This window comes from Clostridium sp. (assembly GCF_050717535.1).
Taxonomy (GTDB): domain Bacteria; phylum Bacillota; class Clostridia; order Clostridiales; family Clostridiaceae; genus Clostridium_AD.
This window is the reverse complement of record NZ_JBOITM010000082.1, coordinates 1-57,671: the sequence shown is the minus strand read 5'-3', so window position 1 is coordinate 57,671 and position 57,671 is coordinate 1. Positions and strand designations below refer to the sequence as shown.

The 57,671-nt window shown below is 31.1% G+C and carries 52 protein-coding genes and 1 pseudogene (1 of these 53 running past the window's edge); 35 read left to right on the top strand and 18 right to left on the bottom strand.

Going from position 1 to position 57,671, the window contains the following annotated elements; translation table 11 throughout:
• From ACREVU_RS17120 to ACREVU_RS17070, 11 genes are all read left to right on the top strand, one after another.
• A protein-coding gene (locus tag ACREVU_RS17120; RefSeq protein WP_431552817.1) for a CapA family protein crosses the window boundary here: on the top strand, window positions 1-1,030 show its 3' portion. Its footprint begins 113 nt before the window's first position; the window shows 1,030 of its 1,143 coding nt (coding positions 114-1,143); the start codon falls outside the window, past its left edge; its stop codon occupies window positions 1,028-1,030.
• A complete protein-coding gene (locus tag ACREVU_RS17115; protein ID WP_431552816.1) occupies window positions 1,011-2,480 on the top strand; it encodes a lipopolysaccharide biosynthesis protein in 1,470 nt (489 codons plus the stop codon). Before ACREVU_RS17120 ends, ACREVU_RS17115 begins: the two co-directional genes overlap by 20 nt.
• Before the next feature lie 68 nt (window positions 2,481-2,548).
• A complete protein-coding gene (locus tag ACREVU_RS17110) occupies window positions 2,549-3,904 on the top strand; it encodes a UDP-glucose dehydrogenase family protein (RefSeq protein ID WP_431552815.1) in 1,356 nt (451 codons plus the stop codon).
• Between the two features lie 27 nt (window positions 3,905-3,931).
• On the top strand, window positions 3,932-4,957 hold the full coding sequence (locus ACREVU_RS17105) for a GDP-mannose 4,6-dehydratase (RefSeq protein ID WP_431552814.1): 1,026 nt from the start codon (window positions 3,932-3,934) through the stop codon (window positions 4,955-4,957).
• Between the two features lie 75 nt (window positions 4,958-5,032).
• Window positions 5,033-6,436 carry a tyrosine-protein kinase domain-containing protein gene (locus tag ACREVU_RS17100; protein ID WP_431552813.1) on the top strand — a complete coding sequence of 468 codons (1,404 nt, stop codon included), beginning with the start codon at window positions 5,033-5,035 and terminating at the stop codon, window positions 6,434-6,436.
• Window positions 6,437-6,797: 361 nt separating this feature from the next.
• Window positions 6,798-7,862, top strand: a complete 1,065-nt coding sequence (locus tag ACREVU_RS17095) for an LCP family protein (protein WP_431552812.1) — start codon at window positions 6,798-6,800, stop codon at window positions 7,860-7,862.
• 174 nt (window positions 7,863-8,036) lie between these two features.
• Entirely contained in the window at window positions 8,037-9,113 is a 1,077-nt protein-coding gene (locus ACREVU_RS17090) for an acyltransferase family protein (RefSeq protein ID WP_431552811.1), read from the top strand.
• A gap of 648 nt (window positions 9,114-9,761) precedes the next feature.
• A complete protein-coding gene (locus ACREVU_RS17085) occupies window positions 9,762-11,006 on the top strand; it encodes a bacterial transcriptional activator domain-containing protein (RefSeq protein ID WP_431552810.1) in 1,245 nt (414 codons plus the stop codon).
• A 212-nt stretch (window positions 11,007-11,218) separates the two neighbouring features.
• On the top strand, window positions 11,219-11,497 hold the full coding sequence (locus ACREVU_RS17080) for a hypothetical protein (protein WP_431552809.1): 279 nt from the start codon (window positions 11,219-11,221) through the stop codon (window positions 11,495-11,497).
• Window positions 11,490-11,741 carry a hypothetical protein gene (locus ACREVU_RS17075; protein ID WP_431552808.1) on the top strand — a complete coding sequence of 84 codons (252 nt, stop codon included), beginning with the start codon at window positions 11,490-11,492 and terminating at the stop codon, window positions 11,739-11,741. The genes ACREVU_RS17080 and ACREVU_RS17075 overlap by 8 nt, the downstream gene beginning before the upstream one ends.
• 17 nt (window positions 11,742-11,758) lie before the next feature.
• Window positions 11,759-12,070 carry a hypothetical protein gene (locus tag ACREVU_RS17070; RefSeq protein WP_431552807.1) on the top strand — a complete coding sequence of 104 codons (312 nt, stop codon included), beginning with the start codon at window positions 11,759-11,761 and terminating at the stop codon, window positions 12,068-12,070.
• A 51-nt stretch (window positions 12,071-12,121) separates the two neighbouring features.
• On the opposite strand, the gene ACREVU_RS17065 is transcribed toward ACREVU_RS17070, so the two are convergent.
• The 8 genes from ACREVU_RS17065 to ACREVU_RS17030 all read right to left on the bottom strand — a co-directional run bounded on the left by ACREVU_RS17065 (window position 12,122) and on the right by ACREVU_RS17030 (window position 21,898).
• On the bottom strand, window positions 12,122-13,699 hold the full coding sequence (locus tag ACREVU_RS17065) for an ABC transporter permease/substrate-binding protein (RefSeq protein ID WP_431552806.1): 1,578 nt from the start codon (window positions 13,697-13,699) through the stop codon (window positions 12,122-12,124).
• On the bottom strand, window positions 13,692-14,825 hold the full coding sequence (locus ACREVU_RS17060; RefSeq protein WP_431552805.1) for an ABC transporter ATP-binding protein: 1,134 nt from the start codon (window positions 14,823-14,825) through the stop codon (window positions 13,692-13,694). The genes ACREVU_RS17065 and ACREVU_RS17060 overlap by 8 nt, the downstream gene beginning before the upstream one ends.
• Window positions 14,826-15,020: 195 nt before the next feature.
• On the bottom strand, window positions 15,021-16,598 hold the full coding sequence (locus ACREVU_RS17055; RefSeq protein WP_431552804.1) for an ABC transporter permease/substrate-binding protein: 1,578 nt from the start codon (window positions 16,596-16,598) through the stop codon (window positions 15,021-15,023).
• The gene (locus ACREVU_RS17050) at window positions 16,591-17,724 is read right to left on the bottom strand and encodes an ABC transporter ATP-binding protein (RefSeq protein ID WP_431552803.1); all 1,134 of its coding nucleotides are present in this window, start codon (window positions 17,722-17,724) and stop codon (window positions 16,591-16,593) included. Before ACREVU_RS17050 ends, ACREVU_RS17055 begins: the two co-directional genes overlap by 8 nt.
• 253 nt (window positions 17,725-17,977) lie before the next feature.
• Complete coding sequence (locus ACREVU_RS17045) at window positions 17,978-18,880, bottom strand: glycine betaine ABC transporter substrate-binding protein (protein ID WP_431552802.1); 903 nt, start codon at window positions 18,878-18,880, stop codon at window positions 17,978-17,980.
• A gap of 30 nt (window positions 18,881-18,910) precedes the next feature.
• Entirely contained in the window at window positions 18,911-19,753 is an 843-nt protein-coding gene (locus tag ACREVU_RS17040) for an ABC transporter permease (protein WP_431552801.1), read from the bottom strand.
• Window positions 19,722-20,939 carry a quaternary amine ABC transporter ATP-binding protein gene (locus ACREVU_RS17035; protein ID WP_431552800.1) on the bottom strand — a complete coding sequence of 406 codons (1,218 nt, stop codon included), beginning with the start codon at window positions 20,937-20,939 and terminating at the stop codon, window positions 19,722-19,724. Before ACREVU_RS17035 ends, ACREVU_RS17040 begins: the two co-directional genes overlap by 32 nt.
• A 332-nt stretch (window positions 20,940-21,271) precedes the next feature.
• Window positions 21,272-21,898, bottom strand: a complete 627-nt coding sequence (locus tag ACREVU_RS17030) for a GntR family transcriptional regulator (protein WP_431552799.1) — start codon at window positions 21,896-21,898, stop codon at window positions 21,272-21,274.
• A gap of 337 nt (window positions 21,899-22,235) precedes the next feature.
• Here ACREVU_RS17030 and ACREVU_RS17025 point away from each other — a divergent pair, with 337 nt between their 5' ends.
• From ACREVU_RS17025 to ACREVU_RS17015, 3 genes are all read left to right on the top strand, one after another.
• Window positions 22,236-22,481 carry a hypothetical protein gene (locus ACREVU_RS17025; protein WP_431552798.1) on the top strand — a complete coding sequence of 82 codons (246 nt, stop codon included), beginning with the start codon at window positions 22,236-22,238 and terminating at the stop codon, window positions 22,479-22,481.
• A 118-nt stretch (window positions 22,482-22,599) separates the two neighbouring features.
• The gene (locus tag ACREVU_RS17020) at window positions 22,600-23,100 is read left to right on the top strand and encodes a VanZ family protein (RefSeq protein ID WP_431552797.1); all 501 of its coding nucleotides are present in this window, start codon (window positions 22,600-22,602) and stop codon (window positions 23,098-23,100) included.
• A gap of 69 nt (window positions 23,101-23,169) precedes the next feature.
• Entirely contained in the window at window positions 23,170-23,931 is a 762-nt protein-coding gene (locus tag ACREVU_RS17015; protein ID WP_431552796.1) for a hypothetical protein, read from the top strand.
• A 126-nt stretch (window positions 23,932-24,057) separates the two neighbouring features.
• Here the strand turns inward: ACREVU_RS17015 and mgtE are convergent, their stop codons facing one another.
• Window positions 24,058-25,401 (bottom strand): magnesium transporter, encoded by a 1,344-nt coding sequence (mgtE, locus tag ACREVU_RS17010; RefSeq protein WP_431552795.1) that lies wholly within the window; start codon window positions 25,399-25,401, stop codon window positions 24,058-24,060.
• 255 nt (window positions 25,402-25,656) lie between these two features.
• Here mgtE and galE point away from each other — a divergent pair, with 255 nt between their 5' ends.
• Entirely contained in the window at window positions 25,657-26,643 is a 987-nt protein-coding gene (gene galE / locus ACREVU_RS17005) for a UDP-glucose 4-epimerase GalE (RefSeq protein ID WP_431552794.1), read from the top strand.
• 85 nt (window positions 26,644-26,728) lie between these two features.
• Here galE and ACREVU_RS17000 read toward each other — a convergent pair whose 3' ends face one another.
• The 5 genes from ACREVU_RS17000 to ACREVU_RS16980 form a co-directional block, all read right to left on the bottom strand.
• Complete coding sequence (locus tag ACREVU_RS17000; RefSeq protein ID WP_431552793.1) at window positions 26,729-27,139, bottom strand: hypothetical protein; 411 nt, start codon at window positions 27,137-27,139, stop codon at window positions 26,729-26,731.
• 70 nt (window positions 27,140-27,209) lie between these two features.
• A complete protein-coding gene (locus tag ACREVU_RS16995; protein ID WP_431552792.1) occupies window positions 27,210-28,391 on the bottom strand; it encodes an ABC transporter permease in 1,182 nt (393 codons plus the stop codon).
• 2 nt (window positions 28,392-28,393) lie between these two features.
• Window positions 28,394-29,083, bottom strand: a complete 690-nt coding sequence (locus ACREVU_RS16990) for an ABC transporter ATP-binding protein (protein WP_431552843.1) — start codon at window positions 29,081-29,083, stop codon at window positions 28,394-28,396.
• Window positions 29,073-30,218, bottom strand: coding sequence for an efflux RND transporter periplasmic adaptor subunit (locus tag ACREVU_RS16985; RefSeq protein WP_431552791.1), 1,146 nt, complete (start codon window positions 30,216-30,218; stop codon window positions 29,073-29,075). The genes ACREVU_RS16990 and ACREVU_RS16985 overlap by 11 nt, the downstream gene beginning before the upstream one ends.
• A 283-nt stretch (window positions 30,219-30,501) precedes the next feature.
• Entirely contained in the window at window positions 30,502-30,705 is a 204-nt protein-coding gene (locus tag ACREVU_RS16980; protein ID WP_431552790.1) for a hypothetical protein, read from the bottom strand.
• A 315-nt stretch (window positions 30,706-31,020) separates the two neighbouring features.
• Between ACREVU_RS16980 and ACREVU_RS16975 the strand changes: the two genes are divergently transcribed.
• The 3 genes from ACREVU_RS16975 to ACREVU_RS16965 all read left to right on the top strand — a co-directional run bounded on the left by ACREVU_RS16975 (window position 31,021) and on the right by ACREVU_RS16965 (window position 34,112).
• Window positions 31,021-31,761 carry an NADPH-dependent oxidoreductase gene (locus ACREVU_RS16975; protein ID WP_431552789.1) on the top strand — a complete coding sequence of 247 codons (741 nt, stop codon included), beginning with the start codon at window positions 31,021-31,023 and terminating at the stop codon, window positions 31,759-31,761.
• Window positions 31,762-32,274: 513 nt separating this feature from the next.
• A complete protein-coding gene (locus ACREVU_RS16970) occupies window positions 32,275-33,249 on the top strand; it encodes a ComEC/Rec2 family competence protein (protein WP_431552788.1) in 975 nt (324 codons plus the stop codon).
• A gap of 245 nt (window positions 33,250-33,494) precedes the next feature.
• The gene (locus tag ACREVU_RS16965; RefSeq protein WP_431552787.1) at window positions 33,495-34,112 is read left to right on the top strand and encodes a hypothetical protein; all 618 of its coding nucleotides are present in this window, start codon (window positions 33,495-33,497) and stop codon (window positions 34,110-34,112) included.
• Window positions 34,113-34,202: 90 nt separating this feature from the next.
• Here ACREVU_RS16965 and ACREVU_RS16960 read toward each other — a convergent pair whose 3' ends face one another.
• Window positions 34,203-36,026 (bottom strand): MutS family DNA mismatch repair protein, encoded by a 1,824-nt coding sequence (locus ACREVU_RS16960; protein WP_431552786.1) that lies wholly within the window; start codon window positions 36,024-36,026, stop codon window positions 34,203-34,205.
• A gap of 194 nt (window positions 36,027-36,220) precedes the next feature.
• Here ACREVU_RS16960 and ACREVU_RS16955 point away from each other — a divergent pair, with 194 nt between their 5' ends.
• Window positions 36,221-37,084, top strand: coding sequence for a hypothetical protein (locus tag ACREVU_RS16955; RefSeq protein ID WP_431552785.1), 864 nt, complete (start codon window positions 36,221-36,223; stop codon window positions 37,082-37,084).
• 19 nt (window positions 37,085-37,103) lie between these two features.
• On the opposite strand, the gene ACREVU_RS16950 is transcribed toward ACREVU_RS16955, so the two are convergent.
• Window positions 37,104-38,615, bottom strand: coding sequence for a leucyl aminopeptidase (locus ACREVU_RS16950; RefSeq protein WP_431552784.1), 1,512 nt, complete (start codon window positions 38,613-38,615; stop codon window positions 37,104-37,106).
• Window positions 38,616-38,994: 379 nt separating this feature from the next.
• Between ACREVU_RS16950 and ACREVU_RS16945 the strand changes: the two are divergent.
• The 3 genes and pseudogenes from ACREVU_RS16945 to ACREVU_RS16935 form a co-directional block, all read left to right on the top strand.
• Window positions 38,995-39,354, top strand: a pseudogene (locus ACREVU_RS16945) (IS110 family transposase); the annotation flags it as partial.
• 429 nt (window positions 39,355-39,783) lie between these two features.
• A complete protein-coding gene (cmk, locus tag ACREVU_RS16940; protein ID WP_431552783.1) occupies window positions 39,784-40,323 on the top strand; it encodes a (d)CMP kinase in 540 nt (179 codons plus the stop codon).
• Window positions 40,324-40,509: 186 nt separating this feature from the next.
• On the top strand, window positions 40,510-40,683 hold the full coding sequence (locus tag ACREVU_RS16935; protein WP_431552782.1) for a hypothetical protein: 174 nt from the start codon (window positions 40,510-40,512) through the stop codon (window positions 40,681-40,683).
• Between the two features lie 243 nt (window positions 40,684-40,926).
• Here the strand turns inward: ACREVU_RS16935 and ACREVU_RS16930 are convergent, their stop codons facing one another.
• Entirely contained in the window at window positions 40,927-43,215 is a 2,289-nt protein-coding gene (locus ACREVU_RS16930; RefSeq protein ID WP_431552781.1) for a diguanylate cyclase, read from the bottom strand.
• A 400-nt stretch (window positions 43,216-43,615) separates the two neighbouring features.
• Here ACREVU_RS16930 and yidA point away from each other — a divergent pair, with 400 nt between their 5' ends.
• The gene (gene yidA, locus ACREVU_RS16925) at window positions 43,616-44,440 is read left to right on the top strand and encodes a sugar-phosphatase (RefSeq protein WP_431552842.1); all 825 of its coding nucleotides are present in this window, start codon (window positions 43,616-43,618) and stop codon (window positions 44,438-44,440) included.
• 329 nt (window positions 44,441-44,769) lie between these two features.
• Here yidA and ACREVU_RS16920 read toward each other — a convergent pair whose 3' ends face one another.
• Window positions 44,770-47,319 carry an FAD-dependent oxidoreductase gene (locus ACREVU_RS16920; RefSeq protein WP_431552780.1) on the bottom strand — a complete coding sequence of 850 codons (2,550 nt, stop codon included), beginning with the start codon at window positions 47,317-47,319 and terminating at the stop codon, window positions 44,770-44,772.
• A gap of 229 nt (window positions 47,320-47,548) precedes the next feature.
• Here ACREVU_RS16920 and ACREVU_RS16915 point away from each other — a divergent pair, with 229 nt between their 5' ends.
• The 12 genes from ACREVU_RS16915 (at window position 47,549) to ACREVU_RS16860 (ending at window position 57,492) form a co-directional block, all read left to right on the top strand.
• Complete coding sequence (locus ACREVU_RS16915; RefSeq protein WP_431552779.1) at window positions 47,549-48,439, top strand: DegV family protein; 891 nt, start codon at window positions 47,549-47,551, stop codon at window positions 48,437-48,439.
• A 24-nt stretch (window positions 48,440-48,463) separates the two neighbouring features.
• Window positions 48,464-48,922, top strand: a complete 459-nt coding sequence (locus ACREVU_RS16910) for a COG2426 family protein (protein ID WP_431552778.1) — start codon at window positions 48,464-48,466, stop codon at window positions 48,920-48,922.
• Between the two features lie 158 nt (window positions 48,923-49,080).
• On the top strand, window positions 49,081-50,028 hold the full coding sequence (locus ACREVU_RS16905; RefSeq protein ID WP_431552777.1) for an AAA family ATPase: 948 nt from the start codon (window positions 49,081-49,083) through the stop codon (window positions 50,026-50,028).
• Window positions 50,029-50,106: 78 nt separating this feature from the next.
• Window positions 50,107-51,237, top strand: coding sequence for a DUF58 domain-containing protein (locus tag ACREVU_RS16900; protein ID WP_431552776.1), 1,131 nt, complete (start codon window positions 50,107-50,109; stop codon window positions 51,235-51,237).
• Complete coding sequence (locus tag ACREVU_RS16895) at window positions 51,234-52,478, top strand: hypothetical protein (protein ID WP_431552775.1); 1,245 nt, start codon at window positions 51,234-51,236, stop codon at window positions 52,476-52,478. Before ACREVU_RS16900 ends, ACREVU_RS16895 begins: the two co-directional genes overlap by 4 nt.
• Before the next feature lie 96 nt (window positions 52,479-52,574).
• Complete coding sequence (locus ACREVU_RS16890) at window positions 52,575-53,204, top strand: hypothetical protein (RefSeq protein ID WP_431552774.1); 630 nt, start codon at window positions 52,575-52,577, stop codon at window positions 53,202-53,204.
• 369 nt (window positions 53,205-53,573) lie between these two features.
• Window positions 53,574-53,927 carry a DUF6514 family protein gene (locus ACREVU_RS16885; protein WP_431552773.1) on the top strand — a complete coding sequence of 118 codons (354 nt, stop codon included), beginning with the start codon at window positions 53,574-53,576 and terminating at the stop codon, window positions 53,925-53,927.
• A 404-nt stretch (window positions 53,928-54,331) separates the two neighbouring features.
• The gene (acpS, locus tag ACREVU_RS16880) at window positions 54,332-54,730 is read left to right on the top strand and encodes a holo-ACP synthase (protein WP_431552772.1); all 399 of its coding nucleotides are present in this window, start codon (window positions 54,332-54,334) and stop codon (window positions 54,728-54,730) included.
• 141 nt (window positions 54,731-54,871) lie between these two features.
• Window positions 54,872-55,486, top strand: a complete 615-nt coding sequence (locus ACREVU_RS16875) for a germination lipoprotein GerS-related protein (RefSeq protein WP_431552771.1) — start codon at window positions 54,872-54,874, stop codon at window positions 55,484-55,486.
• A gap of 58 nt (window positions 55,487-55,544) precedes the next feature.
• The gene (gene alr / locus ACREVU_RS16870) at window positions 55,545-56,705 is read left to right on the top strand and encodes an alanine racemase (RefSeq protein ID WP_431552841.1); all 1,161 of its coding nucleotides are present in this window, start codon (window positions 55,545-55,547) and stop codon (window positions 56,703-56,705) included.
• Between the two features lie 159 nt (window positions 56,706-56,864).
• On the top strand, window positions 56,865-57,185 hold the full coding sequence (locus ACREVU_RS16865; protein ID WP_431552770.1) for a CopG family transcriptional regulator: 321 nt from the start codon (window positions 56,865-56,867) through the stop codon (window positions 57,183-57,185).
• Window positions 57,145-57,492, top strand: coding sequence for a type II toxin-antitoxin system PemK/MazF family toxin (locus tag ACREVU_RS16860; RefSeq protein ID WP_216159037.1), 348 nt, complete (start codon window positions 57,145-57,147; stop codon window positions 57,490-57,492). The genes ACREVU_RS16865 and ACREVU_RS16860 overlap by 41 nt, the downstream gene beginning before the upstream one ends.
• The last annotated feature ends 179 nt before the right edge of the window (window positions 57,493-57,671 follow it).

Sequence of the window (57,671 nt, the reverse complement as noted above, 5' to 3'; positions counted from 1 at the left end):
TACCGATATTCGGATTTTTAATTTAGAAGTGCCACTTACAGATAAAGAAACTCCAATCGCTAAGTGTGGACCTAATCTTATTGCTTCCATAAAAACTATAAAAGGAATAAAGGCTCTTAATCCTTCGTTACTTACATTGGCAAACAACCATATTTTTGATCAAGGGAAGCAAGGAATTAAATCAACTCAATGTATCTTGAATAAGAATAATATACCCTTTGTTGGAGTAGGAGATAATTTATATGAAGCGAGTAAGCCTTATATATTTCAACAAACTGGCTTTAAAATAGGTGTATACACTTGTGCAGAGCATGAATTTTCTATAGCAACTGAGAATACTTATGGCGCAAATCCCTTTGATTATTTAGAAAGCCTTGATCATATAAGAAATCTAAAAGCAGAATGCGACTATGTTATCGTTCTGTATCATGGCGGTAAAGAGCATTATCGCTACCCATCACCATATCTGCAGAAAGTATGCAGGAAGATGGTTCAAAAGGGAGCAGATTTAGTTGTATGTCAGCATAGTCATTGTATTGGTTGCTTAGAGAAATATGAAGGTGCAACTATTGTATATGGTCAGGGAAATTTCTTGTTTGATGATTCGGGCAGTGAGTATTGGAAGACAAGCTTATTAATAAATATTGATATTAAGGATGGACTTAATATAGAATATATTCCAATAGTGAAATCAGAAAATTGTGTACGCCTAGCTAAAGGTGAAGTAGCAGAAGAAATATTATTAGCATTTCATAAGCGTTCAGATGAAATATTACAAGAAGGATTCATTGAACGACAGTATGAAAAATTTTCACAAGAGAATTATTTGTTATATATAAGAAACTTTTTTGGATTAGGTAAATGGTTATCACGAATAGATAGAAGAATATTAAATGGAATGCTTGTGAAAAGAAAGTATAATAAAAAGAGATTATTAGCAATGCAAAATTATATCGAATGTGAGGCTCATCGAGAGTTGGTATTGGCTTGCTTAAAAGGAGAAAATGTGAGTGAAAGAAGAAAATCTTAAAAATAAAATTGTAAACGCAACTAAGTGGTCATCAATTACGGAAATAGCTGCAAAAATAGTCAGTCCTATTACCAATATGATTTTAGCTAGGGTAATTTCTCCTGAAGCTTTTGGAGTTGTGGCTACGGTAACAATGATTTTTAGTTTTGCAGATATGCTAACTGATGCAGGCTTTCAGAAATATTTGGTACAACATGAATTTAAAAATAATGAAGAAAAATATAAATGCGTCAACGTGGCTTTCTGGACAAACTTAGGAATATCGTTTTTTTTATGGGGAGTTATAATTTTTTTTCGCAATAAGCTTGCTTTATCAGTTGGAAATCCTGGCTTAGGAAATGTTATCATGATTGCATGTATTCAACTACCAATTACAGCATTTTCAAGTATACAAATGGCCCTATACAGGAGACATTTTGATTTTAAAACTCTTCTCATAGTGCGCTTATATTTGATTTTAATACCTTTTATTATTACAATTCCTCTTGCATTATTAGGTTTTAGTTATTGGGCTCTTATTATTGGGACAATTTGTAGTCAGCTTTTTAATGCTATTATACTTACAATTAAGTCTAAATGGAAGCCCAAGTTTTTTTATAGTAAAGAAATATTAATTGACATGCTATCTTTTAGTATATGGTCATTAATTGAAGCTATTTCAATTTGGCTTACTATGTGGGTGGATGCCTTTATAATTGGAAATTCTTTGAATCAGTATTATTTAGGAATATATAAGACATCTACTGCTATGGTAAATACTCTTATGTCATTAATAACCGCATCAATAGTACCAGTGCTTTTCTCAGCTTTGTCTCGTTTGCAGAATGATTCTGATAAATTTAATCGAATGTATTTTAATACACAGAGGATTGCTTCGGTTTTTATATTTCCCCTTGGTATAGGAGTGTATTTATATAGTGATTTAGCGACAAAAATACTTTTAGGAAGTAAATGGAATGAAGCCAGCGGGGTAGTAGGCATATGGGCTTTTACAAGTGCAATAACGATAGTATTTGGATACTTTTCTAGTGAGGTATATAGGGCTAAAGGGAGGCCCAAGTTATCATTTTTAGCTCAATTATTACATTTACTTGTTCTTGTTCCAACTTGCATAATTAGTTCTAAATATGGATTTTGGCCACTTGTTTATGCAAGATCCTGGATACGTATGGAGTTTGTGGTAGTACATTTAATAATAATGAAGGTTGCAATAGGAATTCCAATAATCAAAACAATTAAAAATGTATTTCCAGCGTTTATTTCTGCAGTGGCTATGGGAGTATTGGGCTATTTACTACAACAAATAAGTAAAGGTTTGTTATGGAGCATTGTATCAATTATAATATGCTCTTTATTTTATTGGGGAGTGTTATATCTATTTTCCAATATTCGAAAAGAAATGAATGGAATATTAATAAAATTGAAACCTAGACTGGCGAAAGGCAAATAAGGAATGGTTAATGGCAAAGATAACTAAAACTATTTATAATAATTATAACCAAAGGTAGGTAATATATTATGTATAAAATAGCAGTAGCAGGGACAGGCTATGTTGGCCTCGTGGCAGGGGTATGTTTTGCAGAAGTAGGTCATCAAGTTACCTGTGTAGATATTGATGAAAATAAAATAAATAAAATGAAACAAGGAGTCTCTCCAATCTATGAAGCAGATTTGGAAGAACTGATGCAGAAGAATTATGCAGCAGGTAGACTTTGTTACACAACGGATTATGAATCAGCCTATAGAGAGGCAGATGCTATCTTTATTGGGGTAGGAACTCCAGAACAGCCAGATGGTTCTGCTAATCTAAGATTCATAGCTACTGTTGCAAGGCAAATAGCTGAAACCATAGAAAAGGATTGTCTTGTAGTGGTAAAATCTACAGTGCCTGTAGGTACTAATGATAAGGTTGAGCAGTTTATAAAAGATTTTCTGCCTCATGATGGTGAGATTTGCGTTGGTAATGGTGAAGGTTTCAATAAAATAATTAGAGTAGAAGTAGCATCAAACCCTGAGTTCTTAGCTCAAGGCACAGCAGTGCATGATACACTTCATGCTGCAAGAATAATTATAGGAACAGAAAGTAAATGGGCAGAAGATATGCTCATGAAGATCTATGAGCCATTTGATTTACCTGTAGTATCTGTCAGTAGAAGGTCAGCTGAAATGATAAAGTATGCAGCTAATGACTTTCTTGCCCTTAAAATATCTTATACCAATGATATGGCTAACCTTTGTGAGTTGGTAGGTGCTAATATTCAAGATGTAGCTAGAGGTATGAGCTACGATGAACGTATTGGAAGTAAGTTTTTAAATGCAGGTATCGGTTATGGTGGTTCCTGTTTTCCTAAGGATACAAGAGCTCTTGAGTATCTAGCAAAACAAAACGGGTATGAACTTAGAACTATTAAAGCGGCTATTGATGTGAATAAAGACCAAAAGACTATGTTATATAAGAAGGCTTGTAGACGTCTTATTACCTTTAATGGTTTAAAAGTAGCTATCCTTGGACTAACCTTCAAGCCAGGAACAGACGATTTAAGAGAAGCACCATCCCTTGAAAATGTGCCTTTATTATTAGAGCAAGGGGCAGAAATTTATGCCTATGACCCTGTAGGTAAGAAAAACTTTAAAAGAATTTATCCAGAAGGGGAAAACAGACAAGGTAGCATAAAGTATGTTGATGATATAGAGATAGCTCTAAAAGAAGCTAATGTCTGCTTTATTTTTACTGAGTGGAATGAAATTAAAAGAGTATTACCAGAGGAATATAAAAATCTTATGAGAACACCTTTGGTATACGATGGAAGAAATATTTATGGAGTGGAAGAGATGAAAGAAGCCGGGGTGGAGTATTATTCTATTGGAAGATAAAGATTAATATTTTAAGGAGGGAAAAGATTGAGTTATAAATGTTTAGATACAAATAAAACATATCTTATTACCGGAGTTGCAGGTTTCATAGGATTTTATCTATCTCTAAAGCTCTTGGAGCAAGGTTGCCAGGTGATTGGAATTGATAATATAAACGATTATTATGATGTGGAGCTTAAAAATACTCGTTTAAAAAAGCTAAAACCTTATGAGAAGTTTACCTTCATTAAAGGAGATATATCAGACAAGGCTATGATGATGAATACCTTTGAAAATTATAGACCTAATATTGTAGTGAATTTAGCAGCACAGGCTGGCGTTAGGTATTCCATTGAGAATCCAGATGTATATATACAAAGCAATATCATCGGTTTTTTTAATGTTCTTGAAGCTTGTAGATTTTATCCTGTAGATCATCTTGTATATGCATCCTCCAGTTCAGTCTATGGTTCTAGTAAAAAAGTGCCATTTGAAGAATCAGATTTTGTAGATCAACCCATATCTCTTTATGCAGCGACAAAGAAATCCAATGAATTAATGGCTCATACCTATAGTCATCTTTATAAGATTCCTGCAACAGGACTTAGGTTTTTTACCGTTTATGGACCTATGGGAAGGCCGGATATGGCATATTTTGGGTTTGCCCAGAAATATTTTGCAACGGAACCCATTAAGATTTTTAACAATGGTGATTTTGAACATGACTTGTATAGAGATTTTACCTATATAGATGATGTTGTAGAAGGAATTGAAAGACTTCTTAGCAATCCTTCGTTAGAGGCAGTTCCTAATAAAGTATTTAACATTGGAAACAACAGCCCTGAAAAGCTGATGACATTTATAGAAACATTGGAAAAATGTTTAAGCAAGGCTACAGGCAGAGAAGTAATCTTTGATAAGGTATTTGAGCTTATGAAACAAGGGGATGTACCTGTAACATATGCATCTACTAATTTGTTACAGGAAGCTATAGGATTTAAACCATCTACGACAATAGAGAAAGGGCTACAAAGGTTTGCGGACTGGTATGTAGAGTATTATGGAGTAAAATAAAATGCTTAAAATTCTATTTAGCAATAAAATGCATAACATGTATATATAATAACAACAATTAAATGGAGGTCAGTCATGAAAGAAGAAAATGAAATAGACCTTAAGGAACTATTAAAAATAATCAGAAAAAGGATTATTTTTATATTATTAATAACAATTTTTTTAACACTTGCTGGTGGTGTTCTAAGCTTTTATGTAATTAAGCCTTTATATGAGGCAGAGTGTACAATCATTGTTGGAAAGGATACTACGGATAAGATTACCCAAAGTGAAGTAGTGATGTATCAGGATTTAATAAAGACCTACAGTAAGATTGGAAGCTCAAGGGTAGTAGCTGAAAATGCTATTAGAAAGTTAGGGTTAAGCACACCTGTCAAAGAATTTATGTTGAATATAAGTATTACACCTGCAATAGGAACACAAATAATAGAGATATCTTATAAAAGCAATACTGCAGAAACAGCTTCAACAGGAGCTAATGCTTTATCACAGGCTTTTATTGAAGAATCGCAAATGCTTTTACCATCAGGGAGTGTAAAAATAATGGACATGGCTCTAATTCCGGAAGCACCTATATCACCTAATAAGAAGTTGATTATTTCTATGGGTTTTATGCTAGGACTAGTGGTATCAATTGGGTTAGTCTTACTAAGTGAATATTTAAATAACAAAATTAAGAATGAAGAAGATGTACAACGATATTTAGACCTACCTACGGTAGGATTAATTCCAAAACAAAGTAAAATGGTGAATCTTATTGTAGAAAAAGAGCCAAAATCTCCAGTTACGGAAGCATTTAAATCATTGCGAACAAATTTGTTGTTTTCCATGGAAAACAGAGATATAAAGACCTTAATGGTTTGTAGTTCAGTGCCTAAAGAGGGGAAAACTTCTGTATCAACAAACATTGCTTCCACCATAGCTCAGACGGGAAAAAGCGTTTTACTTATTGATTGTGATCTCAGAAAACCTTCCGTACATAGATACTTCAATATTACTAACAATGAAGTGGGTTTAGCGGATGTAGTTTTACGGGGAAGAAAAGTAGAGGAAATTTCAATAAGAATTAACGACAATTTTGATGTATTAACTGCTGGAAGAGCTAATTACAATCCATCTGAATTATTGTCATCTCAAAAAATGAAGACATTTATTAATGAAATGGAAAATAAGTATGATTACGTAATACTAGATACTCCGCCAATAATTGCATTTACAGATGCTCTTACCTTGGCTACTGAGAAAATTGGAGTAATATTAGTAATAAATTCTGAACAAACAAAAATAGAAATTTGTAAAAAATCAAAACAACTATTATCAAACGTCAATGCTACAATAATTGGAATCGTATTAAATAAAGTGGACAAAAAGTCATTTGTAGGTTATGGATATGATTACTATTCTAGTGATAAAGAAAAGGGAAGAAAGGGTAAAAGAAAAATACAAAAAAATAATGAGAAACCTAATGAGGTAAATTAAAACATAACGGTTTAAGACGTTATGTTTTTTTATACGATATTTTAATTGTTTCTAACTGGGGTGTGACTGATAAAAGTTTTATTTGTGATTACATTAAGAGTGGGCTGAGAGTTAGCAGGGATTAAAGTGTGACTACTATATGCTACCATTATTTATAGCTAATATAAAATATCGACAAATGCCCATCAATTTAATGGCAATTCAGATTAAGTTAAGTTTGATTAATTCTAAAATTAAATCTCTTAGATAAATATCGTATAGGGAAAGAAAACTGAACATAAACTAAAAATAGGAGTGATACAGATGGGATATGATATATATAGAAAAGTAATTGCTTTTAGAAGTGATTATACTAATTATCATGGAAGATAAAAATAAAAAGAAATTGAAACCATGGATAAAGCTAATTTTAGGCATATTTATTGTTATCCTACTAGTCCTTGGGGGATCCTCTAGTTATACCTATTATCAACTTAGCAAAATAAACACTACAACAATATTAAAAACTGATGAGGATTTAGGGATTAAACCTGAAGTACCTCTAAAAGAGAAAGTAACTTCAAAAAATGAAGTGCCTTTAAAAGAAGAAATACCTATAAAAAAAGAAGAGGTTACCGAAATAATAAATATTGCGCTATTTGGTGTAGATAGACGAGATGTAGATGAAGCAAGTCGGTCAGATGCAATAATGATACTGTCTATAGATACAGTGCACAAAAAAATTAAAATGTCCTCTATTATGAGAGATACTTATGTAAAAATAAAAAATCATGGTGACACAAAGATTAACCATGCCTATGCTTATGGAGGACCACAGCTTGCAATAAGAACACTTAATGAGAACTTTAATTTGAATATCAGAGATTATGTTACTGTAGATTTTTTTAAACTTGAGAAGATTATAGATACTATTGGTGGTGTAACCATAGATGTTGAAAACAATGAAATTAGATTAATAAACAGCAACATGGGTGAAGTTGCTGAAATTGAGAAAAAACCGATACTTGAAGTTACAAAATCGGGACCCCAGATTTTAAACGGTCTTCAAGCGGTTGCTTATTCGAGAATCCGTTATACTGCCGGCGGAGATTTTGTGAGAACTAAAAGACAAAGGACAATTTTATCGGCTATGCTCACAAAGGTTCAGTCCTTAGGAATAACAGGATTTCCGTCTATAGTTTCTAAGCTTCTACCTTATACTGAAACAAGCATAAAGAGTATGGACATAATAAAGCTTGGCACAAAAGTTCTTACATCTAATATAATGACCTTAGAGCAGGAAAGATTTCCAGTGGATGGCTACTGCAAAGGAAAAATGATGGACGGAGTGTGGTATTTGGTTGCGGACCTGGGGGCAACTGAAGAGCAACTTCATAAATTTATTTATGAGGATGTGAAACCCGCTTATAAAGCACCGCTATTTTAATATAATAAAAAGATTAATATGGAATACGAACAAGAACTTAGATAAAACTAAGTTCTTGTGTCGTTAAATGTAACTTTATAAATAACATTCTGTGAAAATAGCCGTAAAATCATTATATTTTGATATAATGTAATAAAAGCTAATCTTAAAGGGAGTGTTTTTATAAAAAAGCATTTGAATGAATTACAAGTATATAGTGGTATTGCAATTTTATTTGTAACACTTATTCATAGTAATGGATTTTTTTTAGCAGAAGTATTACATTTAGAAAGTTACATTGGGGGCGGAGCTTACTTTTATCTTGCAGACAAGATTGTTCATGTTGCAGTTCCTATGTTTATATTCATTTCTGGATATAAATATAAAATGAAGGATAAAAATGAAGAATATGGAACAATGATATATAAAAAATTCAATAAAGTAATTAAACCATTTCTAATTGTCAGCATGTTTTGGATATTATATCAATGTGGTGATCTTTTGGTGAAAGATATACTTATAAACAAATCAGTTAATGTTCTTAATATATTAGGCATATTTTTAAACGACACAACAAGAATTTTTTTAGGATTTAATTATGCTTATCAATTATGGTATATTCCTATGTACATGCTTATTGTATTTGGGTATCCTATAATAATCAAATATTTAAAAAATGCTAAGACAAGACTAATTATTTTATATATTGTAGCGATTATAGTGTCTATAATTCAAAGTAAGACAAAACTCTTGGCGGAGGATTATTTAAACCCTATAAGTTATATATATTACTTTTATTTATATGAATTAGGGGCACAGGTATGTAGTAGGGGAATAAATAAAAAGTATGGCAAAAGAACTTTAGCAACTTATTTAGTTCTATTGACTGCGGAATTATTTATAAAGAACTCCTTTATAAATAATATGTGTACAACCTTAATACTTATTCCATTGTCTGTAGTTGCATGGTTTTATGTAGCAACATTACTAAAAAATAGTAAGATATTATTAACGCTGGGGAAATATTCTTTCCCAATATTTTTATTTCATGAACCGATTTTTGTAAAAGAAACTTCAAATTTCTTACTAAAACACAATTTGTATAGTTCACCAATAATGATACCAATTGTATCAGTTGCAGCTATTCTGTTTAGCATTTGTTTTTATGAAATTATAATAAAAACAAATTTTGGTAAATTTATTTTTGATATAAAAGAGCATAGAAAGATAAGTGCTACCCAAGTGGCAAGGGGCATGTTGGACAATAATTAAATTTATATTATATGGCGAAAGCTAGTGGAAGAACTACTGAAATATATATTTCAGTAGTTCTTCCGTCGTTAAAATAAAATTTAATTACAAAAATAAAGCGTTAATTGTAAGGCTCAAGTAAATAGTGCATAAGCTGATAAAACAATGAATAAAATAATAAAGGGATATGAAGTATACTGTAGAGCAGTTTCATAAATTTATTTATGAGCACATAAAGACCGTACCTAAATATCCATTGTTTTAACTCGATAAGACATATTAACAGAATAATTAGCATTTATTTTTAATAAAGCAGCGAATATTCATGCTATTCAGAAAAATATAGGTTATTAAATTTGTACAATATTTACAAAAAAAAGTATATAATGGGAATAACATGATAATATATTTCCAGGAAGCAATGAAACATATTCTTAAATGGTCACTTTGAATATGACGAGCTAATAGTGAACCCACTCCTTTTTCATAGAAAGATCTATGAAAATGGAGTTTTTTTATGTCATCATAAAAAGCAGCATTTGTATTACCTAAGGAATTTGTTAAGTGTAGTCTAAATTAGGAAGTTTAATCATATAAGTGCAAAGATGAAAGTATCATATTATAACTTATTTATTTGAGATTAAAGATAATATACAAGGGGGAGATTACTTGTTAGCTAATAATTTAAACTCTGTTGAAAATGACTATGAAAATTGTTTGAAAGTATATACATTAGGTTGTTTTGAAGTAAAATCAGGTAAAAAGATTCTTTCAAATGATTGTAAGCGTTCACAACAATTGTGGAACTTATTTAAATATATTCTTACATATAGAAATAAGAGGATTGTTCAAGAAAATTTTTTCGACATTCTGTGGGTTGATAAGGAATGTGATAACCCTATAAAAGCTTTGCAAAATCTTATTTATAGACTTAGGATGCTTTTAAATTATGAAGGGGTAAATAAGGATGGAGAATCAATTATAAATTATTCACAAGGATGCTACAGTTGGAACAAAGAGTTTCATTACTGGACAGATGTTGATGAGTTTGAGGATCTTTATAATAAAGGTAAGGGTGCAGAGCAGAATGGTGACTTTATTGATGGAATTGAATTTTATCAAATAGCCTTAGGGTTATATAAAGGTGATTATCTTTCTGAGGACTCCTATAATGAATGGGTAATGCCAGTTAGAAACTATTATCATCGCATTTATATGGATATAATAAACAGGATAACAAAACTATTAAAACAGTATGGAAGAAACGAGGATATTCTAAAAGTATGTGAAAAGGCATTAATGATGGAATTATTTGAAGAAAGTGTGCATATAAATTATATTGAAGCACTTATTGCGGTGGGTAATATAAAGCAAGCACAGAGTCAATATGAATATGTAACATCTATGCTATATAAGGAAATGGGAGTGAAACCATCAACGGATTTAAGAAACTTATACCATAAGATAAAATCTAATGATGATATGATTTTATTGGACTTAAATTCGATTCAAGAAATGATGATTGATAGAACTGATTCTGATGGAGCATTCTTTTGTGAACCAGATACATTTATATCTATTTATAAATTAGAATGTCGTAGAGTAGCAAGGTCTGAGCAAGAAGTATTTATGGGAATGATTACTGTATTTATGGTAAATAACAGAACCAAAGACAGTAAAATATTTAAAAACGCAATGGGGTCACTACTTGATATGTTAATACAGCAGCTTCGTAAGGGAGATATTGTGTCAAAATGGAATGAGGCTCAAATACTTGTTATACTACCAGCACCCACATTTGAGCAAGCAAATATTGTATTAGCTCGTATTTTAAATAAGCATAAAATAGCTTACACATCAAAGGGTATAATTATAGAAACCACATTAAAGCAAATTAGTGACCTTGATATATAAAATCGTAAATTAGGAGACCATAATGGTATAAAAACCTTATGATCTTTTTTTTGCTTTTATTAGAAAATCTATGATTGAACTGTGACTGGTATAAGTTTAATTTATGATTAATATAAGTTTTAAATGAGAGTAAATGAAGATATGAATGAGACCACCATATGGTACTATTTACCTGTACATAATAATAGATATAACAATAAGGAGAATTTATTATGGAAAGGAAGAGGGACCAGAAGTCCTTAGAGTGTAGTAAGAATGGGGTAGAGGATTTTATATTAAACATCATAGTAAATGACGATGGTAATGTTAAGGGGGAAATTCAGCATAATAGATCTGGTGAGATAATGTATTTTAGAAGTTTAATTGAAATGATCCTAATAATAAATGAAAAATTGGATCAATCTAATTTCCCACAGCCAACTAACCAGATTCGCAGGTGGATTATACGTAAAAATAAATTATGTCTAAAGGGGGGAGGGTGTTATGAATGAAGTAGAACGAGCCCCAATAGAAGCATCAACAGCCTTTTTAGTAAGAATAAAATACCGGCAGAATACAAGTTGGCAGGGAACAATCCAATGGCTAGATGGGAAACAAACAAGACATTTTCGTAGCTGTCTTGAACTAGTGATGCTGATTGAAGAAGCATTAATAAGTGATGTAGCCAATAGTAAAGTAATTGAGTTTCATACATGGGATGGGAAAGAGAAAAATCAGATAAAGCCATCCGTGTGAACTGGGGGATACTTCTAATGTTTTGTAAAGCTTGTAGAGAAGAAGTTGGTGATGAAGATTCATTTTGTAAATACTGTGGTAAGAAATTAAAAGAAGTAGAAAAAGATTATACAATTTCATATAAAATTCTTTGGTATGATATGTGCTATTTTGCTAATCGTGAAAGAATAAAAGAAAAAGGTTCTTTTGTTTCAACAATTAAAGTAAGTAGTGCATCTAAATTAGATGCAAGTTCAAAAGCCATGTATAAAATAAAAGAAATTTATAATGATATATATTCCAATTATCATTGGAGAGAGTGGAATTATATAATTATGTGTATTTATTAGTAAATGAAAAAAGCTAGATATATTTTAAAAACATATCCAGCTTTTTCTAACTTATTCTATTAATTTCTTAGATCTTAAAAAGTCTTCTGCAACCTTTTGAGGGTCCTCTCCATTATCTGCTTTTAAATTAAGCTTTTGCATTTCTTCATCGTTAACTTGCCCTTCTAAGAGTTCCAATACACCTCTTAATTTAGGGAATTTTTTCAATGAATCTGTACGAACTACAGGAACTGGATTGTAAGGTGGGAAGAAATTCTTATCATCTTTTAGTAGTGCAAGATCGAATTTCTGTAATAATCCATCCGTAGAGTTTGCATCTAAAACCTGTGTTTCATTATTATCAAGTGCAGTATATCTAAGTCCACCATCTATACCTTTTACACTTTTAAAATTAAGATTATACAATTTATTAAGTCCAGGATAACCATCTGATCTATTTGTAAATTCCATAGTAAATCCTGCATTTAATGTAGAACTGATTTTTTTCAAATCAGAAATAGTTTTTATATTATTCTTAGCAGCTAAATCTTTGTTCATTGCTACTATATAAGCGTTATTAAAACCTATAGGTTTCATAAGCTCTATACCATAATTTTTAGCGAAATCAGCTTTTACTGTATCATAAACTTTAGCTGGATCACTCATAGAAGGTTTCTTTAGTATAGTTATGAGACCTGTTCCAGTGTATTCTACATAACAATCTAAATTTTTTGATTTCATGGCATTAAATATTACAGCGGTTCCTCCTAAATTGAATTTTCTTTCAACCTTATATTTTGTCTTATGTTCTATTAAAGAGGCCACCATATTACCAAGTATTATCTGCTCATTATAATTTTTAGAACCTACGACTATTGTATTTTTACCTTTGTTTAAACTTGAAGCTACTGAACCTACAATAAGTATAAGAACTAATACCAATGATCCAATTCTAACTTTTTTGTTTTTAAATAGTTCATGGATTTTGCTTGGTTTATTATTAGAAGTTCTTATCCCTTCTGGAATTACTATGTTTTCTACTTTGCCTAAAATGAAATCTAGAACTATAGCAAGTAAACAAGCAGGAATAGCGCCAGCTAGAATCATATTATTATTAACAGTTGAAACACCAGAAAACACTAAGTATCCTAAACCACCAGCACCTATAAATGCGGCTATGGTCATAAGACCTACTGCTGTAACTGATGATACTCTAACACCTGACATTATAATAGGCATAGCTAGGGGAAAACGAACTTTTAATAAGACTTGAGTTTGAGTAAGTCCCATACCATCAGATGCTTCAATAAGCGCTGGGCTTATATTAGTTAGTCCTGTATATGTGCTTTTTACAATAGGTAGAAGAGAATACATAACTACCATAATAATTGCGGGTTTACTACCGATACCAACTACTGGTATTAAAAATCCTAATAGTGCGAGACTTGGCATAGATTGTACTATATTTGTAAAACCAATAACTGGAGCTGCAAGTTTTCTATATCTAACTATAAGTATTGTAAGTGGTATTGCGATTATTATAGCCAGTAAAATTGAAAATACAGTTAGTTGAATATGTTGCACAAGTAATTTTAATATTTCATCTTGTCTTTCTATTACAAAATTTATAAAAGAAGTTATACTATTCATTATCTTCTACCTCCTCATCTATAAACTGATTACTTAATATAGATAAAAGACTACTTTTGGTAAGCAGGCCTGATAGTTTTAAGTTTTCATCTATTACAGGAACAAAGCTTATACTTTCTTTCTTTACCAGTGCTAATACATCAATTATAGAATCTTCTGTATTTACTGTTAAAATATCTTTTATCATTATATCTTTAATCATTGTAGTTTTATTTGGATTTTTCCTAATTTGTTTCAAAGTAACAAGTCCACATAAAAAGTTAGCTTTATCTACTACAAGTAAACTATCTACATGACTAGACTTCATTATTTCAATTGCTTGAAGTATTGTTCGCTCGCCCACTGATTTTATAGGCATTTCTATCATAATATCTTTTGCCTTGATTAATTCAGGCTGATTCCATATTCTGTTTTTACCTACAAAGTCCCGTACAAAATCATTAATAGGGTTCTTTAGTAGTTCTTCTGGAGTATCAAATTGAACTACAGAGCCAGCATCTAGGATACAAATTTTATCTCCTAGTTTTAAAGCCTCATCCATATCATGAGTTACAAAGATTATTGTTTTCTTGAAATTTTGTTGTATGTTAAATATCTCATCTTGAAGTTGAGTTTTTGTTATAGGGTCTAGTGCACTAAAGGGTTCATCCATTAATATTACCTCAGGATCCATTACAAGAGCCCTTGCAACGCCAACTCTTTGCTGCTGACCACCACTAAGCTGCTTAGGATATTTATTTGTGTATTCATCAGGATCCAGGCCTACTAAATTTAATAATTCATTTACTTTGGCCTTAATTTTATCCTTTGGTATTTTTTCTATAGTTGCGATTAGTGCAATATTATCACCTATAGTTAAATGTGGAAGAAGTCCTGCTTGCTGAATAACGTAGCCCATATTACGTCTAAGCTTTATAGTGTTTTTATCGTTGATATTCTTACCATCAATTAAAATTTCACCAGAGGTTGGAATTAGTAATTTATTTATCATTTTTAGTGAAGTGGTCTTTCCACAACCACTAGGTCCGATAAAAACAACTAATTGCCCTTTTTCTATGGTTAGGTTTATATCTTTTAATATAGATTTTCCATTAAAACTTTTGTTTACATCTTTAAACTGAATCAAAATATAGCCTCCTTAATCATTGAAAGTAACAACTTAATTATATCATCAAGTTGTTGGTTTGTAAAGAATGCATATTTATACCAATGTGGAGTTAGTTTACAATAATCTGTGGTGAAGTTCTCTAAAAGGGTTAAAAAGAGCATGATATGCTATTTTGATAGTATATCACGCTCTTTTAAATTTATTCCTATAAATTTATTTCATCAAATTTATAGACTTTAAGAAGTCCTCTGCAACGGTTCTTGATTGCTCTCCATTATCTACTCTAAAGTTTAGATCACGCATAGTGTCATCGCTAATTTTATTTTCTAAGAGTAGTAATATGTCCTTTAACTCAGGATATTTCTTCAAGGTTTCTGCCCTAATTACAGGAACTGCATAGTAAGGTGGGAAAAAGTTTTTATCATCTTTTAAAAGTTGAAGATGAAATTTTTTAAGTAAGCCATCTGTGGCAAAGGCATCTAAAACCTGCGTTTCACCATTTGAAAGTGCGGTATATCTAAGTCCACCATCTATACCTTTTACATTTTTGAATTTTAGATTATATTTCTTTTGAACTCCAGGGAAGCCATCTGGTCTATTTGCAAATTCCATAGTAACTCCTGCATTTAGAGTAGAACTAATTTTTGCTAAATCAGAAATATTCTTTAATTTATTTTTCTTAGCAAAATCTTCTTTTACGGCTATTACATAAGTGTTATTAAATCCTAGAGGTTTCATTACGTCCATATTATAATTCTTAGCAAAATCAGTTTTCATCATATTATAAACTTTATCCGGATCTGTCATAGTAGGTTTCTTTAGTATATTTACAAGGCCAGTGCCAGTATATTCTACATATACATCAACGTTTTTAGATTGCATAGCACTAAATACTACTTGAGTTCCACCTAAGTTTAATTTTCTTTGAACCTTAATGTCTGTTTTCTCTTCTATTAAAGAGGCTACTATATCACCAAGTATTAATTGTTCATTAAAGTTTTTAGAGCCTACTACAATTGTATTCTTATCTTTAATAAAACTTAAAGCTACTGATGACACAATTAGTACAAGAGCTAATATTAAGGCTCCTAGTTTGAATTTTTTATTACCAAAGATTGTTTTGTTTTTTCTAACTTTAGGTGGAGTAGTCCTTATTCCTATAGGGACTACAACATCCTCTACCTTACCTATAATGAGGTCTAGGAAAATAGCAAGGAAACAAGCTGGAATAGCTCCGGCCAAAATCATATTATTATTAACTGTTGAAACACCAGAGAACACTAAATATCCCAGGCCACCGGCACCAATGAAAGCGGCTATAGTCATAAGGCCTACTGCTGTAACTGAAGATATCCTAACACCTGACATTATAATAGGCATAGCTAGTGGAAACCTAACTTTAAGAAGTACTTGAGTTTCAGTAAGTCCCATACCCTTAGCTGCTTCAATAAGTGAAGGATCTATGTTGGTTAGTCCTGTATATGTACTTTTTACAATAGGTAGCAGCGAATACATAACTACCATAATAATTGCTGGTTTGCTTCCTATACCAAGTACAGGAATTAAAAATCCAAGCAGGGCTAAACTGGGTATAGATTGAACTATATTTGTAAACCCAATGACAGGGACCGCAAGCTTTCTATATCTAACTATAATTATTCCAAGGGGTATAGCAATTGCAATAGCGATTAATATTGAAAATATAGTTAGTTGAATATGCTGCATAAGTAAATTTAATATTTCAGCTCTTCTATCTACTACAAATTGTATAAAAGATTTTATACTACTCATTATCATCTACCTCCTCATCTATAAACTGATTACTTAATATAGACAAAAGACTACTCTTGGTAAGAAGCCCTGATAGCTTTAAGTTTTCATCTATTACAGGAACAAAGCTTATGCTTTCTTTCTTTATGAGTGCTAATATATCAATTATAGAATCTTCTTGATTTACTGTTAAAATATCTTTTACCATTATATCTTTAAGCATTGTAGTTTTATCTGGATTTTTCCGGATTTGTTTTAAGGTAACAAGTCCACATAAAAAGTTAGATTTATCTACAACAAGTAAACTATCTACATGACTAGACTTCATTATTTCAATGGCTTGAAGTATTGTTCGCTCACCCACAGATTTTATAGGCATCTCTATCATAATATCTTTTGCCTTAATGAGTTCTGGCTGATTCCATATTCTATTTTTACCTACAAAGTCTCGTACAAAGTCATTAATAGGATTTTTCAATATTTCTTCTGGAGTATCAAATTGAACTACTTCTCCAGCTTCCATTATGCAAATTTTATCTCCTAGTTTTAAGGCTTCATCCATATCATGGGTTACGAATATTATTGTTTTTTTGAAATTTTGTTGTATATTGAATATCTCATCTTGAAGTTGAGTTTTTGTTATAGGGTCTAGTGCACTAAACGGTTCATCCATTAATATTACGTCAGGATCCATTACAAGAGCCCTTGCAACTCCTACTCTTTGTTGCTGGCCTCCACTAAGTTGCTTTGGGTATTTATTTGTGTATTCATCAGGATCTAGGCCTACTAGATTTAATAACTCATGAACCTTAGCCTTTATTTTATCCTTTGGCATTTTTTCTATAGAAGCTATTAAAGCAATATTTTCTCCTATAGTTAAATGAGGAAGAAGTCCTGCTTGTTGTATAACGTAACCCATGTTACGTCTAAGCTCTATAGTGTTTTTATCTCCGATCTTATCTCCATTAATTGTAATTTCACCGGAAGTTGGTGTTAGTAATTTGTTAATCATTTTTAATGTAGTAGTTTTTCCACAACCACTAGGCCCAATAAAAACAACTAATTGTCCTTTTTCTATTGTAATATTGATGTTTTTTAATATAGGTTTTCCATTAAAATTTTTATTTACATTTTTAAATTCAATCAAAATATAGCCCCCTTAGTTATGACAAAGTAACAACTCAATTATAACATTAAGTTGTTACTTTGTAAAGAATACTGTTTTATGTAAAATCTACTATTTTATAGCTAGGATTACTTATTATAATTAAATTATTATTCCAGTATTAATTAATAATTATTACATTATTTTGCGATTGTTGAATATTTTAGAGCTAAAAAAAATGTGATATATAGCTATATATCACATTTTTTTTATTTAGTTTTTAACTGGAGTTTTATTATTTAGCTAAATCTTCTATAGAATCAATATCCATATAAGAGGGAACAACTAAACCTATTTTAGCTCCTTCTAGGTTTGGTCCTAAATTTTCAACTGTATCTTTGTAGTCGGACATAAACTTCGCATGGGTCTTTGGTAGCCATGCTGCTACAATAGCATCTGCATCTCCAGTAGATACTGCAGCCCACATTGGTCCTGCGTCTACTTGTGTAAGTTTAACTTTATATCCCATATCTTCTAGTGCCAGGCCTATTACATTAGTAGATGCAATTTCTGTATCCCAAGCTACATAAGCAAGCTTGATTTCGTCGCCGTCTACTTTGGTTGTGCCTTCTGTCCATTTGCTTACTTTATCCTTATTGTCAGTAATCCATTGTCTTGCAATTTTTTTTACGTCTCCGCCAGCATTAATTTTAAGCATAACAGATTCAGAATCTGCAGGATCCCAAGCAAATTGGTCTAATATTTTATAAGCATTAGGCTTAGATTCTTTTAAGCCTTTGTGTACAACTGTGTCTATATGTTCCGCAGCACCAAAAGATCCTTTAGGGTCCTTTAAGTATTTTAAATCATATTTACTAAACATCCAGTGAGGTGACCAACCAGTAATTATAATTGGTTCTTTATTTTTATACGCATCTGCAAGTGCTTGTGTCATAGCGGCACCTGAACTAGTTTGTACTGTATAATCTAATTTATAGTCTTTAACAGCTTGCTCAGAAGCTTGCACTACGCCTGAACCAGCATCTATACCAGTTATTTTGTAATCCATTTGTTCACCAATAGTTTTATCAGCCTTCGGTGCTTCATCACCACTTTTACTACTACAGCCTATGAAAGTTAGGGCTACTAGAGAAAAAGTTAGGGCTAGGCTTAATCTTTTCAAATTGTTTTTAATCATAAATTTATTCCTCCTTATTTAATTTATTTTTTAAGAATTGCTTTTTTTATTTAACGCTTGAGTTATACGATCGAGTATCATAGCTAATATAACAATTGCAAGGCCCGAAGCAAAACCTTGTCCGGCTTCATTTCTTGTAACAGCTCTAAACACTTCAACACCTAATCCATCGGCACCGATCATAGAAGCTATAACTACCATAGATAGTGATAACATAATGGTTTGGTTAACTCCTGCCATTATTGTGTTTTTTGCAAGTGGGAGTTGAACTTTGAATAATTTTTGACTTGGAGTTGAACCGAAGGCATTTGCTGCCTCAATTAACTCCTCAGGAACTTGACGAATACCAAGATTAGTGAACCTTACCACTGGTGGCATTGCAAATATAACAGATGCAATAATTCCAGGTACCATTCCTATTCCAAAGAAAGAAACAGCTGGTATTAGATATACAAATCCAGGCATAGTCTGCATAAAATCTAATATGGGTGTTACTATATTTTGTACTATCTTGTTTTTGGACATCCAAATTCCAAGAGGGATACCTATTATAATTGATATTGAACTAGATGTTAAGATAAGTGAAAGAGTAAGCATAGTTTGCTCCCAATATCCAAGATTTTGTATTAATAATAGCCCTAATAGTGCAAATAAGGGTAATGCCCATTTTTTCTTGGTTAAGAATATAGTTAAGGCTACTATAATTAAAATGAAAATTAATGGTGGGATAGCTATTAAAGCATCACTTAAACCAGTTACAATAGTGTCAAGCGTATTCTTAATTGGTTCAAAGAACCACTGAGCATTTTCTCTTAGCCATGCTACAAGCATGTCAGTCCATTTAACTATTGGTAGTTGTGGTATTTGTGTCATCAAGATTCACCTCATTTCCCGCAAGAGCAGCTAATACTGCGCCTCGAACTATAATTCCTTTTAATATTTTATCTTCAACAACAGCTACGGGCACAGGAGAGTCGTGTATTACTTCAAATAAATCATTTAATGATAAATCTGGACGAACCACAGGAACATCTGTAATCATAACATCATAAATATCTTTATTTCCATTTTTCACGGCTTCCGCTGCAGCATCTGCAGTTACAACTCCTAAGAACTCCTTGTTTTTATTAATAACATAAATACTTGAAATTCCCGCTTGTCTCATACGTTGCAGCGCAACCCTAGGACCATGTTTTTCGATATCGATAGTCTCAGGACGTTTCATAACATGTTGTGCAGAGAATACCTTGGATCTATCTACATCCGCAACGAATTTTTCAACATAATCATCCGCTGGGTTTGTCAAAATTTCTTCTGGAGTACCAATCTGCACAATTAATCCATCTTTCATAATTGCAATTTTGTCCCCAATTTTAAGTGCTTCATCTAAATCATGAGTAATAAATAGAATTGTTTTTTTCATAGATGCTTGTAAATCTATAAGTTGATCTTGCATCTCTTTACGAATTAGCGGATCTAGTGCTGAAAAGGCCTCATCCATTAATAAAATATCTGGATCATTAGCCAGGGCCCTTGCAAGACCTACCCTTTGCTTCATTCCACCAGATAATTGACTAGGATATTGATCCTCGTAGCCTGTCAAACCTACCAATTTTAATGATTCAAGAGCTTTTTCTCGAATGTCCTTTTTATTCATACCTTGTATTTCTAATCCGAAACCAGCATTTTCCCAAACACTTCGATGGGGAAACAATCCAAAGCCTTGGAAAACCATGCTTAGTTTTTTTCTTCTAGTTTCTCTTAATTTATTTTTATCCATTTTGGCTAAATCTTCACCATCTACTAATACACTGCCCGCATTAGGCTCGATTAGACGATTGATTAATCTTACAAGAGTAGATTTCCCACTTCCGGATAATCCCATAATAACAAAAATTTCTCCTGAGTGTACTTCAAAAGATACCCTATTTACACCTACAGTCATTCCTGTTTCTTTTAAGATTTCCCCTTTTGTCTTTCCTTCTTGTAATAACTTTACTCCTTGCTTAGGATTTTTACCAAAAATCTTGGTTAATCCTTTAACTTCAATTTTTAACATTTATCCACCTCTTTTATCTTCCAATGTGTGTACTAATTGTAAACACATTTATTTAAATTTATAGCGCATTCACACATCATAACAAACTTAACTAAGAAGTTCAAATTTATGACATGAATCGACATACCAGCATTTAAGTCGTTCTAGCAGATACTCTAGATAACTGTAATATGGCTTAATATCCAGAATGTTAATTACTTACAGGTTTTATTATTAGTTTAATAAATATGCTTTATACAATTATTCTTATGTTTATTGAAATTTTTTTATAAAAAAACCCTTGCAATACAACTTTATATAAAGTTGTATTGCAAGGGTTTTTCGATAATCTTTTATTTCATTTTAAGAAAGTCTTTAATCCTATCATAACTATTTTCGTCGCAAATAACTATAAAGATATCATTATCCCTAAAGATTGTACTAGGTCCAGGTGAAAGTATTAATTTATCATCTCGTCTTATACCAATTATAGTTGCTCCAGTATTTTGCCAAAATTTAGTTCGGGATATAGTTTTATCTATTATACTCATTTCAGAATGTATTTCAAACTCAAAAGGTGTAAAGGGATTACTATTTTTAAATCTACTAGAATAATCTACTAATTCATCAATAGAAGATTCTATGGTTTTATCCAAATCTTTTTTCTTTTCAAGTAAATCACTAATGCCCTTTTTAAGAGAACTTATAGAATCTATATCCTTAAATTTATCAATGAATTTTAAAGAATTATCTACTGAATTTACAACAATTCCACTACCTTTTGTTACTTTGACTATATCCATGTCACTTAAAAGACTTATAGAGCGTCTTACAGTTTCTGGTGACACATTATATTGACTTGCAAGAGAAGACCTACCATATAGTTTATCTCCTATAGAGAAATCTCCAGATATTATTCTGTTAGCAATATCAATAGCAATTTTTTGATACACTGGTTTTAAATGAGAGTCATTTGGCATTTTTGCTTTATCAAAAGTATTAGTTAGACTTTTGATAAATTCCCCCCTTCAACTTTATAATAATATTGATTTCACAAGTCAAGTATAGGTTATAACGGGAATATTGTAAACAAAATGTGATGCCACCCACGTGGCAAGTGGCAAAGTGGACAGGGGTCAGTTTAGAGAAATATAAGTTAAACAAGAAGACTGTGTTCCTAATATGTGTTAAAATATAAATAAAAAGTAAATTATGAATGCAAATAACAATAAGCTTATAAAATTATAAAATGTAAAACAACTAAGGTATTTCTTCTTTTCTGCGTCTGTGCACTCATTCACGTATAATTTATAGGAGATGACACTGGCTAAAGATGAAATGAGTGTTCCAAGTCCACCTACAACAAGCATAAGATTAAACAAGGTAAATAATACTTTAAAATCAATATATTCTATTTTGGGAGTGGAAACAAATGAAGAGATAACAGCTAGCACCAATGCTAAGACGAAAACTGCTTCATTTTTTAATATATTTAATATATTAGTTGTGTTATGCTTAAGAGATATGGTATTGAACATTCTGTATCACTCACTTCGTGGTTAATATTATAATATTGTAGCATTTTTAACATTGAAAATCTATCAAATTATAATGTGAAGGTGATACATTAATGGTCTAGGAACATTCGAAAATAAAAAAAGATAAAGTATAGGAGAAATTTATGAAAAATTCAATAAAAGCAAAAACTATAGTTAAGGTTTTATTATGTGTCATTTGGCTTAGTTTTATTTTTTATAATGGCACAAGGCAGGGAGAAGTATCGCAAAAAAGTAGTAACGAAGTTATAAAGGTAGCCGGTATGGTGATGAAAGTTCCAGAAGATACTATAGCCAAACCTAATATTCAATTTAGTAATTTGAATTTTTATGTAAGGAAAAATGCGCATTTTTTTCAGTATTTTATTTTCAGCATATTTCTATGTGTTGCAATAAGGAATTTTAAGTTATATAAGACAACCAAAATATTTTTAGTGCTATTTTTACTTTTATTTTTTCCTGTACTTGATGAATTCATTCAAAAATACGTACCAGGAAGAACCTCAAATGTTTTTGATATAATAATTGACTTTAGCGGTGGAACTTTAGCCATGATTTTATCTAGCATTAGCTATAAATTTAGTTGCCAATTTAATAAAAAGAAACAAGTAGTGAAATCGAAGTAATGAATATTATTGATCCAATAAAGTCATAATAAGCAGGTACAAAAAATTTGCTATGAGGGGACTTGGAAAATGAAGAAAAAAGAATTAAGGATAAAAATATTAAGTGGAATGTTATGCACAGGATTAGTATTCTTTGGAGCAAATCTTACTTTTGCAGCAGAAAAAAATAATGTTGGTATAGATGAAAATGTTGCTACAAGTATAGATATTAGAGTTCCTATGGATAAGGAAAAGGTAGAGCAAGAAAGACAAGCACAGATGAAAGTTACATTAGAAGCTGTAATTGCAGATAGTGTATCATCAAAGATTATTACGCAAGCAGAAGGAGATAAGGTCTTAGAGCATGTAAAACTGAAATCTCAGGCAAAATCTGGAGATGCCAAGATAGACAGAAGGTGCAAGAATGGGAAATGTGAGGGTGGAAAAGGCGGATTATTTAATGAATTGGTAACTGAAGGTATTCTAACTGTAGAAAAATCCGAAGCGCTTAGAGAAAAACTGCACCTTAAAAATACAGAACTAAGACATGAAAAACTAAAAAATGATTTAAGTATGCTTGTAACTAATAAAGTGTTAACAGTAGAGCAAAGCAATAAAGTTAAAGAAGCTATAATGGCTAGGGAAATTGAAAAAAATGAAAATTATAAAAAAATGAAGGATATGACGGAAAAAGAAAGAAAAGATTATATGAAAAAAATTAAGAGTTCTAAGGTAAATCCGATGAAGGTACTTATTGATAATGGTACAATAACAATAGAGCAAGAAAAGGAGATACAAAAAATATTGCCTCATTATAACCATGGTAAACATGGTGTACATGGTAAAAGATAGAAATATGATAAAACCTACTGAAGTGTGTATATTATGCACTCAGTAGGTTTTATGTTTCTTAGTAATATTTAAGAAAATAACAAGGCAGTATGCTAACATCTTGTTCTTGTTGTATATTTTTATAACCTATATTAAAAAAGGTAAGAATAAGGTTGCAAGTCCTAGGAAAAAGAAGAAGCCTAGGACGTCTGTAACGGTTGTAACAAAAACAGCAGAAGCAAGAGCAGGGTCAATATTAAGCTTTTTCAGTATGACTGGTACTGAGAAACCTGATATGGTGGCTGCCACCATGTTGAGCACCATAGAAGTTCCGATAACTAATCCAAAAATTATATTTTTTTCCCAGAAAAAGCCTAAAAGAGCTACAGCAATACCTGTTGCAACACCTGTACATAGGCCTACACCGAATTCCTTTAATAATATTTTCTTGGCATTTTTAGCATCTATTTCTCCTAGGGCAATACTACGAATAATAATGGTAAGCGTTTGTGTACCTGCATTACCACCCATGCCTGCAACTATTGGCATAAAGGTGGCCAAAGCTACAACCTTTTGGATGGTACCTTCAAATAAACTAACGGTAGCGGCTGCCATTATAGCGGTTACTAGATTCACAAATAGCCAGGGCAATCTACTACTTACGGCATCTTTAAGAGAACCAGTAACCTTTTCATCTTCTTGTATACCAGCAAGACGATATAAATCCTCAGTATGCTCATCGCTAAGGATCTCCATTATATCATCTGCAGTTACTATTCCTAAAATTTGCATATCGTCATTAACTACGGGCATAGTCAAAAATCCGTATTTTTCAAATATATGCCCAACTTCTTCTCTATCCATATCAACAGGTATGCTCATAGCATTAATATTCATAATGTCATAAATTTTAACATCAAAACTATTTACTACTATATCCCGGAGAGATATAACTCCTTTTAGAAGTTTATTTTCATCAACCACGTATATGTAATAAGAGGTTTCTGCTTCTGGAGTTTCCTTTTGCAAATAAACTAAAGTCTCACCTATAGTCATATTCTGTTTTATACTGATGAATTCAGTGGCCATTATACCTCCTGCACTTTCTGCAGGGTAGTTTAATAATTCTTTTACCTCATCAACATCTTCTTTATCCATGTTTAACATAATATTTTTGGATTCATCTTCTGAAACAGATTCTAATAAATCTACCAATTCATCAGAAGACATTTCGTGTATGATTTTCCTCTGCATAATTGCAGAATGTATAAATAAGAGGTTATATTTCTCATCATCATCTGCGTCATCAATAATGTCCGCAATGACATTAGGGGATAGCTTTTGGAATAGATCTAAGGTATCTCCTTCATATTCCTTAATAGCCACTAAAATATCTGTAGGATGAATAAATTGAATGAGTTTATCTATTTCATCAATGCTTCCGTAAAGTAAAAATTCGGTTAGTGCTTTCCCGTTTAATCCGTGTGACATATTATACCTCCTAAATTGTTATTAGAGGGGGAATCTATAAATATAAATTCCATGAAAAATAGTATTTTTAGCTAAATACTAAAAAGTTTAAATTTAGCTCAATTAAGTATATGCCTGGAGGAAGGTAAAGTCAATTGGATAGAAATGCTATAAAAACTTATGACTAATAGATAGTGTTGTGTTAAAATAATTATAGATACATTATAGTAAAATATATATTTAATAATTACTTATTAGGAGAGGAGAATTTAGTTAATGGCAATTTTAGTATGCGGTGGAGCAGGTTATATTGGGAGTCATATGGTAGCTCAGCTTTTAGAAAAAGGAGAAGAGGTAGTTGTTTTAGATAATTTCCAAAAGGGACATCACGATTCATTATTGGGTGGAAAACTTTATTTTGGAGATTTAAGAGATGATGTTATACTTCGTAAAGTTTTTACAGAGAATAATATAGATGCAGTTATAGATTTTGCTGCAGATTCATTAGTGGGGGAAAGTGTTACAGAACCCCTAAAATATTTTGAAAATAACATTGGTTCAACTATAAATTTATTGAAGGCTATGAGAGACTATAATGTTAAAAAAATTGTTTTCTCATCAACTGCAGCAACTTATGGCGAGCCAGATAATATTCCTATACTAGAAGATGATAGAACTTTCCCTACTAATCCATATGGAGAATCAAAACTTGCAGTGGAGAAAATTTTAAAATGGTGTGATAATGCTTATGGCATAAAATATACAGCTCTAAGGTATTTTAATGCAGCAGGTGCTCATATAAGTGGAAAAATAGGAGAAGATCATAGACCGGAATCTCATTTAATTCCTCTTATTCTTCAGGTTGCACTTGGCCAAAGAGAAAAAATTATGATATTTGGCGATGACTATGAGACCCAGGATGGTACTTGTGTTAGAGATTACGTTCATGTAACTGATCTGGCTAATGCTCATTTACTTGCAGTGGAGAGGCTTAGACGAGGTGGAGATAGTGTAATTTGTAATCTTGGAAATGGAAAAGGCTTTTCTGTTAAGGAAGTAATTGAAACAACAAGAAAAGTTACTGGTCTTGAAATAAAGGCAGAAATGGCACCTAGACGTGCAGGAGATCCAGCAGTACTTATAGCTTCTAGTGATAAAGCTAAGGAGATTCTTGGATGGACGCCTAAGTATGATTCCTTACAAACTATTATAGAAACTGCATGGCAGTGGCATAAAGGTCATCCAGATGGGTACGAAAAATAGAAGTGTTAAATCATATGGTGAAGAGTTAAGATAAAAAAATAGTATAGGAGTAAATTCCTATACTATTTTCCAGCTAGATATATACTTATATTTTAGCTTTAGCATCAACAAAAAATACTTCTTTTTTCTTCAATATAAAGATTCCCATAAGTACAGGAATTATAAATGAAAAAAGTATAATCGGTTTAAATCCAGTTGTCACAAGTGAATACACAATGTTGGCTACTTCACCAATGAAATATATATATATGCCTAATTCCTTTTTCATCAAAATTAAAGTAATGCCTAAAGCTACTATTAATATAAGTACTATACTAATAATTATAGTAGCAGTTGGTGCTTCTGGAGTCCCCAGTGCCTTAAGTTGAGATTTAGTCGCATCTGACATAAAAAACATCATTACAAAGCCTAGTAATGCAAACCCGCTAAAAACTAATTGAATAATTGATATTGTTAGTATACCTGCCCCTACTTTTGTTTTTTGAACATTTTCCATAATATTACCTCCAATAAATGTATTTTTTATAATATAATAATGACTTTCGCCAAAATTTCATTAGTTAAATTTATTTGTAAATCGCTTTAATTGGATCCATTTTTGACGCATTAATAGCTGGTATAATTCCAAATATCACTCCGATAATAACAGAGGTTGCAGTTGCTCCTAAAATACTGACCAGGCTCATAACGGATTTAAATGGCAAGAAAATATCAAGTATTTTGCAAAAGAGGAAGCCACAGAATATACCCATTAAGCCACCCATACCTGTAACCATAATTGCCTCAAAAAGGAATTGAAGTAGAATGCTTTTGGGTTTTGCGCCAATAGCACGTCTAATACCAATTTCCCTTTTTCGCTCAGAAACAGAAACATACATTATATTCATTACACCTATTCCCCCGACAAATAGGGAAATACCAGTAACTAGGGCTATGAATGCAGTTAATCCTCCAATTATCTTTTCAAAGGCTTTTGTGACGGCTTGAGGATCTTGAAGCTTATATTCACCATTTAAATTAGGATGTGCTTTTACAAGTTCATTTTTTATATTTCCAAACACCTTATCTTTATCTTCACCTGCTTTAATATATATATCTAAGCTTGAAATAAGGGTATCAGAATTCATAGCTTCGTTTGAATCCTTTGAAATATAACTTGAGCCCCCTGTTAGAGAGAATGTACCCGCATCTGCTAAAACTCCTATGACCTCGTAGATAACTCCATTTACTGTTATACCACAACCTACTGCCTTTTCAGGAGAAACGAAAATGGCTTTTGCTGATTTATAATCCAATATAATTATCTTTTTAGAATTCTCACCTTCTTTGAAAGAACGTCCATACTGAACATTTAATTCTTTATTATCATAATTTTCCAGCATAATCAAGGCTTTTTTATCAAAATATGTACCCTCACCTGAAGTAAAGTTAAGGCCTGCAATTCCTTGAGCTGCTTCAACCTTTTCTACCCCACTTACATTCTTAAGGTAATATATATCAGATTTACTAAAAGGTTCGATTAATGTTAAATCTGCAGAAGCATTGTCTGCTGCAAAGTTAACATTTATTTTATTTGAACTGGTGTCCGCCATGGACCTATTTACCTCTGCTTTTAAACCATTACCAATTGATAAAATTGCTATTACAGAGCTTATTCCTATAATGATTCCGATCATTGTGAGAAAAACTCTTAATTTATGTGATTTTAAGCTGTAAATTGAAGTTCTGAGTAAATTGATTATAGACATATCTAATCCACCTTTGTTATCACTCCATCTTTTAAATGGATTACTTTACTGGCATATTTAGTTAAATCACTATCATGGGTTACCATAATTATTGTTTTGTTTTCTTCATTAAGTTTCTTTAGTATATTCATAATTTCTTCGCCAGTTTCACTATCTAGAGCTCCTGTTGGTTCATCAGCTAAAATTACGTATGGATCATTAATGAGAGCTCTAGCTATTGCAATACGCTGCTGTTGCCCTCCAGACAATTGAGAAGGAGATTGTTTTGACTTATGAAGAAGTCCTACTGTTTCTAAATATTTTTCTACTTTAGTAGCTTTTTCTTTTTTAGATATACGGCTGCCTTCTCTATATAGCAGTGGAAGTTCAACATTTTGACCAATGCTAAGGGAATCTATCAAGTGAAACTGTTGAAATATAAAGCCCATGTAACTATTTCTAAGTTCTGATCTTTCATTCTCATTAAGATGAGTAACATCTTTGCCATTAAATACATAGTTACCATTATCAAAATGGTCAAGAAAACCAAGAAGATTTAAAAGTGTAGTTTTTCCGCTACCTGACTTTCCCATTATCATAAGAAAATCACCTTGTTCTATAGTTAAATTTACATCTTTCAATACGTGTAAGTTGCTATCCTTTAATTTATAATATTTATTAATATTTGTTAAATCAATAAGCTTACTCAACAGAAATACCTTCTTTCATATCCTTAGTAGTCACAGCAATACGGTCATTTTCCTTTAGTCCGCTAAGTACAACAACGTCTTTGGCTGTACTATTTTTATATGTGATTGCTAGTTTGGTGAGCTTTTTATTAACAACTTTGAACACGTATTGTTTTCCAGCTTCCTGGAGTATTGAAGTCTTGGGTATTTTAATATCTGATTCTTTAAGTTTAACTGTAGCTTGTACGTGAAATCCATTTACAAGATTAGCCTGAGAATCAAATAATATATTTGCATCATAGGAAGATATAGCAGAACCTCCACCTGTTGCAGATTGAGCCACATCTACTGCAGCTGCAGCAACTGGACTAGTTCCTACACTTTCCACTTTTCCAGTTAAAGTTTTGTTTGTAGCAAATATAAGGATATCCACTTGCTGATCCTTCTTTACCTTTATCTGATCCTTTTCATTAATACTTCCTTTTACATAAAATGTAGTAGATTCAATTACAATATAAGCTTTTGTCATGTCTTTAATATCATTTAATATTACTTTGCCATCTATTGGAGCTTTTACGTTAGTGAATTCTTTGTCTTTTAAATTTTTAACCTCATTTTTTGAAGCATCAATTTGAGTTTCAACAGCATCTATTTGATCGGTGTATCCACTAAGCTGAGCCTCGGTACCGGCTGTAAGCGAGGAGGCAATTGAAGCTTTGTCAACACCTGGTGTTGTGGCTTTATTATTTGCTTTCTGCTTCTGCTTTGCTAAAAGGCTTTCAGCTTCGTTCTGTTTATTCAACAATTTATCCTTTTGTTGGTTACTAGTAGTAATTTGTTGGTTTGCCTTATCCAGCTCATCTGTAATTAGATGGTTTTTGTATGTAAAAAGAGTATCTCCCTTCTTTACTAATTGTTCATCAGTAACTGAAACCTTATCTACAGTTCCTTTTGTTTCATCAAGAAAAATATTTTCTGATTTTTCAGGAACTATGACACCATTTACGAATATTTTTTCTTTAGCGGGTATTGTATATAGAGCTATTGGATTATTTTTATTAAATGCTGAACTGTTACTATTTTTAAATACATAGGCAATAATTCCAGTTAGTATTATTAAAACAATAATTGTAATAAAAATAATATGTTTCTTTTTCATAGATTTGCCTCCCATAAATACATATTAAATCAATATAATTTTTATAAAGTATAGTTTATGATTTGAAATTCACTTTTAAAAAAATATCATGTACAGAATAACATAATTTACTGCTAATGTTATTTTTTAACATAAACGTCTCATTTATCGACATAAACAGCGCTAATGTGAAAATAAATGTAAAAAACAAGTAAAATATTGAGTTATTATATGGGAAAATATATAATAAATTTACATTGAGGGTATTTTTAGTGCAGAATGTAGTATATTTACGGAGGGCTGTTTAAAGCATAGTTGAAGAGCTTTCGCCATCTTTTTTCTGTCCTATAGCTGTTCTTGGAGCAATACCCCAACCTCCATCGCCTTCTGTAACTGTGGGCTTGTCATTAGCTAATCCAACAACAATTTTCTTATTGCTGGGTATTATTAACATTGTACCTTTAAAATGTTTGCCCGTAATCTCATATTGAGTAAATGAATACCACATAATGGGATTGAACCATTGTATCACTTGAAGGGATTCTGATAAACAACCTATTACTATATCTAGACGTTTTAATTTGATTTGTATTTATAATTTTAATATTAGATTTTAGATTTAACTTATATTTTTATTATTATTATAGTGGGTTCTTTAATATATTCCTAAGTTAAGAGTTTTTATCTAAGAAAACAATGAAAATAAGAGCTTATATAAAAATATTCCCATATTGACATTAAAAATAATATAAGGTAAGATATGATTACAATTTATTAAACGATAAAGAGTATTAATGGATAATTAGTAAATGGAGATGAAATTATGAATGAAATAATAAAATTATTAAATAATCATAGATCAATTAGAAGTTATACAAATGAATCAATAAGTGACAAGGATTTAGACTTAATAATAAGAGCTAGTCAATCTGCCCCTTCATCTATAAATGGACAACAAGTTACTATAATTGGTGTTAGGGATACTCAAAGGAAGAAAAAACTTTCGCAGCTTGTGGGAGATCAAGTTTATGTAGATAAAGCACCTCTTTTTCTTGTATTCTGTGCTGATTTTTATAGAGCTAAATTGGCTGCTGAAATCACTGGAGAAAAATTGGTGATTACAGAAAGTGAAGAATCAAGATTAGTAGGAGCAGTGGATGTAGGATTAGCACTTAGTAATGCTATAGCCGCAGCAGAGTCATTGGGCCTTGGAATTGTGCCAATTGGAGGCATAAGGAAAGAAGCAGAGGCTGTAGTAGAGCTTTTAGAGCTACCAGAGTTTGTTTTTCCTATGGTTGGACTAGCAATAGGTCATCCAGATGGGGCAACAGATGTGAAACCAAGATTCCCTAAAGAAGTTGTATACCATAGTGAAGTATATAATAAAGATTTAAAAGATAAAATTATAGAATATGATGATGAAATTAAAGAACATATGATAAAAGTTACTGGTGGAAGACTTAATAAAACTTGGAGTGAAGAAGTATCTGGAATATACAAATATGTATACTATCCAAAAGTTAAAGAGTCTATTGAAAAACAAGGATTTACTGGTAAAAAATAAAAATGATTTCATAAAATTTTGTAAAAAAACAGTTGTACATGCTATCCATCCAAAGCATGTACAACTGTTTTAATTTTTTTAAATTTCTAGGTTCGTAAGACTAATTGAACACCATACTTGTTTTTGAATTGGTCGTCTTTATTTACATGTTTTAGGAAAAAGGAGCCTTTTAAAATAGTTGTTATAGAAATTAATATAACGAAATTTCTAAATATTAAATTAATTTTCATAACATTTCTCCTTTCCGACAATACTATATTATTATAATATTATTTTGCTCAAAAATAAAATTAAAACACTATTGAATCATAGGGAATTAGTTAAAAAATATACATGGGTTAATTGTTAATTGGCAATAGTGATAAAATTACAAAATAATCCAAAAAAATTCACAAAACTACAAATATGTTGTATGGTAGTACATAATAGATAAGATTTTGAAAAAAACAGAATCCTATATAAGGGGGTGCTACTATAAAAAGATTTAAAATTAAATATTCTTGCTTTTTAATTTTGCTTTTATCTGTTTTTCTTTTAAATGGGTGTGCTAGTAATATAGCAGATAAGGCTTCAAGTGTAACTAAAGAAAAACTGCAAATAAGTAATAGTACAGAAAAAGTGATGAATTCCGATGAAAACACTAAAGTAGCAGAGGAAAATACTAAAACTACCCAAGATGAAGGTGAAAAAACTAATTCAGCTTTAAATGGTAATTTAAAAGTTCATTTTATTAATGTAGGACAAGCAGACAGTATTTTAATACAACAGGGTTCAAAGTTTATGCTTATAGATGCAGGAAACAATGGAGATGGTAAGCTAGTTGTGAACTACTTGCTAGAACAAGGTGTAAAAAATTTAGACTATGTTATTGGAACTCATCCGCATGAGGATCATATCGGAGGTCTAGATTATATAATTAATGATTTTAGAATAGGTAAAATTTATTTGCCTAAAGTTACTTCCACTACAAAGTCTTTTGGAGATGTAGTGGCAGCAATAAAAAATAAGGGAATGAAGGCAACTGTTCCTATTCCAGGAGAAACCTTTAATTTAGGTTCTGCAAAATGTACTATTTTAGCGCCTAATAGTAGTAAATATAAGGATTTAAATAACTATTCTGTGGTGGTAAAATTAGAATTTGGAAGCAATTCTTTCCTTTTTACAGGAGATGCTGAGGACATATCAGAAAGTGAAATCCTTGCAAAGGGATTTGATGTTAAAGCGGATCTACTTAAAATAGGTCATCATGGAAGTAGATCTTCAACTTCAGATGAATTTTTAGCTAAGGTAAATCCAAAGTATGCAGTTATATCCACTGAAATAGGCAATGATTATGGTCATCCACATAAGGAAACCATGGATAAATTGAAAAACAAAAATATACCCGTATATAGAACAGATGAGTTAGGAACTATTATAGTCACATCTAATGGGAAAACCATAAGTTTTAATACAAAGCCTGGTAGTTATACGGCTGGAAGGCCTTAGAAAGAAGCAGAGTTAACCTTTTGAATCATATTAATTTTAAATATAAAAGTTTTTTTTTAGAGTATACTTTTTTAAAAAGTATACTCTAAAAAAATGCCTTTTTGAATACAAAAATGGATTTGGATGGTAATCGTCGTGAACGTAATAAGATGAGCAGGACAACTTTTTGTAAACTGTCCCATTCAAAGTAAAAAATCATGGTAACTGTGATAGTATGTAGACATTACAAAAAAAAGGAGGAGAAAATGTGGTCAAATAGAAAACCAAACAAGAATAAAAGAATATCCACAATAATTATTTTATTGGGATCAATAGCAATTTTGGGGTGCATTACGTTAAATAATGGTGGACTAGACCTTAAGAAAACTAATTTTACTGGGGTTATAAGTAAACTTAAAGATATAAAAACTATAGGAACAGGAAATTCCAAAGCTAAAAGTGAATCTACAGGTAAAACTGAAAATAGTGACAAACAAAGGGTATTGGAAAAAATAAGAGCAGCGGTTGAAACGTCTAAACAGTCTGCAATAGCAGAGGAAAAAGAGAATACAGAATCAAGCAGAAAAGAGCCAGACAAGCAAAGGCAAAATAATCTCACTGTGCTAGACAAAGTAAATGATGAGCTAGGGGATGCATATTCTCAAGTGGAGACTCCAAAAGAGAAACAGATAATTTCAAAAATGAGAGAGAATGTTAGTAAAATGCAAGAGGATGCTTCATACAATTCTTCGACAGATCAAGAATCTGTTAAGGATTCTTATAGTAAATTAGACAAGGAAAGTAAGGGTAGAGTTAAAGTTGCATTACTTACTAATATAGATGTGGACAGTATTGGACAATTAAAGAAAATTTTCAATTTCTAAAAAAATATTTTAATGCGCATAAAAAAGTATATATTACGTATAATGCATTAATCGTATTGCAATACGCATAATATATACTTTTTTCTTTTTTTATTCAGTGAGGTCTAGGTCAGATGGAATATCAAGACCTGCCATTTTCATTAAGTATAATGCATTTCTAGTAGTAGAAACACCAGAACGCAGCTTATAGTCAAAGTATAGTTTATCATCCTTATAATATTCCTTAAGGTGATAATTTTTAACTTTTTTATTTGTTTTCTCTATGTCACCTAGTTCTAAGTCATGGGTAGATACAAACCCTAGCGCGTTGTCGGCACTTAGTTTGCTTACCAAAACTTTAGCTCCAGTATGTCTATCTATAGAGTTAGTTCCCTTGAAAATTTCATCTAATAGGAAGAAAATTGGAGTCTTATCTTTTGTAGCAGTTACTAGTTTTTTTATTCTTAAAAGTTCTGCATAGAAGGAAGAAATATTTTTTTCTAAATTATCACTTGTCCTCATGCATGTATAAATATCCATTATAGAGCAGTAAAAACTATCGGCACAAACTGGAGCACCAGCATAGGCTAAAACCAAGTTAATGCCTGTAGTTCTCAGTAAGGTGCTTTTCCCAGACATATTTGAACCTGTTATTAAAAGAACGTTTTGTGATTTTTCTATGTGGATATCATTATATACTCTGCTGGCACCAAGTAGTGGATGTCCCAGATTCTTAGCTTTAAAAATAGGAGGATCCTCTTGAAATTTTGGCATCGCCCAATTTTTGTGCTCGTAAGCTATAGTTGATAAACTATTTAAGGCTTCCATTTCACCTATAACCTCTAGCCAAGATTTTAAACTAATACCACTAGTCTTTTTAAATCGTTGTAAATTAATTAGACATTGATAATCTAATAGAAAAATTATATTTATAGGCAGATAATAAATGTTCTTTCTATCGGAGATTAGATTTACTAGCTTTCCTAATTTTTTTATCTGATGAGAAGCCTTTATTCCATCTGCATTAAACAGTTTAGCTTTTAAACTTTTTAAATACTCAGAGTTGAAATTTGTTTTTTCAATATGCATAAGAAGCTTATTATATATAAGAATAGTATCTTTATATTCATTTACAGTATCTAAATTGTTACTTATTTCTCTATATCCAAGTGTAAGCACTATCATTTGAATCACAATGCCTATAAGTCCTAATCTATAGGATATCTTAGTAATAAATAAGGATAATACAAAAACAGATAAAGTCACTATTGGTAATAGCCTTGTTATAGTTATTACCCAAGGTTTTAGGAAAAACTCATTTTTATCCTCGGCCCATTGGATTAATTCTTCAGGGTTATGATTTTTATTTTCACTAAGGATGGCTTCTGCTTCAAATCTTTGTGTCCACCCCATATTCTTCGCTAATTCACTTATGGCTTCCTGCCTCTTATAAATTTGTACAATACTATAAATAGGAGAGGATAGAGTGTCCTTTAATTTTTTCCTGCCAAGATAAGTTATACAGGAGTTAATCCATTGAAAAAGAGAACTTTTACCAAATATATCCAAGTCTCTTGAGTAATTATGTTCCTCATCAAAAAAATCACTACCATCATCAGAAAAATCCTTCCAATTGCCATCTAACCTTTTTATAGCATTTTCATTAATTTCACATAAAATAGAACATCGAATTTTGTTGTGCTTTATCTTGTTATGTTTAATTGCCAAAAATATAAATATTACTGTAGTGGCTATTAATACAGAAATACATAAATAATAATTAGGTCTCAAATAGAAAAAAAATGTGAAGCCTAATCCACTTGCAAAGATTAAAAATCTTAATAAGCCTATAAAACTTGCGGTTTCATTTTGTCTTTTTAATAAATAATTATAATGTTTTTTTCGATTAGTATAAAGTTTTTTTTCAGTTTCCATGATATCCTCCTAAGCCTTTCATTATTAGGTATATAATATCATAAAAAAGGCTTGGTCTGCAATTTTCAATATTAGGATAATATGACCAAATTAATAAGTGGAAGGTGATAAATTATTTGTGAACTATTCAATTTACTGGATTAAATTATTTTAAATGTGATAATATATAAATATTATGAATAGAGGGAGAGATTATGGCTAGAACTAAAAAATCAAAGAAAAGCAAAGGGCCTTTGGTACTGATTATATTGTTAGCAGCATTGGCATTATTTGCATACAGTGTATTATATACTGGTGGGGTAGTCCTTAAAAAAACGGATTCCATAGAGGTTATAAATAAACTTAAAGGTATACAGATAAAGGGTGGAGAATTTGAATTAAATCAAAAGGATGTAGATGAGTTAAGTAATTTATATTTTGGAAGCCCTAAAAATAAGGGAGATATGACTCTTAAAGGAGCTAATATAGAAATTTTAAAGGATAAACTTTTAATTGAGGCACCTATAAGTTATAAAAACACAAATTTATTATTTTCTTCTACGGGAAAAATAAGCCTTTCTAATGGGGATATTGTTTATAATGCTGATAATTTTAAAATAGGTAAGCTCGCATTGCCTAAGAGTATGGTGATTTCTCAAATTTCAAAGAATTCTAATGAGAGTTTTTATGTTGAGGACGATTTAATAAAAATTAAAGAAAGTGCAGTTCCACTTAAAATGAAGGATTTAAAAATTGTAGATAGTAAAATAGTAGGTACAGCAGAAAAAATGGATATAAAAACTTTATTGGATGCGCTTACTAAGAATAGTGTGGAGGATATAGATAAACAACTAGATGTATTTGAACAAAAAATACAAGGTGCTAGTGAACTTATGAATGAATCACAAAAAGAAAAAATGGAAGAGATTAAGAATACCATTGAAGCAGTTAAATCCAAATCTATAGATGAAAAGAAAAAAGTAATAAGTGATATTATTAGGGAGCTTGATAAGGCTATAAGTGAAACTAGAGACAGTGAGATGAAGAAAGAATTAGAAAAGATAAAATCAGAGACTTAAAAATTTAAGTCTCTGATTTTTATTTTTCTAACTGCTTAATCAAATGATATAAAAGTCTAGCTCCAGCACCAGTACCGCCCTTGGATTCATAATCACTGTCTTTTTCAGACCAAGATGTTCCAGCTATATCAAGGTGTAACCAAGGCTGCTCTCCAACAAATTCTCCAATGAATAATCCTGCTGTTATACTTCCAGCTTTTGGACCTCCTATGTTTTTAAGGTCTGCTACATCAGATTTTATCAATTCCTTATATTCGTCAAAGGCCGGTAATCTCCAAACCTTTTCATCACATATTTTTGAAGCTTGCTCTAATCTAGTAAAGAAAAAATCATTGTTTGAAACTACACCAGTAGCAGTAGTGCCTAAAGCAGAAATTACGGCCCCAGTTAATGTGGCTATGTCTACTACTTTTGTAGCATGCTCTTTTTCAATCACATAATTTACTGCATCCACAAGAGTTAATCTTCCTTCAGCATCAGTGTTAAGTACTTCTATAGTTTTTCCACCCATAGAGCCAATTATATCTCCTGGTCTGTAACTATTTCCACTAATCATATTTTCACAAGAGGCAATTACCCCAATTACATTTACCTTTGCTTTTAATTTTGTTATAGCAGTCATGGCGCCAATTACAGCGGCTGCTCCACCCATGTCAGATTTCATGGTAACCATTCCAGTAGTAGGTTTTATAGATAATCCGCCACTGTCATAAGTAAGACCTTTTCCTACTAATCCTACAATTTCTTCCTTGTTGCTCGGGTTACCCTGGTATCTCATAACAATTAATCTTGGTGGTTTAGCAGAAGCTTTAGCTACTTCAAGGAATGCAAGCATATTTAATTCTTTTATAGAGTGCTCATCAAAAATTTCTACCTTAAAGCCGCTTTCCTCACCAGCTTTTTTTGCTGCCTGTGCTAATTCTATAGGTCCTAATATATTAGCAGGTTCATTAACTAAGGTTCTGGTCAATATGTTAGCTTGTCCAAGGATCACTCCTTCATTAATTCCCTTATCAATACTTTCTAAATGTTCTTCTTGTGCATATAGTATGTTGAATTCTTCTAAGATCGAAGCTTTTTTATCTGACTTATATTGGTCAAATTTATAGTCTGCCATTACTGCAGCTTCAGAAATAGTTCTAACAATTTCATCTAAGTTCATTAGGCTAACCAAATTTTCAATATTTATATCAATGGATTTAGATTTTGAATTTGCTGCCTCTTTTACTGCTTTTGCTATAGTTTTTCTTAATCTGTCTAATGTAAAGTCTTCTTTTTTACCAACTCCTACTAGAATTATATTTTTAGGAGATTCATTTCTGAATAAATTTATATTTTGAAGCTGCCCATTTTTACAATCGAAGTCTTCACTATCTAATACGAATTTAATTTTAGAGTGGATTGCCATGTCTAAAGGAAATCCTCTGTCTAAAAACAATCCTTTGTCTAATGGAGAATCCTCAAAATAAGTAATTAATTTTGTTTGAGCTTCATTATTGTATGTTTTTATATTTTTGCTTTGGAATATCATATATATTCACCTTCTCTTTCATTTTGGTATTAGTTTCATTCAAATAAATAATAAGCAAGTTTCAGAGTCTATTCTAAGATGATTAATTATTTAAAAAACGATAATGATTATCAAGTAATATCTAATTTGATTGTAAGCTTAATGACTAATTTTGTCAACACACAGCTTTACTAATTGTGAAACCATAACAGTACCAAAAAGTATATTTTTCAAGTATAATAAGTCCATAGATTACTAAATATTGCTAACTTAAATATAGGAGCATTCCTGTTATGAATTAAAATGAGGTTTAAAAAAAAGAGTACCTACTGATAAAATACAGGGTATAACAGTTCGAACTTTTATCCCTAATTTATAATTATCAGTGGAGGTACTCAATATAAATTATACACAGAACGAAAAGATTATGTCAATAACAGAAAGTACATTAGTCATAGGAATTGATATCGCAAAGCAATTTCAGTATGCGAGAGCATTTGATTACAGAGGTATAGAGCTTAGCAAGGTCAAATCGTTTGAAAATACAGCGGATGGCTTTAAAACATTTCATGAATGGTTAAGATTAGTAGCTAAAGAGAATAAAAAAGATAACATAATTGTAGGTTTAGAGCCTACTGGTCATTACTGGTTTACATTGGGAAACTTTTTAAAGGAACTAGGTATTAAATTGGTTCTTGTTAACCCATTTCACGTTAAAAGAAGCAAAGAACTGGATGATAACTCTCAGACGAAAAATGATCCAACCAGAGAAGAGAATCCATTAAAGAAAAAGCAATCGTTGATTTTGTTATGCTGTTAAAGATTCTTATTTTTAAATAGATCATTGAAAAAAGAAACTGGGATTAGTCAGGTTTAAAAATCACCATAAGGGCATAGACCCGATAAAGGAGCATATACTGACATCTGCCTCTTGGATAGACTGAACGAAGGAATTTAGGACATAGATCCTGTGAGACATGGAAGGGTAGTTACCAGAGATAATGCGGACATCCAACGTAGCCATAATTTAACAAAAAAAGCACAGCTCTCTTTAAGTCACCTATCTATGCCCATATAGATACAGAAATTCAATATATACCAAGAAGGTTTCTTTTTGAAATGATGAAATACTAAGAATGAGTGAGATATAGAGAGTAATTTATAATATAGAGAGGAAGATGATTTAACGGTGAAAATAACTATAACAGGAGCCTTATATTCAGGAAAGAGCAGTGTTGCTAAGGCTATAAGTAAGGCTTTAGATTATACTTATTTTAGTGTAGGTGATTTACAAAGAAGATTAGCCGTAGAAAAAGGTATGTCTATAACAGAATACAACAAATATATGCTTGATAATAATTTAGACAATGAAGTTGACAACAGAACTGCAGAAATTGGAAAACAAAAGGACAATTTTATTTTTGATGCTAGACTTGCATGGCATTTTATACCGGATTCCTTTAAAATATATTTGAAAGTAGATTTGGAGGTTGCAGTAGAGAGATCAATGAAAGATGAGCGAGGTAAATCAGAGAAATATGATTCAAAGGAAGATGCTAAGGAGAATATAACGGAAAGAAGAAGATTAGAGGTTAGCAGATTTAAGGATATCTATAATATCGATATAAATCAGGAAAGTAACTACAATTTAGTTATCGACACTTCGCATTTAAGTATGGAAGAGGTAATAGAAGAGGCTTTAGATGAGATCAAAAATGAGAAAGTATGAAATTAGTGTGATCTTATTGGGATGGTGTGCGATAATTTTCAATTATATAAATTATGAGTTTGTAGAACTTATTAGAAAGTATATGTCATATCCCTGATATAAGTATAAAAAACACTCATAAATCCCTCTAATAATTAATACTATTAATAGTGATTAGAAAAGAATAAACAAAGAGGGGGATTTAAAATGGGGAAAGAATTTCGTGGTAGGGCTTTGTGGAAGTTACCATCAAGGGGAAGGGGAACTTGCCCAGTATGCAAGACAGAGAGAATTAAATTGTTATATGAAATAACTTTAGCTAGTAATGATAAGATTAAGGTTTGTAAGAGGTGTCAACATAAAAAAATAGTTAGTCTTTAATAAATTATGAAATTAGTGTATGCTGTCCTGGCAGGCTTACGAGGATTTTATATTAGAAAGGTAAATTATATTCAACGAGAGTTTATATGACAAAAGGTAATAGGGGAAAGAAAGAACTTGTGAATCTGAAAAACCTTGTTGCTAATTCCAATGAAAAACAGTATTGATAATTGAGCTAAGCACACTTGTAAATTTATTCATGAGTGTGCTTGGCTATTTTTATGCTAATTTCAGTTTAATATTCTAGCTGTCTAAATTTATTGATATAACTTGATTTTTGCCTAAAGACTTGGCTTGGTACATTGCTTGATCTGCTTCTACAAGCAAAAAATCCAAATCTTGTATTGTAGGGGTAATGGTAGCAACACCTATGCTTAAGGTGACAGGTATTAAATCTGATTTTCTAATAATTATAGGGTTATTTTCTACGGCACTTCTTAGCTTCTCACCAATTATTTCAGCTTCTTTAAAGGATGTAGATGGTAATAGAGCAACAAATTCTTCACCACCATAACGTCCAAAAATACTATTTTTACCTAAAGTTTCTAAGCAAACCTTAGAAAGGCGATTTAACACCAAGTCACCGGTATGGTGTCCTAAGTTGTCGTTGATTTTCTTGAAATCATCAATGTCCATCATTATGCCTGAAACAGGTTGCACCAAAGCTTTAGCTTTATCAAAATCTATATTTGCAAGTTCAAAAAAACTACGCCTGTTGTACAAATTAGTTAAAGGGTCTATAGTAGCTAGTTTTTTAGTCTTGCCATGTAATTTAGCATTCTCTATAGCCATTCCTGCGTGGCAAGCAAAGTACATAGCTATGTCAATATGATATTGAGTATATATGTCCTTTTGGGTTGAGTCTAATGTTAAGATACCAATAATTTTGTCCTTGAAGATTATTGGTATTCCCATCCAACTTTCAAAGTTAGTTAGCTCTATATGATGTTTAAAGCGTGAGTCGTTTTTAACATCAGAAATCAATAAAGTGGTGTTGGTTTCATATATTTTTTTGAATAGAATGTCATCATCTTTATTGATAGAAATCTTGTATATGGTATCCATATCTTTGAAGCCGTTTGCTGCCATAACATTAAAATGGTTATTTTCTTCCATGAAAAACGAGGCACTGTCATAAGGAACTAATTCTTTTAAGCTTTTTAATAATTTCTCCAAAACTTCTTCTAAATTCAAGGAGGAATTTAAAAGAAAGGTAATGGCTGTAAGTTTTTCTGCTAACATATATTTTTCTTTTTCCTTACAAAAAACCTCGATTTTTTTAAAGGATTTAGATTCATTCATAGCTAATATAAAAGCATTCAAAAGTATGAGAAGGAAAAAGCCTGATAGTGAATAATCATTGCTATGATTTAAGCCTAAATATTTTAGAACTGTCATACCACTTAGGGCAATAGGAACTAAGCAACCAACTGCCATAATTAAGGTTCTACGTTTTTTCCTGCGACAGGCTTTTAATATGATATAAGCCGCATGTGCTATCATTAATAAAGTAGATATTTGAAAGTACAAAAGGAATTTTGAGGCCAATAGTGGGGATATAAAAATGGTAATAGCAATAAATAAAACACAAAGAAGTTTGCAGCCCTTTCTGATTATATTTGAATAATTATCTTTAAAAATTACGTATATGTAACTTAGCATAAAATAAACTCCGGCATAGAAAGTTATGTATTCTAGTTTGAGAGCCCAGTTATAACTTAAATTATCATATATAGTTAAAAAGTAGTTGTTACCAACAATTAAGGCTCTTAAAGATAAAATTATACTGAGAGAACCAAAATAAAGTTTAGAGGTATCGTTTGTTCTAAAGGAATATAACCATAAATGATATAAACCCATTATGAGTAATACACCAAAGTAAAAAAATTCAAGTGCAATGGAAGCCTCTCTTTTACTAGCCATTTGAGCTTGAGTGCCTAAATAAATTTTGTCCCAGGTGCCACCATTTCTAAAGTTATAATTTGATACTTGAAGAACTAAATGAACACTGTCGTTATTATTCATAAAATAACTTGTTATGGGCTTAGCAGCAGGAGTTTCAGAAGAACTGCTTGTACCAACAATGCCATTAGATGAAAATAAATCTCCATTTATCCATAATTTATAGGAGGATAGCATGGAGGGAACACTTACACCTAAAAGGGTATTTTTGTATTTTTCATTTAATTTTATTGTTAAACTATATGTAGCATAACCACTAGAATTATAAGTTTTATTGTATTTGTTCCACTCAACGGGCATATCTATATAGGAGGGAAGAGGCTTGCTATTAGCAAAATCATTTGGAGACAATAATTGTTGCCAATAAAATTCCCATTGACCATTCAGTGATGTATAGCCATCTTTATTAAAATCCCAATTTGAAAGCTCCAAAACACCCTTTTGGGAATTGATATTTGATGAAGTATTGGGGGAGGCTAACCTATTTAAAGTGAAAATAACACTTAGTAATGTTGCTAGAATAATAACAGATAGAGCAATAATTAAAGGTTTTTCTTTTTTTAGCACCATGTTTATAGCCTCCCTTTTATATATACATATGCCATTTTGAAGAATGTAGTTATCATTTTACATTAGTGTAGTAAATTTGTCATTATTTAATAGCTAACTTAACATTATTATCCATTGAAATTCATAATAGAAGTTTAACTTTGCGCTTTCAATTAGTTTAAAGCATGGCATAGTTTCTTAATTGTTATTTGACAAATTAGTAATATTCATAAAATAATTATAAACCAAATTATGGAAAAGTAAACATTTTTATTATTAATGAAAAAAATAGGTAAATAAAAAATTCACGTAAAGTTCATAAACAATGAAATCCATTACTTACAAAATTCCATGATATACTATAAAATGATAGCAAAGAAATGATGTCTAAGAAATGTGTTTACGTGGAGGTAAAAAATTGATATATAAATTAATAGCAATAGATATGGATGGAACATTATTGAGTGATAAAAAGCAAATTTCACCAGTAAATTATAAAGCAATACAAAAGGCAAAAGAAAATGGAGTAAAAGTTGTATTAGCATCAGGAAGACCTTTAGTTGGGTTTAAAAAATACTTGGATCAACTTGACTTAATTTCAGATGATAATTATGCAGTAGCTTTTAACGGCGCTCTTGTTCAAACATCTGATGGTGGAGAAATAATATCAAAAAAAACATTAACTATAGAAGATTATAAATATTTGTACAAGCTAAGCAAAGATTTAAATGTGAATATACATGCCTTAACAGAAACTAGTGTAATTGCTCCTAAGGACAATATGTATACTAGAGGAGAAGCAAAATTAAATGGTATTTCTTGTGAAATAATTGATGTAGAAGATGTACCTTCAGATACAACCATAGTAAAGGTTATGTTTGTAGATGCACCAGAAGTGCTAGATGAAGTGATTAAAAACATTCCAGAAGTGGTAAGTGATAAGTATACAATAGTAAGAAGTGCTCCTTTCTACTTAGAGTTTCTTGAAAAATCCGTTAATAAAGGTGCAGGAGTAGCAGCATTGGCAGAAAAATTAAACATTAAGCAAGAAGAAGTTATATGCATAGGAGATGCAGGTAATGATATTCATATGATTAAATATGCTGGACTTGGAGTTGCCATGGGAAATGCATTCCCAGAAGTTAAAAAAGTTGCAAATTTCATAACTAAAACTAATGAACAAGATGGAGTAGCATTTATTATTGATAAGTTTATATTACAAGGTGAAGAGGCTTTTGCAATATAATTAATATTAATTAATAATGGTTCTTGACAACTTTATTGTATTAGTATATAATAAAGTCATACAAAGTTTTAACACGTTTAGTATTTCTCATCTTTATTCCCCCAAATAAAGAGAAGTTAATACTGAAAAAAATTTCCTTTTTAATCAAATATTTAAAAGTCACTGATAGCATGAGTACAATGAAAAACAAGTAAAGAGCACATAAGGCATTTAAGCCTTATGTGCTCTTTATTATGTTGAGTTTTAATACTTGGCTACTTACCATATGGATGCTACTATAACTTGGCCAACTTGCCACTGGCCACGTGGGTGGCACTAGATTTTTGGTTTTAGAGGATATCTTCTTGTAATACTTCGGCTAAAGACATTGATCCTTCCATAGCACTTATTAGTTTAGCTGAGGATTTGTTGTCACCTATTATAATTCCACCGGTTATGATGTTATCTTTGAAGAATAATTTTTTGTATATTTTGTTTGTATCATCTTTTAGGCTAAGGGCTTTAGTGTCTTCCCTAGTGATTTCGCCTACGGATAATAGTTCTATACCCATAGCATTAAAGGAAATGGCGCTTAGTGATGGTACATATTCTTTGATTTCGCCTACTGCGTTTGAACCTGCAATTTTACCCATTTCTACAGCGGCAGGCCAATTACCATATACTCTGCCTCTAAATTCTGCAATGTCTCCACAGGCATATATGTTTTTGATATTAGTTTCCATATTTTCATTGATTAGGATGCCTCTGTTAGTTATTAAATTAGTTTTATTAGCTATATTTTTATTTGGTGCAATTCCTGTTGAAAATAATACTAAGTCTGCGTCTAGTGTTTTTCCACTTTTTAGAGTAACTGAAGAAACGGTTTTTTCGCCATTTATTGCATTTACACAGTCTCCTAGGATAACTTTAATATTTTGATTTTCAACTGCGGTTTTAAGGATAAGACTACCCTCACTATCTAATTGCTTAACAAGTAGGGAATCGCTAAATTCCACTACGGAAACATCTAGACCGGCTTTCCTTATTTCATAAGCGGCTTCAAGTCCTAATAGACCACCACCTACAATTACTACATTTTTTGAAGTCTTCATTTTATTTTTAATAGCTTCCAAATCTTTTAGATTTCTTAAAGTGAATACTCCAGGTTTGTCTACGCCATCTAGAGGAATCTTAAAGTTTTCACTTCCGTTTGCTAAAATTAGTTTGTCATAACTTATAGCTGTACCATCTTTAAGTAATACTTTATTTTCTTCAGGTTTTAGAATCTCAACTTGAACTCCTAAAGTAAGGGTTATGTTATTAGATGTGTACCACTCTTTTGGAGATAGGTAGAAACTATCATCTTTTAGGGCTTCACTTATACCATCAGAAATAGAAGGTCTGTAATAGGTTAAGTATGGTTCATTTGAAATCATTTCTATTTCACATTGTTTATTTCTCTTTCTTATAGTATCAGCTGCGTAATATCCAGCAGCGCCATTACCAATGATTAGAAATTTTTCTACTTTATCAGATCTAAAGGTTACTACATCTTGTGATACTTGAACAAATTGGTCAGCACTCGCACCACAAGCAGGACATATTTCAGGTGGGTTTGGTCCATCAAATTCTTCTCCACAAATTAAACATTTCCATCTTTTTTGTGTAGAAGGTTTTACAGGACAGCTATTTATTTTAGTTTTTTCAGCTATTTTTTCAGCAAAACTTTCTCCAAATTTAAAGGCAAAGTTTAAATCCTTATCTGTAGGTTTGAAATTAAATTTATATGATGGGTATAAATCTAGCTTGAGTTGTTTTAGTCTATCCACTATATTTGGAACAGCTTCTCCGCTCCAACCATAAGATCCAAATGCAGAGGCCACTTTTCCACCATGAACTATGGGGTTTAGTTTTGTTAAAATATCCCATATAGGTTCTAGTGCATCTCCATTTATAGTTGGAGAACCAAAAATTATCCCTTCAGATTTACCTATGCTAGTTAAAATGTCATTCATATCACTATGTATAACATCGTATTTGTTAACTTTAAAATTACAATAGCTGTTTATGCCTTCTTCTATTTTATTAGCTACAGACTCTGTATAGCCATAAGCTGATACATAGCATAAGGTAACTATTGGTTCAGGCTCTACTTTTTCTGGAAGGCTCCACTCCTTGTATTTATTTACTATATTCCAAGGGTCATCTCTTAAAATAGGTCCATGACCTGGGCAAATTGTATCTATTGGAAGGTCCTTTATTTTTTCTATAGCCTTTAAAACATAAGGTTTAAAAGGTCCCATAATACAATCAAAGTAGTATTTTAGGGCTTCTAGATAATTTTCCTGATTTTCGTTTAAATCATTATACATTTTATCATTGCAGTAGTGACTACCAAAAGAATCACAAGTGATAAGAAGCTTATCTTCTACAACATATGTGTACATTGAATCTGGCCAATGTAGGAAGGGCGCGGAAATAAAGGATAGTGTTTTATTTCCAAGATTTATACTGTCTCCATCGCCTACAATTATATATTCAAAATCCCTATTTATAATTCCTTTAAGGAATTTAATGGCTGCAGCTGAACCTACTACTTTTGCTTTTTTAGCAATTTCTAAGAGTTTACCCACTGACCCTGCATGGTCTGGCTCAGTATGATTCACTACTATATAATCAATATTTTTTATGTTAATGTCTAAGGACTCTAATCTTTCAAGATATTGAGGAAAAAACTTTTCTTTTACTGTTTCAAAGACTGCAGTTTTTTCACTACCGCGAACTACATAAGAGTTATAAGTAGACCCATAAGGGGTATACATAATTATATCAAAAATTCTAAGTTTTGGGTCTAATGCACCTACCCAATATATATCTTTTTTAACTTCTAATGCCTTCATAAACAACACTCCTTTAATTACTATTGAAAAACAATTGTTATTGTTTAACATTATAATATAGGCGAGTTTAGAAAGCAATAAAAAATCTTTAAACAAATTGTTATTGCAATCTACACACAAATTGTTATTGGACCGTAATTTCGTTTACACAGAACCTTTTTTATGCTATAGTTTTTAATGGATTGTTTAATAAAATTTTTACTTGATGATAAAATTAGGAGGAGTTTAAATGAGAGATTTTGTTATTATGACAGACTCTTGCTGTGATTTACCAAAGGAATATATTTATGGTAATAGCATACCTTTTGCTATGTTGCCATTTAGTTATAATGATAAAGAGTACTTAGATGATTTTGGGCAGAGCTTAAGCCAAAAACAGTTTTTTGATGATCTTAGGGGTGGGGCATTGCCTAATACTTCTCAAGCAAATTCCGAAAGCTTCTATAATATGTTTAAATTAGCTGCAGAATGTGGCAAGGATATAATTTATGTTGGAGTTTCTTCGGGTCTTAGTGGTACTTATAATAGTGCTAATATTGGAAAGACTACTATATTAGAAGAATTTCCTAACGTTATCATACATATTATCGATGTGTTAACAGCATCCCTAGGTCAAGGACTTATGGTGAGAAAAGCTGTGGAAATGAAAAAGGAAGGTTTCAGCGCCCAGCAAATTGTTTGCGAAATAGAAAAAAACATACAAAATCTAAATACATATATTACTGTGGAGGATTTAAACTTTTTAAAAAGAGGTGGAAGAATATCTAATGTAGCAACTACCTTAGGTTTAGTACTGCATATAAAGCCTATACTTACTATTAACCAGATTGGTAAGGTAATGCCTGTGTTAAAGGTTAGAGGACGTAAAAAATCCATAAGTAAGCTTGCAGAAATAGTGGAGGAAAAAATAGAGCATCCTGAAATTCAAACCATAGCTATTTGTCATGCGGATTGTTATGAAGAAGCTGTAAGGCTTAAAGAAGAAATACTAGCAAAAGTAAAGGTTAAAGAAGTGCTTATTCATTTTATCGGACCAGTAGTGGGAAGATTTAGTGGGCCCGGAGCACTGGCAGTATTTTTCATTGGTGAACCCAGGCAACATCATGTAATTGATATTTAAAATTATAAGTAAGGAGAATATTTTATGGAATGGTTACAAGTACTTTTACTGTCGGCAGTACCTCTTATCGAGATGAAAGGGGCTATACCTCTTGGAATAAATGTGTACCATATTAATCCAATAGTGGTATTCGCAATAAGTTTCATTGGAAGTTTATTGCCGGTTCCTTTTATATTGATATTTTTCAATAAAATATTTAAATTTCTAGGTAAATATAAGGCATTTAGTGGTTTATATAATTTAATTGATAGAAAGATAACTAAGAATAAGTCTAAGTTTGAAAGGTTTGAAGAAATAGCTCTTATAGCATTTATTGCAATACCTCTTCCAACTACGGGTGTGTGGACAGGCACTGCAATAGCTGCATTTTTAAAGCTGGATTTTAAAAGATCTGTTATGTGTGCAGTTATAGGATCTTTTTTATGTGGAATAATTGTTACAGGGTTATCTGTAGCTTTTCCAGCGTTTTTAAATTTGCTATAATTAAAATCTCTTACCGAAAGGTGAGAGATTTTTTTTGGCTTAGAGGATAGATTTCATAGTGATATTCAATCTTTAAAAATATGTCTATATATGCTATATTTACATTAATGAATTTAAAATATCTGAATGGAAATATATAAGTTAATGGGGGTTTAAAAATGGATACATTAAAATTTGAGGAATTTAGAGCGAAGATTAACGATAATGTTGGTAGAGTCATTGTAGGTAAAGGAGATAGTGTTGATAAAATTATAGTGGCGTTTATATGCTCAGGACATGTACTTATAGAGGATGTTCCAGGTCTTGGAAAAACAAAGCTTGCAAAGAGTCTTTCAAGGTCTATGAATTGCAATTTTAAGAGGATACAGTTTACCCCTGATTTACTGCCTTCGGATTTAACTGGAATATATTATTATAATCAAAAGAGCCAAGATTTTGAGTTTAGGTCTGGACCGCTTTTAAGCCAAATAGTTTTAGCAGATGAAATTAATAGGGCTACACCTAGAACGCAGTCAGCACTTTTAGAGTGTATGGAAGAAGGGCAAATTACTGTAGAGGGTAATACTATAAAATTAGAGCCACCTTTTTTTGTAATTGCTACTCAAAATCCAGTAGACCAGTTTGGAACTTTTCCGCTTCCAGAAGCACAATTAGATAGATTTTTTATGAAGCTTTCATTGGGGTATCCTGATACTTTAGAGGAGAAGACTATGATGAATAGATTTATGAGGCAGGATCCACTGATAGACCTTAAGGCAGTGGTTACTATGGAAGAGATAGAGTATGTTCAAAATAATTATACTATGGTGCATGTTAGTGAAGAAATAAAGGATTACATAATAGCAATAGTGAAGGCTACAAGAGTTCATAGAGAAGTAGAACTTGGCTGTAGTCCAAGAGCTACATTAAATATGATGAAGGGATGTCAAGCATTAGCTGCTATAAGGGGTAGAGATTATGTGGTTCCGGAAGACGTTAAGGAACTGGCAATTCCTATATTAAGCCATAGGTTAATGCTTAAAAATGATTTAAGCCAGGGAAGTAAGAGTGAATCAATTATACAGGAAATAATAAGTACTATCGAAGCACCACTGGAAAAGCTGTAGTGCTTCGATGAAGAAGTTTTAGAGCCAATGAAAGAACAACTAATTAAGCTCTACTGGAAAGGTTATAGGGGGTGAATTATGTATATACAATTTGCACTTATTTTGGCCATATTAGCTATTATCTTTTTTATAGGTGAATTTACAAGAAAAAAAGGCTTTGATAAGCTTAAAATCAGTAGAAATATTGATAAAGATAGAATTTCGCCCGGTGAAGAATTTACTTTAACTACGATAATTGAAAATAATAAAAGACTACCTATATCATTTTTAATGTTAAGTGAAAAAATACCAGCAGCTATAGAGTTTGTCTCAGATAACAATAGATCTAAAGAAGGAGCAGACTTATGGCATTTAAGTAAATACACCATAAGCTGGTATGAACGAAAAAGAAGAATTTATAAATTGAAGTGTAACGTTCGTGGAACATATATTTTAAGAGACATTAATGTTACGGTAGGAGATTTATTTGGATACTCTACAGAAACGGTAGCAATAGAGGATTTTTTAGAGTTTTTGGTTTATCCGAGGCTTATTAATATGAATAGTGTTGAATTTACTAATACTAACTTTCAAGGAGATAATTTTGTTAAGAGATGGATTCACAAAGATCCATTATACATTAAAGGCATAAGAGAATATAACGTAGAGGATAGAATGAAGGATATTCATTGGAAATCCAGTTTAAAAATGGATAGACTTATGGTAAAGGAATATGATTTCACTTCAGATAGAGAACTTACAATCATTGTAAATGCTCAATGTGGTGAACCTTATTGGGGTAGCATTCAGTCTGTGCTTATAGAAAATGGGATTACGGTAGCAGCATCCTTAGCATCTAAGGCTATTAAAGAGGGAGTACCCACAGGAATGTGGACTAATTGTCAATTGATAGGAATGCAAACTAAAATCACCAGTGAGGTTTACCCAGACATTAATGCTCTTAAAAAAATAATGGAACTTAGTGCCAGGATGAGTTATAGTATTACTATTAAATTTAGCGATTATTTAAGAAGTAAAATAAAGGATTTTAATCAAAATTCCACGTATGTACTTATTACACCATATTTAGATGATGAGGGCGTTGGTATTTTATCTAAACTAAAACGACGGGGTATTTTAATTAAAGTTATAGATGTGTCCGCAAAAGATACTGTTCCTTATATTTCAGGTATTGAAAAGATCTATTATAAAGGGGAGAGTGCGTTATGAGTTGGTATAGAAAGGTCAAGAGTCTTTATAGTATAAGCCTTGTTACTATTTCTTTTATAATCTGGTCAACTTTAAGTAAGTGGTTATTTAAAAGCGGAGTAAATTATAAATTGTTTTTAATAACTTTATGCATTGTTTTTTTTACACAATATCTTAATAATTTGGAATTGAAAAAGAGTCTTTTTATACTAGCACTTTTGGGAGTTAGCATATTAGCTTGTTTCATATTTTTTAAAGGCCAAACCATTTTTATTAATATAATTTTTTTGCTATTTATGAGTTTAATAACTTATTCATTAGATGACATGCCTATAGATCATTCGCAATATAAAGAAGATATAATCAAATCTATGGCAGCATTAATAGTAATTTGGCCTATTTCATTTACATTAGGAGCTGATTTTGTCAATGAAATGTATAGGTTTCATATTCTGTATATAATCATGATTATTATACTTATGAGAGAAACCCGAAGATATGTATATGATGTTAAAAGCAATACCTCATCTGTTACAAATGTTATTATAGGAATTTCAGTACTCGCACTATCTTTAGATTATGCTAACAAAATTATTGTTTGGTTATTAGATATGCTTATAAAGCTATCAAGTTTTATACTGGGTTTAATAGTTGATTTTTTAATTGTGATTTTTGGTGGACCAATAAGCTTTATTATCCAAAAGATAAATGGAATTTTAATTAAAAGCGAAAATCAGTATAAGCTAAAGGATAGTGCTATGGGAAAAACGTTGAATAAGCAGTCTAATATAATTAAATATAAAGCGGCTAATTTATCGCCAGCACTGCTTTTATTCATAAAAATTTTTATTGTATTGGTTATTTTTTATGTAATATATAAATTTTTATCTAGAATTACAAAAGACACAAAAGTATACAGTGGGTTTGTAGAAGAAAAGGAAAGAATGGTTAATAAGAGAAAAAAAACACATTGGGTAAAAAATTTGTTTGGGAATATGTTTAAAAGTGGTGGAAGTAATAGAGATAAGATTCTCTACACATATAGCAGTTTTGAGAAAATAACTGAGCAAGCAAATATTTATAAAACTTACATGACTGCCACACAGCTAAAGAATGTAACAAAAATTAATGTGGATAATGTTTACAACTTAGATGAGATGACGAAGTTATATAACGAAGCAAAGTTTTCAGTGCACCCTATGACTCAGGAAAGTGTTGAGAGTGTTAAAAGGGGACATAGTAATATTAAAAAACAACTTTAAATGTAATTTGCAAAGTATATATTGTGTTAATATAGCCAAACTAAGTATAACAAATTGATAATTCGCTAATTTGTTATAGTGAGGTGAGATTGGCTTATGAGTAAAATGGATTACGGTAACATAGATCATGGTGATATGGATTATAATAATAAAAGTTATTTGAATAAAAGGTACAAGAATTTTTCTGAGTTAGTGTATGTGGTTTCTACTAAAGAACTTCAGTATTTTATTACAAAAGGTGAATTTACTAGTTTTTTTAATTATAGAATGAAGAAAAAGCTTACAGAGATTGGTGACTATAAAAATGAGATTTTAGATGCAGGTGTGTTTTTTAATACAGATGGTGAAATAACCCTTATAGATGCAGAGATAGTAGGAAAATTTATCCAACAGAATTATGAACTCAAAATGCTAGAATATTATAAAAATACTTCTTTAAATAAAATTATTAGGGAAGTTGTCAATGGAAGTGAAAAAGCCAAGGGAGATTTTATATTAATTTCATATTGCATATTATATAGTACATTTATGGAATTATATAAAACTATTAGTTGTAATGTACAAAGTACCATTATTTATAAAAAACGATATGAGCTAGAGGATTATAATAAAGAAGATTGTAATATAATTATCGCAGTATTATTGATTTTGGAAGATTTATGTAAATACATCGGTGTTGATAGGTATAAAATAATAGAACAAGTAAAGGTAAATATTTACAAATAACATTATTGGATTAAAAAATTGCAAAAATATTTATAAAAATAAATTATTATTATAACAAATATTTACAAAAAAATAATTTTTTTCATAATATAGGGAGGCTAACCTAGTGAAGTTGGGCTTTTAAAAAATATATTAAATTTTTTCATAAAAAAACTTTTATTTATATTTATTACAATTTCGACAAAATAAGATACAGTGTATACTTTTTAATGGTTATTAATACTTTGTTAACAATAAGATTATGGGTATCAAGGGTTGAAGTTGTCAGTTTTAAGAGATAATACATTTTAGTCTATTTCATAAAATGACAGAATTTTTTGAAAACGCATGTTACTATAGTTTTAATAATATAACATGGGGGGATTTAATATGGTAGTTTTAGAAAATTTATCTAAGAAAGTAACAGAGGACGATGTAAATCATAATTATTATTATAGATTATTAAAAAGTCAGATTTCTGTTTTAATGGATAATGAACCTACTGAAATTCAGGCTTATGGCATAGAAATAGAAAGACAAGATGTCGTTAATGATATAGTTGTATTTATAGAAAGAGATTGTGTAGAAAACATAAGTCCCCAAAGACACAAAGTTCAAGGTCTTATAAAAATGCTATATGAAAATACAGTATCGCCTATTCATATGATAGATATATTGGGCGATTATATTGATGATTATATTAGTGATTTTGATGAGGTATTGAAAAATATTGGTACTTGTTAATATTCTAAATGAGAATAACATAAGGGGGGCGCGGCTCCTCTATAAGAGGAAGATTTATCTTCTATATGAGCAGAGTCCTCTCATATAGAAGGACATGCTTCCTCTTTTGTTGCATAATGGAAAATGAATATAACCACTAGATTTATTGTTAAAAAAATTCAGTAGACAAAGTACATATTTGAGTAGTACAATTAAAAAAAAATTCCCATAATAAAAATATGTTAATATTTTACTGTTAAAATATTATATTAATAGTACTGTAGGTAATAATAATTTCATTATATTATTGTAGTATTATTGTTATGGTATTATTATAGATACAAACGATAAAGTAAATATCTGCGTTTTATAAAATATCGTGATTGATACTGGTAAAAATAAACTAATAATTGGGGGTGATAGTTTTGATTCTTGGAGTAGGCACAGATATTGTTGAGGTAGGACGAATAAAAAAGGCTATGGAGCGTAACAATAGGTTTCTAGAGAAGATTTTCACAACAACTGAATTAGATTATCTTAAAAGTAGAAATTTGAGGCCTGAATATGTGGCTGGGAGATTTGCAGCCAAAGAAGCGGTGGCGAAAGCACTAGGAACTGGCTTTAGAGGGTTTGATTTTAAGGATATTGAAATCGATAGGACAACCCTTGGCAAACCAATAGTAACTTTAAAAGGGAAAGCAAAATTAATAGCTAAAAAAGAAGGACAATATAATGTTCATCTTAGTATATCTCATGGTGTAGATAGTGCTGTGGCTTATGCTATATTAGAAGTTGAAAAAAATATAGAGGAGGTATGCAAGTAGTAACTCAACTTAATTTATTATGATTATTTATTTTAGTAATAGTATGAAAATATGAGTAATAGTATTAGTAGTAGAACGATTTGTTATGGTAGATAGGTGGTTAATACATATCTACTCTAGGGAAATGCTAGGAGGGTAACATTGAAAAAAAGATTACTATTACTTTTAAGTTTCTTACTCGTTTTTAGTTCCATACTATTTACTTCTTGTAATAATAAACCAAAGAATGCTAATGATATTATAACTTTTTTAAAAAACATGGAAAGTTATACTACTGAGATGAATATGGATGTGAAAAATGATAAACAGACCATTAATTATAAGGCAACTCAATCTTATTTGAGAGGAGGTGGATACAAACTACAGTTAAACAATAACAGGGTGTTTATCTATAAAACCGATGAAAAAATTTATATTAGTGACAAAAACAATGGAACTAAGTATATACAGAGTAAGGATTTTGATGAGGTTCTTAAACTGTGTTTTATTGGGGAATACATAGGATTATTATATACTAATGAGGAAATAAAATATTCAGTGGAGATTATTAATGATATTGAATACACAGTAATCAATTTATTTATACCTGGTAGTAATAAAAATATAAATAATGCGAAGTTGTATGTGAATAGCAAAAGCATGGTACCACAAAAACTGCTTATTTATGATATCAAAGGCAAAGAAAAAATTGGGATAATATATACTGATTTCCATGCTAATGTAAAAATTGAACCGTCAGAATTTTTGACTGAGTAGTATGGTCTAAAAACATAATCATATGAATGGATTTTTAATAACAGATGAGGTGAAAGTAGTGTTTAGACATTTAAGACCTGTATGGGCAGAGATTGATTTAGATAAATTAGCTCATAACATGAGAGAGATTAGACGAGTAGCTAAGAGTGAAAATATTATAGCGGTGGTAAAGGCGGATGCTTATGGCCATGGAGCTATAGACGTTGCTCCAGTACTTCTTAAAAATGGTGCTAATAGGCTGGCTGTAGCCGTAATAAGTGAAGCAGTGGAGCTTAGACGTTCAGGCATAGAATGTCCAATAATGATTTTAGGGTTTACACCACCAAATTTAATAGATAATCTATTAAAATATAATATTGAACAGGCCGTATACACTTATGAATTTGCAAAAGAGCTATCAAAGATGGCACAAAAGAAAAATAAAATGGCTAAAATTCATATAGTTGTAGATACCGGTATGGGTAGGATAGGCTATCTTCCAAATGAGAACAGTGTAGAAGAGGTATATAATATTAGCAAACTACCCAATATAATTATAGAAGGAATGTTTTGCCATTTTGCTTCGGCGGATGAAAAAGATAAGTCTTATACCGATGATCAAGTGAAAAAATACGATGAGTTTTACGAAAAGTTAAAAGAAAAAAAAGTGATCATAAATATTAGGCATATGGCTAATAGTGCGGCTATTATAGATTTACCAAAAACTCATTATGAAGCAGTACGGCCAGGAATAATAATATATGGCTACTATCCGTCTGAAGATGTAAGCATGGATAAAATAGATTTAAAACCTGTAATGACCTTAAAAACAAATATCGTACACATAAAAACACTACCTCCTGAAGAGTATGTGAGTTATGGGAGAGAGTTTAAAACGCAGAGAGAAAGTGTTATAGCTACACTCCCAGTTGGATATGCTGATGGGTATACCAGACTCTTATTTCAAAAGGGAAAGGTTATTTTAAGAGGTAGTTTTGCTCCAGTAATAGGAAGAATTTGCATGGATCAATGCATGATTGATGTTACTGATATAAGCGGAGTAAAAGTTGGGGATGAGGTTATACTGATAGGTGAAGAGGGAAAAAATAAATTTACAGCAGATACTGTAGCGAAACTAATAGGTACTATAAACTATGAAATAGTTTGCATGGTTGGTAAAAGAGTTCCAAGAGTTTATATTAAAGAAGGCAAGGTTGTGAAAATCAGAAATTATGTGTAGTATTAACACGGTACATGTAGAATAAACTATTATTATGTAAAAATACATACTGTAAAAGGGCGAAAATACCACTAATTTTTTTGACAGATTGACATAGATTGAATTATAATATACTTTATACATATTGCTCTAAAGTAAATAGGAGGTATTAAATTTTCTATGTCAACTTCAAAGAAATTAGTAGTAAACCTCTCAGAAACACTCTACATTGAATTTAATAAGGCACTTGAAAAAGATTCTAAAAAAAGAAGTGAATTTTTTAGAGAAGCTGTAATACTATATATTGAGGAAAAGAAAAGGCTTAGTTATATAGATGAAATGAAACAAGGTTATTTAGAAATGGCTGAACTAAATTTAGAAATAGCTGGTATGGGTTTTGAGATCGATATCAAAGATTTTAAAGAATATGAAGTTAAGCTTTCGGAGAGTGATTTGTCTAATGACAACAATAGTGAAAAGAGGAGATATATTTTATGCTGATTTGAGCCCGGTTGTAGGCTCAGAGCAAGGTGGGGTTAGACCAGTAATTATAATTCAAAATGATATTGGCAACAAGTACAGTCCCACTATTATTATTGCAGCTATAACATCACAGATAAATAAGGCAAAACTCCCTACTCATGTTGAGATTTCTTCAGAAGAGTATGGTTTAAATAAAGATTCCGTAGTTTTGCTGGAACAAATAAGAACATTAGATAAAAAAAGACTAAAAGAAAAAATTGGTCATATGACTGATAGTGATATGAAAAAAGTAGATATAGCACTTTTAATTAGTGTAGGTTTATAAAATGAATAAGGGCATAAATTGCCCTTATTTTTGTTTTGTGTATCAATAATACTATGATTATCCCACAAAAAGCTTGTAATTACTTCCAATAGCAGTACTTATGATATAATAATACCAAAATGATCACTTTAGGAGGATTACTATGTTTTGCAAAAATAACACTCAACAAACTACATTTT

Excerpts from the sequence above, each read along its gene's own strand:
- ACREVU_RS17110 (WP_431552815.1), top strand. The coding sequence starts at position 2,549 with ATGTATAAAATAGCAGTAGCAGGGACAGGCTATGTTGGCCTCGTGGCA.
- ACREVU_RS17100 (WP_431552813.1), top strand. The coding sequence starts at position 5,033 with ATGAAAGAAGAAAATGAAATAGACCTTAAGGAACTATTAAAAATAATC.
- ACREVU_RS17095 (WP_431552812.1), top strand. The coding sequence starts at position 6,798 with ATGGAAGATAAAAATAAAAAGAAATTGAAACCATGGATAAAGCTAATT.
- ACREVU_RS17080 (WP_431552809.1), top strand. The coding sequence starts at position 11,219 with ATGGAAAGGAAGAGGGACCAGAAGTCCTTAGAGTGTAGTAAGAATGGG.
- ACREVU_RS17075 (WP_431552808.1), top strand. The coding sequence starts at position 11,490 with ATGAATGAAGTAGAACGAGCCCCAATAGAAGCATCAACAGCCTTTTTA.
- ACREVU_RS17070 (WP_431552807.1), top strand. The coding sequence starts at position 11,759 with ATGTTTTGTAAAGCTTGTAGAGAAGAAGTTGGTGATGAAGATTCATTT.
- ACREVU_RS17065 (WP_431552806.1), bottom strand. The coding sequence starts at position 13,699 with ATGAATAGTATAACTTCTTTTATAAATTTTGTAATAGAAAGACAAGAT.
- ACREVU_RS17055 (WP_431552804.1), bottom strand. The coding sequence starts at position 16,598 with ATGAGTAGTATAAAATCTTTTATACAATTTGTAGTAGATAGAAGAGCT.
- ACREVU_RS17045 (WP_431552802.1), bottom strand. The coding sequence starts at position 18,880 with ATGATTAAAAACAATTTGAAAAGATTAAGCCTAGCCCTAACTTTTTCT.
- ACREVU_RS17040 (WP_431552801.1), bottom strand. The coding sequence starts at position 19,753 with ATGACACAAATACCACAACTACCAATAGTTAAATGGACTGACATGCTT.
- ACREVU_RS17035 (WP_431552800.1), bottom strand. The coding sequence starts at position 20,939 with ATGTTAAAAATTGAAGTTAAAGGATTAACCAAGATTTTTGGTAAAAAT.
- ACREVU_RS17030 (WP_431552799.1), bottom strand. The coding sequence starts at position 21,898 with ATGCCAAATGACTCTCATTTAAAACCAGTGTATCAAAAAATTGCTATT.
- ACREVU_RS17025 (WP_431552798.1), top strand. The coding sequence starts at position 22,236 with ATGACACTGGCTAAAGATGAAATGAGTGTTCCAAGTCCACCTACAACA.
- ACREVU_RS17020 (WP_431552797.1), top strand. The coding sequence starts at position 22,600 with ATGAAAAATTCAATAAAAGCAAAAACTATAGTTAAGGTTTTATTATGT.
- ACREVU_RS17015 (WP_431552796.1), top strand. The coding sequence starts at position 23,170 with ATGAAGAAAAAAGAATTAAGGATAAAAATATTAAGTGGAATGTTATGC.
- mgtE (WP_431552795.1), bottom strand. The coding sequence starts at position 25,401 with ATGTCACACGGATTAAACGGGAAAGCACTAACCGAATTTTTACTTTAC.
- galE (WP_431552794.1), top strand. The coding sequence starts at position 25,657 with ATGGCAATTTTAGTATGCGGTGGAGCAGGTTATATTGGGAGTCATATG.
- ACREVU_RS17000 (WP_431552793.1), bottom strand. The coding sequence starts at position 27,139 with ATGGAAAATGTTCAAAAAACAAAAGTAGGGGCAGGTATACTAACAATA.
- ACREVU_RS16995 (WP_431552792.1), bottom strand. The coding sequence starts at position 28,391 with ATGTCTATAATCAATTTACTCAGAACTTCAATTTACAGCTTAAAATCA.
- ACREVU_RS16985 (WP_431552791.1), bottom strand. The coding sequence starts at position 30,218 with ATGAAAAAGAAACATATTATTTTTATTACAATTATTGTTTTAATAATA.
- ACREVU_RS16980 (WP_431552790.1), bottom strand. The coding sequence starts at position 30,705 with ATGTGGTATTCATTTACTCAATATGAGATTACGGGCAAACATTTTAAA.
- ACREVU_RS16975 (WP_431552789.1), top strand. The coding sequence starts at position 31,021 with ATGAATGAAATAATAAAATTATTAAATAATCATAGATCAATTAGAAGT.
- ACREVU_RS16965 (WP_431552787.1), top strand. The coding sequence starts at position 33,495 with ATGTGGTCAAATAGAAAACCAAACAAGAATAAAAGAATATCCACAATA.
- ACREVU_RS16960 (WP_431552786.1), bottom strand. The coding sequence starts at position 36,026 with ATGGAAACTGAAAAAAAACTTTATACTAATCGAAAAAAACATTATAAT.
- ACREVU_RS16955 (WP_431552785.1), top strand. The coding sequence starts at position 36,221 with ATGGCTAGAACTAAAAAATCAAAGAAAAGCAAAGGGCCTTTGGTACTG.
- ACREVU_RS16950 (WP_431552784.1), bottom strand. The coding sequence starts at position 38,615 with ATGATATTCCAAAGCAAAAATATAAAAACATACAATAATGAAGCTCAA.
- ACREVU_RS16935 (WP_431552782.1), top strand. The coding sequence starts at position 40,510 with ATGGGGAAAGAATTTCGTGGTAGGGCTTTGTGGAAGTTACCATCAAGG.
- ACREVU_RS16930 (WP_431552781.1), bottom strand. The coding sequence starts at position 43,215 with ATGGTGCTAAAAAAAGAAAAACCTTTAATTATTGCTCTATCTGTTATT.
- ACREVU_RS16920 (WP_431552780.1), bottom strand. The coding sequence starts at position 47,319 with ATGAAGGCATTAGAAGTTAAAAAAGATATATATTGGGTAGGTGCATTA.
- ACREVU_RS16915 (WP_431552779.1), top strand. The coding sequence starts at position 47,549 with ATGAGAGATTTTGTTATTATGACAGACTCTTGCTGTGATTTACCAAAG.
- ACREVU_RS16910 (WP_431552778.1), top strand. The coding sequence starts at position 48,464 with ATGGAATGGTTACAAGTACTTTTACTGTCGGCAGTACCTCTTATCGAG.
- ACREVU_RS16905 (WP_431552777.1), top strand. The coding sequence starts at position 49,081 with ATGGATACATTAAAATTTGAGGAATTTAGAGCGAAGATTAACGATAAT.
- ACREVU_RS16900 (WP_431552776.1), top strand. The coding sequence starts at position 50,107 with ATGTATATACAATTTGCACTTATTTTGGCCATATTAGCTATTATCTTT.
- ACREVU_RS16895 (WP_431552775.1), top strand. The coding sequence starts at position 51,234 with ATGAGTTGGTATAGAAAGGTCAAGAGTCTTTATAGTATAAGCCTTGTT.
- ACREVU_RS16890 (WP_431552774.1), top strand. The coding sequence starts at position 52,575 with ATGAGTAAAATGGATTACGGTAACATAGATCATGGTGATATGGATTAT.
- ACREVU_RS16885 (WP_431552773.1), top strand. The coding sequence starts at position 53,574 with ATGGTAGTTTTAGAAAATTTATCTAAGAAAGTAACAGAGGACGATGTA.
- ACREVU_RS16865 (WP_431552770.1), top strand. The coding sequence starts at position 56,865 with ATGTCAACTTCAAAGAAATTAGTAGTAAACCTCTCAGAAACACTCTAC.
- ACREVU_RS16860 (WP_216159037.1), top strand. The coding sequence starts at position 57,145 with ATGACAACAATAGTGAAAAGAGGAGATATATTTTATGCTGATTTGAGC.